The sequence below is a fragment of the Mesorhizobium sp. M0047 genome, from assembly GCF_040323315.1.
In the GTDB taxonomy this organism is placed as follows: domain Bacteria; phylum Pseudomonadota; class Alphaproteobacteria; order Rhizobiales; family Rhizobiaceae; genus Mesorhizobium.
The window spans coordinates 1-54,124 of record NZ_JAMYUW010000013.1 but is presented as its reverse complement, the minus strand read 5'-3'; the positions used below and the strand labels follow the sequence as shown (position 1 = coordinate 54,124).

General features: G+C 62.5%; 59 protein-coding genes and 2 pseudogenes (1 of these 61 cut by a window edge). 22 read left to right on the top strand and 39 right to left on the bottom strand.

The annotated features are described in order from the left end of the window. The 3 genes in view from NKJ89_RS14910 to NKJ89_RS14900 are tightly spaced (at most 49 nt apart) and all read right to left on the bottom strand, a layout consistent with a single transcriptional unit that may run on beyond the window. Window positions 1-96: the 5' portion of an ATP-binding protein gene (locus tag NKJ89_RS14910; RefSeq protein ID WP_352603448.1), read on the bottom strand. It extends 1,320 nt beyond the left edge of the window; the window shows 96 of its 1,416 coding nt (coding positions 1-96); its start codon is at window positions 94-96; its stop codon lies beyond the left edge, outside the window. A gap of 49 nt (window positions 97-145) precedes the next feature. Continuing rightward, the gene (locus NKJ89_RS14905) at window positions 146-865 is read right to left on the bottom strand and encodes a response regulator (RefSeq protein WP_352603446.1); all 720 of its coding nucleotides are present in this window, start codon (window positions 863-865) and stop codon (window positions 146-148) included. Further along, entirely contained in the window at window positions 852-1,385 is a 534-nt protein-coding gene (locus NKJ89_RS14900) for a MarR family winged helix-turn-helix transcriptional regulator (RefSeq protein ID WP_031260729.1), read from the bottom strand. Before NKJ89_RS14900 ends, NKJ89_RS14905 begins: the two co-directional genes overlap by 14 nt. Before the next feature lie 245 nt (window positions 1,386-1,630). On the opposite strand from NKJ89_RS14900, the gene NKJ89_RS14895 reads away from it, so the two are divergent. The 3 genes from NKJ89_RS14895 (at window position 1,631) to NKJ89_RS14885 (ending at window position 3,765) form a co-directional block, all read left to right on the top strand. After that, on the top strand, window positions 1,631-2,524 hold the full coding sequence (locus NKJ89_RS14895; RefSeq protein WP_023761219.1) for a branched-chain amino acid aminotransferase: 894 nt from the start codon (window positions 1,631-1,633) through the stop codon (window positions 2,522-2,524). Window positions 2,525-2,669: 145 nt separating this feature from the next. Next, complete coding sequence (locus NKJ89_RS14890) at window positions 2,670-2,987, top strand: hypothetical protein (RefSeq protein WP_023761220.1); 318 nt, start codon at window positions 2,670-2,672, stop codon at window positions 2,985-2,987. Window positions 2,988-3,126: 139 nt separating this feature from the next. Beyond that, window positions 3,127-3,765: an MBL fold metallo-hydrolase gene (locus NKJ89_RS14885; protein WP_352603444.1), complete on the top strand. Its 639-nt coding sequence runs from the start codon at window positions 3,127-3,129 to the stop codon at window positions 3,763-3,765. Between the two features lie 92 nt (window positions 3,766-3,857). Here NKJ89_RS14885 and NKJ89_RS14880 read toward each other — a convergent pair whose 3' ends face one another. The 3 genes from NKJ89_RS14880 to NKJ89_RS14870 form a co-directional block, all read right to left on the bottom strand. Further along, the gene (locus NKJ89_RS14880; RefSeq protein ID WP_352603442.1) at window positions 3,858-4,289 is read right to left on the bottom strand and encodes a BA14K family protein; all 432 of its coding nucleotides are present in this window, start codon (window positions 4,287-4,289) and stop codon (window positions 3,858-3,860) included. Window positions 4,290-4,473: 184 nt separating this feature from the next. Continuing rightward, window positions 4,474-4,686 (bottom strand): cold-shock protein, encoded by a 213-nt coding sequence (locus tag NKJ89_RS14875; protein WP_008877668.1) that lies wholly within the window; start codon window positions 4,684-4,686, stop codon window positions 4,474-4,476. 317 nt (window positions 4,687-5,003) lie between these two features. Then, window positions 5,004-5,216, bottom strand: coding sequence for a cold-shock protein (locus NKJ89_RS14870; RefSeq protein ID WP_006202520.1), 213 nt, complete (start codon window positions 5,214-5,216; stop codon window positions 5,004-5,006). A 502-nt stretch (window positions 5,217-5,718) separates the two neighbouring features. Here NKJ89_RS14870 and NKJ89_RS14865 point away from each other — a divergent pair. After that, entirely contained in the window at window positions 5,719-6,117 is a 399-nt protein-coding gene (locus NKJ89_RS14865; protein WP_352603440.1) for a Kazal-type serine protease inhibitor family protein, read from the top strand. A gap of 187 nt (window positions 6,118-6,304) precedes the next feature. Here NKJ89_RS14865 and NKJ89_RS14860 read toward each other — a convergent pair whose 3' ends face one another. The 5 genes from NKJ89_RS14860 to NKJ89_RS14840 form a co-directional block, all read right to left on the bottom strand. Then, complete coding sequence (locus NKJ89_RS14860) at window positions 6,305-6,529, bottom strand: hypothetical protein (RefSeq protein ID WP_352603438.1); 225 nt, start codon at window positions 6,527-6,529, stop codon at window positions 6,305-6,307. A 99-nt stretch (window positions 6,530-6,628) separates the two neighbouring features. Continuing rightward, entirely contained in the window at window positions 6,629-6,766 is a 138-nt protein-coding gene (locus NKJ89_RS14855) for a hypothetical protein (RefSeq protein WP_164482279.1), read from the bottom strand. Between the two features lie 41 nt (window positions 6,767-6,807). Then, the gene (locus tag NKJ89_RS14850) at window positions 6,808-7,074 is read right to left on the bottom strand and encodes a hypothetical protein (RefSeq protein ID WP_352603436.1); all 267 of its coding nucleotides are present in this window, start codon (window positions 7,072-7,074) and stop codon (window positions 6,808-6,810) included. Next, entirely contained in the window at window positions 7,071-7,340 is a 270-nt protein-coding gene (locus NKJ89_RS14845; protein ID WP_352603434.1) for a hypothetical protein, read from the bottom strand. The genes NKJ89_RS14850 and NKJ89_RS14845 overlap by 4 nt, the downstream gene beginning before the upstream one ends. A 144-nt stretch (window positions 7,341-7,484) precedes the next feature. Then, on the bottom strand, window positions 7,485-7,691 hold the full coding sequence (locus NKJ89_RS14840) for a cold-shock protein (protein ID WP_352603432.1): 207 nt from the start codon (window positions 7,689-7,691) through the stop codon (window positions 7,485-7,487). Window positions 7,692-8,018: 327 nt separating this feature from the next. Between NKJ89_RS14840 and NKJ89_RS14835 the strand changes: the two genes are divergently transcribed. Next, complete coding sequence (locus NKJ89_RS14835) at window positions 8,019-8,243, top strand: hypothetical protein (RefSeq protein WP_352603430.1); 225 nt, start codon at window positions 8,019-8,021, stop codon at window positions 8,241-8,243. 169 nt (window positions 8,244-8,412) lie between these two features. Then, window positions 8,413-10,065: a tetratricopeptide repeat-containing sulfotransferase family protein gene (locus NKJ89_RS14830; RefSeq protein ID WP_352603428.1), complete on the top strand. Its 1,653-nt coding sequence runs from the start codon at window positions 8,413-8,415 to the stop codon at window positions 10,063-10,065. A gap of 9 nt (window positions 10,066-10,074) precedes the next feature. On the opposite strand, the gene NKJ89_RS14825 is transcribed toward NKJ89_RS14830, so the two are convergent. The 10 genes and pseudogenes from NKJ89_RS14825 to NKJ89_RS14780 all read right to left on the bottom strand — a co-directional run bounded on the left by NKJ89_RS14825 (window position 10,075) and on the right by NKJ89_RS14780 (window position 21,700). Beyond that, window positions 10,075-10,428 carry a DUF1428 domain-containing protein gene (locus tag NKJ89_RS14825; protein ID WP_352603426.1) on the bottom strand — a complete coding sequence of 118 codons (354 nt, stop codon included), beginning with the start codon at window positions 10,426-10,428 and terminating at the stop codon, window positions 10,075-10,077. Between the two features lie 97 nt (window positions 10,429-10,525). Further along, window positions 10,526-10,948, bottom strand: a complete 423-nt coding sequence (locus NKJ89_RS14820) for a VOC family protein (protein ID WP_031260733.1) — start codon at window positions 10,946-10,948, stop codon at window positions 10,526-10,528. Between the two features lie 182 nt (window positions 10,949-11,130). Then, window positions 11,131-11,304 (bottom strand): hypothetical protein, encoded by a 174-nt coding sequence (locus NKJ89_RS14815; RefSeq protein WP_352603424.1) that lies wholly within the window; start codon window positions 11,302-11,304, stop codon window positions 11,131-11,133. Between the two features lie 141 nt (window positions 11,305-11,445). Continuing rightward, complete coding sequence (locus NKJ89_RS14810) at window positions 11,446-11,745, bottom strand: HigA family addiction module antitoxin (RefSeq protein WP_352603422.1); 300 nt, start codon at window positions 11,743-11,745, stop codon at window positions 11,446-11,448. Between the two features lie 9 nt (window positions 11,746-11,754). After that, window positions 11,755-12,035 (bottom strand): annotated as a pseudogene (locus NKJ89_RS14805) (type II toxin-antitoxin system RelE/ParE family toxin). 140 nt (window positions 12,036-12,175) lie between these two features. Continuing rightward, on the bottom strand, window positions 12,176-13,702 hold the full coding sequence (locus NKJ89_RS14800) for an ABC-F family ATP-binding cassette domain-containing protein (RefSeq protein ID WP_352603420.1): 1,527 nt from the start codon (window positions 13,700-13,702) through the stop codon (window positions 12,176-12,178). 305 nt (window positions 13,703-14,007) lie between these two features. Continuing rightward, window positions 14,008-14,913 (bottom strand): DMT family transporter, encoded by a 906-nt coding sequence (locus tag NKJ89_RS14795; protein ID WP_352603418.1) that lies wholly within the window; start codon window positions 14,911-14,913, stop codon window positions 14,008-14,010. A 126-nt stretch (window positions 14,914-15,039) separates the two neighbouring features. Beyond that, the gene (gene uvrB, locus NKJ89_RS14790; RefSeq protein WP_352603416.1) at window positions 15,040-18,240 is read right to left on the bottom strand and encodes an excinuclease ABC subunit UvrB; all 3,201 of its coding nucleotides are present in this window, start codon (window positions 18,238-18,240) and stop codon (window positions 15,040-15,042) included. A 125-nt stretch (window positions 18,241-18,365) separates the two neighbouring features. After that, window positions 18,366-20,009: a DUF2778 domain-containing protein gene (locus NKJ89_RS14785; protein ID WP_352603414.1), complete on the bottom strand. Its 1,644-nt coding sequence runs from the start codon at window positions 20,007-20,009 to the stop codon at window positions 18,366-18,368. Between the two features lie 434 nt (window positions 20,010-20,443). Next, window positions 20,444-21,700, bottom strand: coding sequence for a hypothetical protein (locus NKJ89_RS14780; protein ID WP_352603412.1), 1,257 nt, complete (start codon window positions 21,698-21,700; stop codon window positions 20,444-20,446). Window positions 21,701-21,807: 107 nt separating this feature from the next. On the opposite strand from NKJ89_RS14780, the gene NKJ89_RS14775 reads away from it, so the two are divergent. Then, entirely contained in the window at window positions 21,808-22,839 is a 1,032-nt protein-coding gene (locus tag NKJ89_RS14775; RefSeq protein WP_352603410.1) for a CapA family protein, read from the top strand. Between the two features lie 88 nt (window positions 22,840-22,927). After that, window positions 22,928-23,896, top strand: a complete 969-nt coding sequence (locus tag NKJ89_RS14770) for a hypothetical protein (RefSeq protein ID WP_352603408.1) — start codon at window positions 22,928-22,930, stop codon at window positions 23,894-23,896. Between the two features lie 13 nt (window positions 23,897-23,909). On the opposite strand, the gene NKJ89_RS14765 is transcribed toward NKJ89_RS14770, so the two are convergent. Next, window positions 23,910-24,404, bottom strand: coding sequence for a YegJ family protein (locus NKJ89_RS14765; RefSeq protein WP_352603406.1), 495 nt, complete (start codon window positions 24,402-24,404; stop codon window positions 23,910-23,912). Window positions 24,405-24,602: 198 nt separating this feature from the next. Between NKJ89_RS14765 and NKJ89_RS14760 the strand changes: the two genes are divergently transcribed. The 3 genes from NKJ89_RS14760 to NKJ89_RS14750 all read left to right on the top strand — a co-directional run bounded on the left by NKJ89_RS14760 (window position 24,603) and on the right by NKJ89_RS14750 (window position 27,503). Continuing rightward, on the top strand, window positions 24,603-26,225 hold the full coding sequence (locus NKJ89_RS14760; protein WP_352603404.1) for an FAD-binding oxidoreductase: 1,623 nt from the start codon (window positions 24,603-24,605) through the stop codon (window positions 26,223-26,225). An 18-nt stretch (window positions 26,226-26,243) separates the two neighbouring features. Then, complete coding sequence (locus NKJ89_RS14755) at window positions 26,244-26,876, top strand: hypothetical protein (protein ID WP_352603402.1); 633 nt, start codon at window positions 26,244-26,246, stop codon at window positions 26,874-26,876. Between the two features lie 96 nt (window positions 26,877-26,972). Continuing rightward, window positions 26,973-27,503, top strand: coding sequence for a dihydrofolate reductase family protein (locus NKJ89_RS14750; RefSeq protein WP_352603400.1), 531 nt, complete (start codon window positions 26,973-26,975; stop codon window positions 27,501-27,503). 67 nt (window positions 27,504-27,570) lie between these two features. Here NKJ89_RS14750 and NKJ89_RS14745 read toward each other — a convergent pair whose 3' ends face one another. From NKJ89_RS14745 to NKJ89_RS14735, 3 genes are all read right to left on the bottom strand, one after another. Further along, the gene (locus NKJ89_RS14745; protein WP_023809774.1) at window positions 27,571-28,092 is read right to left on the bottom strand and encodes a hypothetical protein; all 522 of its coding nucleotides are present in this window, start codon (window positions 28,090-28,092) and stop codon (window positions 27,571-27,573) included. A gap of 192 nt (window positions 28,093-28,284) precedes the next feature. Further along, window positions 28,285-29,415 (bottom strand): hypothetical protein, encoded by a 1,131-nt coding sequence (locus NKJ89_RS14740; protein WP_352603398.1) that lies wholly within the window; start codon window positions 29,413-29,415, stop codon window positions 28,285-28,287. A gap of 6 nt (window positions 29,416-29,421) precedes the next feature. Beyond that, window positions 29,422-29,856, bottom strand: coding sequence for a DUF4383 domain-containing protein (locus NKJ89_RS14735; RefSeq protein ID WP_023761251.1), 435 nt, complete (start codon window positions 29,854-29,856; stop codon window positions 29,422-29,424). A gap of 692 nt (window positions 29,857-30,548) precedes the next feature. Between NKJ89_RS14735 and NKJ89_RS14730 the strand changes: the two genes are divergently transcribed. After that, window positions 30,549-31,487 (top strand): diacylglycerol/lipid kinase family protein, encoded by a 939-nt coding sequence (locus NKJ89_RS14730; protein ID WP_352603395.1) that lies wholly within the window; start codon window positions 30,549-30,551, stop codon window positions 31,485-31,487. 80 nt (window positions 31,488-31,567) lie between these two features. Here the strand turns inward: NKJ89_RS14730 and NKJ89_RS14725 are convergent, their stop codons facing one another. The 3 genes from NKJ89_RS14725 to NKJ89_RS14715 are packed head-to-tail and all read right to left on the bottom strand — an operon-like array spanning window position 31,568 to window position 35,306. Further along, entirely contained in the window at window positions 31,568-32,485 is a 918-nt protein-coding gene (locus NKJ89_RS14725) for an NAD(P)-dependent oxidoreductase (RefSeq protein ID WP_352603393.1), read from the bottom strand. After that, complete coding sequence (locus tag NKJ89_RS14720; RefSeq protein ID WP_352603391.1) at window positions 32,482-33,693, bottom strand: mandelate racemase/muconate lactonizing enzyme family protein; 1,212 nt, start codon at window positions 33,691-33,693, stop codon at window positions 32,482-32,484. Before NKJ89_RS14720 ends, NKJ89_RS14725 begins: the two co-directional genes overlap by 4 nt. Further along, entirely contained in the window at window positions 33,690-35,306 is a 1,617-nt protein-coding gene (locus NKJ89_RS14715) for a GMC family oxidoreductase (RefSeq protein WP_352603389.1), read from the bottom strand. The genes NKJ89_RS14720 and NKJ89_RS14715 overlap by 4 nt, the downstream gene beginning before the upstream one ends. A 270-nt stretch (window positions 35,307-35,576) precedes the next feature. Here NKJ89_RS14715 and NKJ89_RS14710 point away from each other — a divergent pair, with 270 nt between their 5' ends. Further along, window positions 35,577-36,518: a phosphoribosylaminoimidazolesuccinocarboxamide synthase gene (locus NKJ89_RS14710; protein WP_352603387.1), complete on the top strand. Its 942-nt coding sequence runs from the start codon at window positions 35,577-35,579 to the stop codon at window positions 36,516-36,518. A gap of 45 nt (window positions 36,519-36,563) precedes the next feature. Here the strand turns inward: NKJ89_RS14710 and NKJ89_RS14705 are convergent, their stop codons facing one another. Continuing rightward, a complete protein-coding gene (locus NKJ89_RS14705; protein WP_352603385.1) occupies window positions 36,564-37,244 on the bottom strand; it encodes an HAD family hydrolase in 681 nt (226 codons plus the stop codon). A gap of 146 nt (window positions 37,245-37,390) precedes the next feature. On the opposite strand from NKJ89_RS14705, the gene NKJ89_RS14700 reads away from it, so the two are divergent. Then, on the top strand, window positions 37,391-37,786 hold the full coding sequence (locus NKJ89_RS14700) for an acyl-CoA thioesterase (RefSeq protein WP_023678380.1): 396 nt from the start codon (window positions 37,391-37,393) through the stop codon (window positions 37,784-37,786). A gap of 34 nt (window positions 37,787-37,820) precedes the next feature. On the opposite strand, the gene NKJ89_RS14695 is transcribed toward NKJ89_RS14700, so the two are convergent. After that, window positions 37,821-38,189, bottom strand: coding sequence for a winged helix-turn-helix transcriptional regulator (locus NKJ89_RS14695; RefSeq protein ID WP_023761258.1), 369 nt, complete (start codon window positions 38,187-38,189; stop codon window positions 37,821-37,823). Between the two features lie 89 nt (window positions 38,190-38,278). On the opposite strand from NKJ89_RS14695, the gene NKJ89_RS14690 reads away from it, so the two are divergent. From NKJ89_RS14690 to NKJ89_RS14680, 3 genes are all read left to right on the top strand, one after another. Then, window positions 38,279-38,884, top strand: coding sequence for an NADPH-dependent FMN reductase (locus NKJ89_RS14690; protein WP_023761259.1), 606 nt, complete (start codon window positions 38,279-38,281; stop codon window positions 38,882-38,884). A 246-nt stretch (window positions 38,885-39,130) separates the two neighbouring features. Next, window positions 39,131-39,406 carry a zinc-binding dehydrogenase gene (locus tag NKJ89_RS14685; RefSeq protein ID WP_352603383.1) on the top strand — a complete coding sequence of 92 codons (276 nt, stop codon included), beginning with the start codon at window positions 39,131-39,133 and terminating at the stop codon, window positions 39,404-39,406. Between the two features lie 32 nt (window positions 39,407-39,438). Then, window positions 39,439-40,317 (top strand): DMT family transporter, encoded by an 879-nt coding sequence (locus tag NKJ89_RS14680; RefSeq protein ID WP_352603624.1) that lies wholly within the window; start codon window positions 39,439-39,441, stop codon window positions 40,315-40,317. Window positions 40,318-40,354: 37 nt separating this feature from the next. On the opposite strand, the gene NKJ89_RS14675 is transcribed toward NKJ89_RS14680, so the two are convergent. Further along, window positions 40,355-41,872 carry a winged helix-turn-helix domain-containing tetratricopeptide repeat protein gene (locus NKJ89_RS14675; RefSeq protein ID WP_352603381.1) on the bottom strand — a complete coding sequence of 506 codons (1,518 nt, stop codon included), beginning with the start codon at window positions 41,870-41,872 and terminating at the stop codon, window positions 40,355-40,357. Between the two features lie 254 nt (window positions 41,873-42,126). Between NKJ89_RS14675 and NKJ89_RS14670 the strand changes: the two genes are divergently transcribed. After that, on the top strand, window positions 42,127-42,381 hold the full coding sequence (locus NKJ89_RS14670) for a DUF1127 domain-containing protein (protein ID WP_352603379.1): 255 nt from the start codon (window positions 42,127-42,129) through the stop codon (window positions 42,379-42,381). Between the two features lie 27 nt (window positions 42,382-42,408). On the opposite strand, the gene NKJ89_RS14665 is transcribed toward NKJ89_RS14670, so the two are convergent. The 5 genes and pseudogenes from NKJ89_RS14665 to NKJ89_RS14645 form a co-directional block, all read right to left on the bottom strand. Beyond that, entirely contained in the window at window positions 42,409-43,719 is a 1,311-nt protein-coding gene (locus tag NKJ89_RS14665; RefSeq protein ID WP_352603377.1) for a hemolysin family protein, read from the bottom strand. A 332-nt stretch (window positions 43,720-44,051) separates the two neighbouring features. Further along, window positions 44,052-44,752, bottom strand: a pseudogene (locus tag NKJ89_RS14660) (LssY C-terminal domain-containing protein). A gap of 72 nt (window positions 44,753-44,824) precedes the next feature. Continuing rightward, window positions 44,825-45,628, bottom strand: a complete 804-nt coding sequence (locus NKJ89_RS14655; RefSeq protein ID WP_352603374.1) for an extensin-like domain-containing protein — start codon at window positions 45,626-45,628, stop codon at window positions 44,825-44,827. A 115-nt stretch (window positions 45,629-45,743) separates the two neighbouring features. After that, window positions 45,744-46,814: an extensin-like domain-containing protein gene (locus NKJ89_RS14650; RefSeq protein ID WP_352603621.1), complete on the bottom strand. Its 1,071-nt coding sequence runs from the start codon at window positions 46,812-46,814 to the stop codon at window positions 45,744-45,746. A gap of 186 nt (window positions 46,815-47,000) precedes the next feature. Beyond that, the gene (locus NKJ89_RS14645) at window positions 47,001-47,426 is read right to left on the bottom strand and encodes a DUF3775 domain-containing protein (protein ID WP_023761271.1); all 426 of its coding nucleotides are present in this window, start codon (window positions 47,424-47,426) and stop codon (window positions 47,001-47,003) included. Between the two features lie 146 nt (window positions 47,427-47,572). Here NKJ89_RS14645 and NKJ89_RS14640 point away from each other — a divergent pair, with 146 nt between their 5' ends. Then, on the top strand, window positions 47,573-48,106 hold the full coding sequence (locus NKJ89_RS14640) for a tetratricopeptide repeat protein (protein ID WP_031260749.1): 534 nt from the start codon (window positions 47,573-47,575) through the stop codon (window positions 48,104-48,106). 273 nt (window positions 48,107-48,379) lie between these two features. Next, the gene (greA, locus tag NKJ89_RS14635; RefSeq protein ID WP_013530066.1) at window positions 48,380-48,853 is read left to right on the top strand and encodes a transcription elongation factor GreA; all 474 of its coding nucleotides are present in this window, start codon (window positions 48,380-48,382) and stop codon (window positions 48,851-48,853) included. A gap of 137 nt (window positions 48,854-48,990) precedes the next feature. Here greA and waaC read toward each other — a convergent pair whose 3' ends face one another. From waaC to rfaD, 3 genes are read right to left on the bottom strand one after another with little or no spacing between them, the layout of a single operon-like run. Then, the gene (gene waaC / locus NKJ89_RS14630) at window positions 48,991-49,965 is read right to left on the bottom strand and encodes a lipopolysaccharide heptosyltransferase I (RefSeq protein ID WP_352603372.1); all 975 of its coding nucleotides are present in this window, start codon (window positions 49,963-49,965) and stop codon (window positions 48,991-48,993) included. Then, window positions 49,962-50,969, bottom strand: coding sequence for a lipopolysaccharide heptosyltransferase II (waaF, locus tag NKJ89_RS14625; RefSeq protein WP_352603370.1), 1,008 nt, complete (start codon window positions 50,967-50,969; stop codon window positions 49,962-49,964). Before waaF ends, waaC begins: the two co-directional genes overlap by 4 nt. Then, window positions 50,942-51,892 (bottom strand): ADP-glyceromanno-heptose 6-epimerase, encoded by a 951-nt coding sequence (gene rfaD, locus NKJ89_RS14620; protein WP_352603368.1) that lies wholly within the window; start codon window positions 51,890-51,892, stop codon window positions 50,942-50,944. The genes waaF and rfaD overlap by 28 nt, the downstream gene beginning before the upstream one ends. Before the next feature lie 164 nt (window positions 51,893-52,056). Here rfaD and NKJ89_RS14615 point away from each other — a divergent pair, with 164 nt between their 5' ends. Together NKJ89_RS14615 and rfaE1 are read left to right on the top strand one after the other, a co-directional pair. Then, window positions 52,057-52,689 (top strand): LysE family translocator, encoded by a 633-nt coding sequence (locus NKJ89_RS14615; RefSeq protein ID WP_352603366.1) that lies wholly within the window; start codon window positions 52,057-52,059, stop codon window positions 52,687-52,689. Between the two features lie 140 nt (window positions 52,690-52,829). Then, window positions 52,830-54,124 (top strand): D-glycero-beta-D-manno-heptose-7-phosphate kinase (rfaE1, locus tag NKJ89_RS14610; RefSeq protein WP_352603364.1); only part of this gene is annotated, 1,295 nt, incomplete at its 3' end.

The following is a 54,124-nucleotide window of genomic DNA, read 5'->3' as shown; positions in this document are numbered from 1 at the left end:
GAAGCGGTTCCAAGCGCGCGGCACGGCCTTCAGCGTCCGCGTGGCGCGTGCGCTCAAGCCGCCATTGCCCGGCTGTTCCAGTTCCGTGGTTGCCATTCGCTCTTTTCGCTCGCCCGCGGCCGTTCAGCCGGCCGCAGGCGGCATTCTATTCCACGCTGAGCCGATACCCAATACCGCGCACGGTCTGCAGCCAGACCGGATTGGACGGATCGCGCTCGATCTTGCGACGCAGCCGGTTGATCTGGACGTCGATGGTGCGCTCGCCGACTTCCGAATCGTCGCCGACAAGCTCGTGGCGGGGTATGGTCTCACCTGCCCGCGCGGCAAAGATCGCCAGGATCTCCTGCTCGCGGTCGGTCAGCTTCAGCGCCTCGCCGCCACGCTTCAATTCGCGCCTGGCGATCTGGAAGGTGTAGGGGCCGAAAACCAACTGCTCGACCTTCGGCGTGGTCGTCGGGCCGCCGCGGCGCAGGATATTGTTGATGCGCAGGATCAGCTCGCGCGGATCGAAAGGTTTTGGCAGATAGTCGTCGGCGCCGGCCTCCAACCCGCTGATGCGGCTATCGGTCTCCGACAGCGCCGTCAGCATCAGGATCGGTACGTTCTTTTCGGCGCGCAGCGACTTGGTCAGGTCGACGCCCGTCTCGCCGGGCATCATGACGTCTAGCACCAGAAGGTCGAAGTCGAGGCCGGCAAGTTTGCGCCTGGCTTCGCCGGCATTGCCGGCGACGGTAACGCGAAAGCCGTTTTCGGTCAGATACTGCTTGAGAAGATTTCGGATGCGGGTGTCGTCGTCGACCACAAGCAAATGCGGTGCGTCGTCGTCCGGTGCGGCCGCGTGATCTACCCGTTCAGTGCTCTCCATGGTTTTTCCCTGACATTTTTGCGGACCCCAGGTCGATTTGCGCCCTCAGTTCCGGATCGACCATCGCTTCGAGGAACCGTTCCACCAAGGTCCGTTCGGTTATTCCGGAATCTTCCAATGCAGCATGGATGCGGCGCGACTGTGGCCGCGCCAGCGCCAACGCCAACGCACGGCCCCTGGCCGTCGGATAAAGCTCGCGCTGGCGGCGGTCGCGTGGACCTTGCAACTGCACGACATGGTCGGTGTCGATCAATTGCTTGAGCACGCGAGCCAGACTCTGCTTGGTGATCTTCAGCACGTCGAGCAGTTCGGCGACCGTCAGGCCCGGCCTGCGGTTGACGAAATGCAGCACCCGGTGGTGGGCACGGCCGAAGCCGTAGTCGGCCAGGATCTGATCCGGATCGGAGGTGAAGTCACGATAGGCAAAGAAGAGCAATTCGATGATGGCGAAGTCGATGCCGTCCTCGTCTGACATCGCGGTCCTGATCGGTTTCCCGGCTGCGTGGCTACGATCCGTCATCATTTCTCCGTGGGAAAGAGAGATTATGTCAGTACTATTGACGTAATTTCCCTGCAATGATAATTTTTGACAAGCTTTTGGGCGAATTGCGAACGAAAAGGCAAGCCAAGCCGGCTTTTCCGGAACTTCCTTAGTTTGCCAGAGCGCAATTATCCGCCTACGCTCCTGAAAAAGCCGCCTTCGATAGGCGACAAGAACACACAACGACACAACGCTATGCGGGCTGCCGCCCGCGGGAGGTTACCATGGCATCCGTTCCCTTCGATCAACTGGAAGGCTTCATCTGGATGAACGGCGAATTCGTCCAGTGGGGTGACGCCAAGATCCATGTGCTGACCCATGGTCTGCATTACGCCAGCGCCGTCTTCGAGGGCGAGCGCGCCTATGGCGGCGAGATATTCAAGCTCAACGAACACACCGAGCGCCTACATGAATCGGCGCGCATGCTCGGCTTCAAGATTCCCTATTCGGTGGCCGAGCTCAACGACGCCTCCACCACGCTTTTGAAGAAGCAGGGTTTCCAGGACGCCTATGTCCGGCCGATCGCCTGGCGCGGCAGCGAACAGATGGGCGTTTCGGCGCAGAACAACCGCATCAACTGCGCAATCGCCATCTGGCAGTGGCCGAGCTATTTCGATCCGGCGCAGAAGCTGAAAGGCATCCGCCTCGACGTGGCGGAATGGCGCCGGCCCGACCCGCGCACCGCACCGTCCAAATCGAAGGCCGCCGGCCTCTACATGATCTGCACCATGTCCAAGCACGCCGCCGAGGCCAAGGGCTATGCCGACGCCATGATGCTCGACTGGCGCGGCCAGGTCGCTGAAGCGACCGGCGCCAACATCTTCTTCGTCGAGGACGGCAAGATCCACACGCCCATGCCCGACTGCTTCCTTGACGGCATCACCCGCCGCACGGTCATTGGGCTGGCCAAGGATCGCGGTCTGGAGGTGATCGAGCGTGCAATCCTGCCGGAAGAGTTGGAAGGCTTCCAGCAGTGCTTCCTGACCGGCACCGCAGCGGAAGTAACGCCGGTGTCGGAGATCGGACCTTACCGATTCGAGGTTGGTGAAATCGCCAAGAACCTTATGGATGACTATTCTGCCGCCGTTCAACCCAAGCACGCGATCGCTGCAGAATAACGATAGTCACAGCTTTTTTAGCAAGCAGGGGCAGTTTTAGCGCCGCCCCTTCTATTTAAGCATTCTTGCATTTGACTTTCGTCCAATTCGGCGTCTCATGATGCTGTCGGCCCGGGAGGCTGGCAGTTATGGAGGGACTAATCATATGGACATGAACACGCTTCTTCCGATCATTGTGCAGGTGATTACAGGCATCATCGGTGGTCAGGCGGTCGGTGCGGCGCTCAAGACGGCGGCGATGGGTCAGCTTCCCAAAATCCTGGGTGGAGCCATTGGCGGCGTCGGCGGCGCGGCGATCCTCGGCAGCCTGCTTGGCGGCGGCGCGGTTGATACGGCGGCTGCGGCAGCAGCAACGAGCGGTCTCGGCAGCGCGCTGAATCTGCAGAATATCATCGGCGGCGCCGGCGGCGGCGCGATCCTGACCGGCATTCTCGGCGCGGTCATGGGCGCGATGAAGAAGTAAGCAGCGGCCATTCGGTCTTTCAAATGGGCGGCTTCGGCCGCCCATTTCCGTTTTGGAGCTACTGACTGTTCGCCTTTCGAGGGGTGGACGCCCTTCACCAGCGTCTCTAAATCACGGCTGGCATAGCGAAAGGACGATCATGGGTCAGCTCAATGCCGGCATCGTGCCGGTCACACCGTTCCAGCAGAATTGCACCATCCTGTTCGACATGGACGACAAGCACGGTGTCGTCGTCGATCCAGGCGGTGACATCGACAAGGTGCTGGCAGCGCTGAAGGACAATGCGATATCAGCCGGTGCGATCTGGATAACACACGGCCATATCGACCATGCCGGCGGCGCCATGGAGTTGAAGGAAGCGCTCGGCGTCGAGATCGTCGGACCGCATGAGGCCGACAAGCCGCTGCTCGACAATCTGGAAAACCAGGGCAGGCGCTACGGCATTGCCGGTGCGCGCAACTGCGTGCCCGACCGGTTCCTGACCGAAGGCGAGACCGTCTCGTTCGGCGGCCATGTGTTCGAGGTGTTGCACTGCCCCGGCCACGCGCCCGGCCATGTCGTGTACTACAACCGCGCGGCCAAATTCGCCCATGTCGGCGACGTGCTGTTTCGCGGTTCTGTTGGCCGCACCGACCTGCCGGGCGGCGACCATGCGGCGCTTATCGCCTCGATCAAGGACAAGCTGCTGCCTCTCGGCGACGACATCGGCTTCATCTGCGGCCACGGTCCTGGCGGCCGCTTTGGCGAGGAGCGGCGCACCAATCCTTTTCTGGTTTAAGGTGGAGCGATATTCAAGCGCGATCCTGGAAAGCAAAAAGCGCCAACCTCGCGGCCGGCGCTTTTTGTTTGGGGGCAGGGAAGCCCTATAGTTTAGTTTGCCGTGCAGAAATGCTGTTCGCCGTCACTGCCGGTGAACGTGCCGGTGCGGGCGTTGAACGTGCGGTAGCGGTCCGAGCAATACTCGTACCAGCCGCGGGTCCACGGCTCAGCGTAGCCTTCATTGTAAACGACCCTCGGCTCCGCATAATAGCGGCGGACCGGGGCCGGGCGCACCACTACGTCACGATCGTAGTAACCGTCATCGTAGTAGCGGTCAGCGTAGGGCGGGGGCTGGTCGTTGGCCAACGCGCCACCGATCAGGGCGCCCGCCGCGAGGCCGAGGACGCCGGCGGCAATGGCATCGCCGTTGCCGTGATGGCCATGATGGTGGCGCCAGTCACCTGCATTAGCCGCGGGCAAGGTCACGAGCGTAGTGGCGACCACGGCTGCGGACAAGGCGGCGATCTTGAAAACTCGGTTCATCTTGGTCTCCTTCATACCGGCCCGTGCAGTTTTGGGGGATGCGGTCCGGCTTTACCAAAGACTAATATGCGACCGTGGCTGAACAGGGGCTGAACGGATTTCGATGTGTTGATTCAAAAAAAGCGTCAATGATCACACGCTCTCAACGGGGCGAAACTGCTTGCCGTCGACGGTCCGAGGCGGCTCAGCCGACCGACAGGTTGACGGCCTTCGGACCCTTGCCACGCTTGTCCGGCTCGGTGTCGAATGTCACTTTCTGCCCATCCTCGAGACCGGGAAGACCTGACGCCTGCACGGCTGAAATATGGACGAAAACATCCTTCGCGCCATCATCGGGCGTGATGAAGCCGAAGCCTTTGGCATGGTTGAAGAATTTCACGGTGCCGGTCTGCGGCATGGGAAGCTCCTTTGTCCCATAAATTCCAGTCTCGGGCCGGCAAATGCCCGAATGGAAATTTGTCCTTTATTTTAGCGTCATCGGCAAGAGAAAGTTTTGCGGGCGGCCAAAGGGCGTCGCGGCGCGCCTCAGGTCCTTGTTTTCATGCATATCGTTTCCCCGAACCGGCCATTTTTGGGCGACATGCATTGGTCTGCGTCTTCGGCACGAAAAAGGCGCGGCGAAGATCGCCGCGCCTTTCAAAAATTCAGATCCCTCTCCAAGCCAGGTTCAGGCGTTGGAGCTTCCGTCGCGCGTCCGAGAGACGCCCGAATGGCTCAGGCAGCGCGGAGGTTGACGGCCTTGGGTCCCTTGCCCATGCGGTCCGGCTCGACGTCGAAGGTGACCTTCTGGCCGTCGACGAGCGTGCGCAGGCCTGAGGCCTCGATCGCGGAAATATGGACGAACACATCCTTGGCGCCGCCGTCGGGCGTGATGAAACCGAAGCCTTTGGTCGCGTTGAAGAATTTAACGGTGCCGGTCTGGGCCATTGGGGAAACTCCTTCACCCGTTCAGTCTTTGGTGGTCCTGCCCGCCGCCTGGCGCAAAGGGCAGTTCCCGGTGGTTGCTTCGGCAGTCATGCATTGGCGCATGGTCAAACCCCCCGCCGAAAACGGGGCCGTCAGAGATTCACAGTATCGGGGAAAGGTCGTCCAAAACGTTCCGCTCTCCGGGTCGCAAATGCCCGAACACGGAATTTATCGCACGGAAACGTGATGGTTGCAAGATAGCGCCGCGGGCCGCCGCATTGGCGCATCCCGACGCATGGATCGACTGACCTGAACATCGATCGGCTCGGCATAGGCTGGCTTGCCGGTTGGGTCATCGGCCAGAGCCGGGGCACGAATAGGCCAGATGTCGAGGCGGCGGGGCAAGCCGACGCCAGCCACGGTCGAGACGCCGTTTCCGTCTGAGGGGACTGCAAACAGGGGTTGCATTTGGCAAGGTAATGGCGAGGATCGGCAACCGGGGACGCGATCGTGGGAGATCAACATGCCATTTCTGGCGGCAATCTTTTCGCGACAGGGTTTTGCCATCCTGTTGCTGTCGACAATTCTTGCCGCCTGCACCGTCGTCGTCGATGACGGACCGGGGGCGCGTCCGCCACGTCCCGAACCGCAATATTGCAGCCGGCAGTACGAGCCAGTCTGCGCCCGCCGCGGCGGCGACCGCCAGACCTTCGCCAACGCCTGCCTTGCCGACCGCGCCGGCTATCGCATCGTGCGCGACGGTCCGTGTCGCGACGGAGGCGGCGGCGGCGAAGAACAGACGTTCTGCACCCGCGAATATGCGCCGGTGTGCGCTCGCCGGCACGGCGAGATGCGTACCTTCCCCAACGCTTGCGAGGCTCGGGCTGCGGACTACCGCGTCGTTGACGACGGGCCGTGCTGAGAAGCCAAGGCGTGTCTTGCCTTCTCACCTTTTTGTTGGAGAAAGTGGCCGAGCGAAGCTCGGTCCTATGAGTTGGGCCGGCCTCAACCGTCTCGGTGCCGCGCGCCAATTCACCGCTTGGGCGGGGCGGGAGCCTCGCCGGCCCTTCGGGCCCCCCAAGGGGAGAATGAAAAACCGAGGCGTTCGGTCAAATTCCCGTCGGATAGGCTCCATCAGCCGGGCCGGCGTAAAGCTCGCTGCCATTGTCGTCGGAAATGCGCAGGCGATCGGGGATTTGCGGCATGGCCAGTGTGTGGAACAGCGCGGTGGCGCCCTGCAGGGCGGCACGCAGGTTCGGAGCTTCTAGTGACACCTTGTCGAGTGTAGCTTCGTCCGCGTTGCGCGACCGGTAGAACTCGATGAAGAAGTTCAAGGAAGCCTCCGTGGCAGAGCGTTGCGCGGGCCTGTTCAGTCAATTCGCCGCCTCGCACAGGGACGACGGTGAAGGCGCTTGAGGCGCCCTCCAGTTGTGTCAGCCCTTCGACTTTGGCTTCAGGCTGCTCTCGGCCTGCTTGACCGACGAGCCGAACGGGGAGGCGGGCTTGGCCACGACCTTGTCCTTCTTCGGCTTGCGCGTTTCGCGGTTGCTTCGCTGTTGACCCTTGGACATATCGTGCTCCTGTTGCGTGCTGACTTGGCTTTGCTGGGGTCTCAGACAACCGGGTCGTTGGCAACGACCGGGTTGTCGGCCGGTTCGAGATTGTCTTCGGTGGTGACCCGCTCATGGGTCTCCTGCTCGCTGCGGATGCGGTATTGCGGCGAGCCGTCCTTGACCGGCAGCCTGCTCTTGATCTGGAACAGTTCGGCGGTCTTCTGGACGAGGCCGATACGGCTCTTCATGCGCACTGTCTGACCGATCGCAAACTGGTGCGCGGGCGTGTCGGTGCGCGGGCGCGCATTCTGCTGGAAACGGATCATGCTGCATTCTCCCTGTCGCGCTTCAGCGCTGTTTCGAGTTCGAGGTAATCGATGGCGACAAGCTGGCGGGTGGGCGGGTTTTTCACTGCCCTTGCCGGCAGATGGATGAAAGTGGCGACGCGGCGCCAGGCAAGCCGCGACATGCCCTCGAACAGCTCTTCGTCGTGATCGATGTCGTAGTCGCCGGCCGGCAGTATCCCTTCCAGCCCGCCGAGCACAAAGGGCGTCGCGAAATGCGCGATGGAGTGGGTGGTGCGGTCCGGCATTGTCTTACCTATGCAAAGCAGCGGTCCTGAAAGCAAAAAAGCGGGGACGAACCCCGCTTTCCTATTTCCGGCAGTCGCTGGAAATAAGCCGCTTTCGAGAGCTGCCAGTACATCCGTGGTCAGCGTTCATCGAATTCGGCCGGATCAGATCGATTGCAAATTGGCGGCCGACTCGCGGCCCTTGGTGTCGCGCTCCAACTCGAACCGCAGCTTCTGGCCTTCGGCGAGGCCGGGGAAGCCGGCGCGCTCCAGCGCGCTGACATGGACGAAAACGTCCTTCCCGCCTTCGGTCGGCTGAATGAAGCCAAAGCCCTTCTGGCCATTGTAGAACTTTACGGTTCCGGTGTTCATATGGATCTTTCGAAAGAATGAGACCTGGCCGCGGAGCAAAACGGACCGCGCGCCCGATATCGATGATTGGAATAAGAATGGCGGGTCGAGAACCTCCGACGCCGCGAGATGCCAATTCTGGCCCAAAACGATATCGCTAACATAGGCCGATAGGGCCCGTTATTCAAGAAGATTTATGAAAAACACCGACGATGGCAAAAAAATAGATCGCTGTAACTATTTGAAAAAGTCTGATATGGGTCGGCGACTTTCAAAAATTGCTTAAATTCACGCTGGGCCGATTGTCCAGGAACTTGCATTTTATTTATTTCTGGAAGGATGAAAACCATGATTTCCGTCAGAACCTCTAGAGGCATGACCGTAGCGATCAACCCGATCATCAAGCCAGCCGTCATGCACACCATCGCCGCTGACCCGGCCGGCAAGCCGATGATCGTCAAGTCGGCACGACTGACCATCAGGAGCGACGAGGCTGCAAGGCGAAGGATCGCCGACACCGATGGAACAGTTCGGCGTGCCAGGCAGGTCGCCGAGACCAACCGGCTAATTTGATCCCTTCCACGCCGTTGCAACGAGCGAGACACCAAGCGAAGCCTTGAACCTGCCGCGCCGATGGCCTAGATCGCCACAGGCGTACAAAACACGGCAGGTTCCCATCAACAGAGATCAGAGACGAGCGGCGGGCGCGGGAGCCAGATCTGGCGCTGGAGGACAGCCGCCGTTGGGGCTCGACCAGCGTGTCCAGCAGGCGCTGCAGCTGCATCAGGCCGGGCGTCGGCAAGAGGCCGAAGCGATCTACCGGCAGGTGCTGGCGCAGAAGGCCAATCACGCCGCCGCGGCGCATTTCCTGGGGCTGCTGCAGCACCAGACCGGGCGCAGCGCCGAAGGGCTGGACCTGATCGAACAGTCGGTGCGCTTGCAGCCCGGCAATCCGGATTTTCAAAACAATCTAGGCACGGTGCTGCGCGACCTCGGCCGGGTCGCCGCTGCCGTCGACTGCTTCCGCAAGGCGGTGGCGCTGCGGCCCGATCAACTGGCGGCGCGCGACAATCTCGGTTCATCACTGAAGCAGCTCGGCCAGTTCGAGGGCGCCGAAGAGATCTATCGCGGCACGGTCGGGCGCAACCCCTTCCATGTCCGCGCGCGCATCGGTCTTGCCGAAACGCTGCAGGAAGCGGGACGCCTGGACGAGGCGCTTGCCGTCTTCCGCGAAGCGCTGGCGATCCGGCCCAAGGATGGCGACCTGCTGCATGGGCTCGGCGTCGGGCTGATGGAAAAGGGCAAGCTCGATGAAGCAGCCGAGCTGTTCCGGCAGGCGCTGGCGGTCGACCCCGGCATGGCGAGAGCCTGGCTGATGTTGACGCAGGTCAAGCGCCAGAAAGAACGTGATAGCGAATTGACCAGTATGGAAGCTCAGCATGCCAAGGCGCCGCAGGACAGCCTGGCGCGCATGCAGTTGTCCTTCGGTCTCGGCAAGGCCAATGACGATCTGAAGGATTATGGCCGAGCCTTCGACTATTTCGCCGAAGGCAATGCGATCCGCCGCAAGGGCATCGACTACGATGCGGCCAAGACGCGAGCCGAATTCGAGGCGATGAAGGCAACCTTCACCGCCGGCTTCTTCGAGAAGCACAAGCCGAGCACGATCGAGGACGACACGCCGATCTTCGTCGTCGGCATGCCGCGCTCGGGCACGACGCTGGTCGAGCAGATCATCGCCAGCCATCCCCATGTCCACGGTGCCGGCGAGCTCAGCATCCTGAAGACGGCGGTCGGCAAGCAGTTTCCCCTGACCATGAAGGGCGGCTTCCCGGCAGGGATTGCCGACATGCCCGACAAGGCTTTCGCCGAGGCCGGCGAGGCCTATCTCGACATGCTGCACGCCCGCTATCCCGGCTTCAAGCATGTCACCGACAAGATGCCGGGCAATTTCCTGCTGATCGGGTTCCTGCATCTGATGCTGCCGAAGGCCAAAATCGTCCATTGCGCGCGCGATGCGGCGGCCACCTGCCTGTCGATCTACAAGGTGCATTTCCGCAGCGACAGTCACCGCTATGGCTACGATCTCGGCGAACTGGCCGATTTCCACAATCTGTACACCGACATCATGGCGCATTGGCACACGGTGCTGCCAGGCGTCGTGCATGATGTGCGCTACGAGGATTTCGTCGCCGACCAGGAAGGCCAGACGCGGGCGCTGATCGCCCATCTCGGCCTGCCTTGGGACGATGCGGCGCTATCCTTCCACAAGACCGACCGGCCGGTGCGCACGGCTTCCGCCGCACAAGTGCGCCAGCCGATGTACCAGGGCTCGGTCGATCTGTGGAAACGCTATGGCGACAGGCTGAAGCCGCTGCTGGATAGGCTGACCTGACGCGGAATCCTACAGCTCCATGAACGTTTCGAAGCCGCCGAAGATCATGCGTTTGCCGTCGAACGGCATGGTCGACCAGTCCGGCTTCATGCGCGGATCGGCCATCACCTTGGCCATGATTTCGTCGCGGCTCCTACGCGATCCATAGACGACCCAGGAGAAGACGACGATCTCATCGTCCTTCGCCTGCACGGCACGCGGGAAGGACGTGACCTCGCCGTAGGGCACGTCGTCGCCGACGCATTCGACATAGGCGAGCGCGCCATGCTCCTTCCAGACAACGCCGGCGGTGTTGGCCAGCTTCTTGTAGTCGTCGAGTCTTGCCTTTGGCACGGCAAGCACGAAGCCATCGACATAGGACATTGTTGGTCTCCTGTTGCTGGAATCGGGCGCCGGGCCGGCAGCCCGGCGCAGATGAGCGCATCACCCCGTGGGGTAGGGCGTTGCTGCTCGCTAAATCTTACTTGACCGGTGCGTTCATCGCCCAGGCCACGCCGAACGGGTCCCTAACCTGACCCCAACGGTCGCCCCAGAACATGACCTGCAGCGGCACCACTTCCTCGCAGCCTGCATCGATCGCGCGTTGCCACCAGGTTTCAATGGTGTCGTCCTGGAGGTGCAGCTGCAGCGTGTAGCCCTGCGCATCCTTGTGCGGATGGCCGTGTTCAGGATAGGCATCGCCCAGCATCAACGTCGAACCGTTGACGTATAGATGGATGTGCATCGTGCGGCCTTTTTCGTCCGGCGGATAAGCAAACACCTGCTCGGCGCCAAAGGCCTTCTTATAGAATTCAGCGGCCTTGAAGGCGCCGTCAAGTTGCAGATAAGGGGTCAATCCGCCGAGCACTTTAGCGGCGGGCTGAACGGGGGTCTGATCAGTCATGTCTTGCTCCTTTTGCGTTTGGCCTTGCGAGCCATAGGCCGGATGAGGCGGCGGCAATGCTACATGGCCGCCAAATTTTTTGGCGGACCGGCCCTGGATAGGCCAGGCTTTCGAAATGCGCCTGTCGATGCAGGCGACACCGCTTTCGGGCGATAGGTATGACTGGTCAGCGGTCGCTTCGGTCAGGATTCTCTGCGGATATGAGGGGCATTTTGCGCATCGATCCCGATTTCCGGCCAGCCAATGTCCTTGCGCAATTCGATCGGCAGTGAAAGAAGAGCGCGCTCGCTGCGATAGCGGGCGCGAGCTTTCATGTAACGGGTGGTGATGCGGCCTATGGATGACAGGGTGAACATGATGCTTTGTCCTCGGTTGAAGCCGGCATCATCGTGTCGGCATTCCAAGGACGTGGCGCGTGGTGGTCATCCGACAGACGGTCGATTTTTTTAGCTGCCTCCGTAGTCGGCTCAAGGCAGGTGTTGCCAACGCGGTTTACTTCAGGCAGCCGTTTCCAAACGTTCGATCGTTTCTAGATCGGCCTTCTTGGCCTCTCCCTCGATAGCCAGGTCGTAGCTCGCCTGCATGTTCATCCAGAACTGCGGCGTGGTTCCGAAGAATTTCGCAAGGCGTAGCGCTGTGTCGGGCGTCACCCGTGTTGTCTCGCTGGCGAGGCGCTCGATGCGTGTGCGCGGCACATGCAGCTTCTTGGCCAGCGTGTAAGGTTTCAGGCCAAGCGGCATGAGATATTCCTCGCGGAGGATTTCTCCCGGATGAATAGGTGGGTTGATGTTCAGCATTTGAAAACCTCAATGGTAGTCGGTTATTTCGACATCCTCGGCTTGTCCATCCACCCAGCGAAAGCAAATGCGAAACTGATCGTTGATACGGATCGAATGCTGACCGGCACGGTTGCCTTTCAGCGGCTCAAGCCGGTTGCCGGGAGGCGTCTTCAGGTCCGATAGTTCGGCGGCATTGTCGATCATGAACAGCTTTCGCTGGCTGACCGGACAAGGTCCGACGGGAACCCCTTCGGAGCCTTGCCGTTCGAAACGGCCTCGCTGGTCTTGTCCTTGAACGAGCGTATCATCTGCCGTATCCGAGCAGCGTACCTTCACATGATACGCTTCGTAAGTCAAGAAAACGTCTCATATCGTGATACGAAATTTTGAACTGATGTCGATCGGCCGAAATTTCACAGGCATGGATACCGTCACGCCGCCAAAATCGTTACCCTTCCGCCTCAGCCACCGAGCGGAAGAAATCCTCCGGGTCCTCGACTTCTATCAGCCGCCGCTTCTCGATCAGCCAGAAGCGGTTGCCGATGGCGCGGATGAAGGAGCGATCGTGCGAGGCGAGCAGGCAGCTTGCCTGATGCGCCAGCAGCTCCGCTTCCAGCGCTTCCTGGCCGTCGATGTCGAGATGGTTGGTTGGCTCGTCAAGCAGATAGAAGTTGGGGTTGGCGAGCCTGAGCGCCAGCATCATCAGCCGCGCCTTCTGGCCGCCGGACAGCACGCCGATCTTTTTCTCCTGCATCTCGATGACCACGCCGGCGCCGGCCAGCAACGAGCGGGCGCGCTGTTCGCCGACATCGTAGCGGCGCGAGACCAGCCCCAGCGGCGTGTCGTCGCCGCTGATGCCGGACAGCGCCTGATCGCTGTAGCCGAGCACCGTCGACGGCGTCACCTTCACATTCCGCACCGTGTCCGGTTCGACAATGGCGTTGCGGATCAGGGTGACGAAGCGCGACTTGCCGACGCCATTGCGGCCGAGCAGGACGATGCGGTCGCCCTGGCAGATGTGGCGCTCGCCAGTCCTGAACAGCAGCGTGCCGTCGGGCGTTTCGACAGCCACGTCGTCAAGCGTGATCAGCACTTTGGCGTGCGTGCCGCGATTGGCGAGTTTTATGGCACCGGCCGACTTTTCGCGATGTGCCGGGTTCGCCGCTTCTTCGAGTCTTTCCGCGCGCTGGTTGAGCTGCTTGGTCTTGACCGTCAGCAGGTCGCTACCTGAATTGATGCCGATGTTGTTGAGCTTGGCCGCCTGCCGGCGCAATTGCTGCGCCACCTTCATGTCGCGCTGGAACTTGCGCTCCGTCGAGGCGTCGACGTCGTCGAGCGCCTGCCTGGCGCGTGAATAGGGCAAGGCAAACACCGGCGACCGTTCAGGGCGCAGGAACAGCGTCCGGTTGGTGGTGGCGTCGAGAAAGGCGCGGTCGTGGCTGGCGATGACGACGGGCACCTCGCGCGGCAGCGTGTTCAGCCAGGTCTCAAGTTGGCTGATGCGGGCAAGGTCGAGATGGTTGGTCGGCTCGTCCAGCAGCAGCACATCCGGATCGGTGACCCAGACGCGGGCGATCAGTGCCAGCCGCTGCCAGCCGCCGCTCAGTGCCTGCATTGGCCGTTCGCGCATCGGCTCCGGCACGTCTAGCGAATCGAGCACCACGTCGACACGCCACACCTCGCTGTCGGCCTGCTCCGGCTGCAGGGCGTCGGCCACCACCTGATGGAAGGTATGGCTGAGAAGGGCTGGAGCGACGGACTGTTCGACATGGCCGACGCGCAGGCCGCGCGTGCGGGTGATGTCGCCCGAGGTCGGCTCCATCGCGCCGGTCAGACATTTGAGCAAGGTCGACTTGCCGCGGCCGTTGGCTGCGACGATGCCGAGCCGGTCGCCGCCGCCGATGGTGAGGTCGAGCTTGGAGAACAGCGGCGCACTCATGGTGACGCCGAGGGATTTGAGGCTGATCAGGGCCATTTTGATTTCTCTGGTCTTGGCCGCCTCTTTGTCGGAGCATGATCTTTTCCGAAAACCGGTTCCCACTTTTCGGGATCATGCTCTAGCGGCTCAATGCACTTTGACGGTGCGCCCACCGGCCATCAGGTTCGGCGTTGCGGCACCACGAAGGGCAGACCAAAAAATCGAAGCGGGAAAAACCCGGACCGTCCCTGGTCAGCCCTGCAAGCAAGCTCGCAGGGCAGAAATCGGGCCACGCTGACGATGGTGACGAGAAAAATCGAACACGCAGCCCTCCTTTCCAGACGTTCGAGTGTGCGGACTGACTACACCAAAGGCGGGGCGGAAGGCAAGGCTACCGCTTTCACCCGGCGCGGGAACGGATCGAGCACCAGTATGCAGCCGCCGATGATCGCGACAGCGCCGAAGCCCTGGATTACGGTCAGCGATTCCCCAAGCATGCTGGTGCCGACCAACACCGCGATCACGGTCACGGCGAATTCGACGCTGATCGTCCTGGTCGCGCCGATACTGGCAACCAGCCGAAAATAGACGATGTAGGTCAACGCGCTCATCATGCAGGCGAGGACGGCGAGATAGAGGAAGTCGATGGCGCGCGGCATCGCCGGCACCGGTACAGCGAGAAGCAGTGGCAGCGTCATCAGCCCGCCCAACAGGAAGGCGGCACTGGTGAGTTCCCACGAGCCGGCCGAGCGCAGATGTCGGTTTGCATAATTGCTACCGAAAGCGGCCGAGAAGGAACTGAACAGCGAGGCGGCGCAGCCGAAGGCGAAGGATGCCGTGATCGGCACCGCGGGAAAGCCGACAAGGACGATGATGCCGAAGGCGCCGAGCAGCAGGCCGGCCAGCCCGCGAACGGTGATGCGCTCAAGCCCCCATAGCTGGCCGAGGATCATCGAGAACAGTGGGATCGCGGCAACAAGGATGGCCGCCACCGCCGTGCCGATGCGCGGGGTGGCATAGGATAGGCCGATAAGCTGCGCGGCAACCGTCGTCGCGCCGACAACGGCGAAGCGCCGCCAGCCGGCGCTGAAATCGAGCCGGCGCCGGGTCGCGGCGGCAAGCAGCAGGAGCGTGATGCCGGCGATCAGCGAGCGCAAGGTGACCGCGCCGACCCAGCCGAAGGCGTGCACCACCTTGAGCAGAACAAGGAACGACAAGCCCCAGGTGATGGCCAGGAAGATATAGGCGGCGATGTCCTTGGGTTTCATTCTGCGGGCGGCCGTGGGAGTTTCTTGCGTTGGGAGCGGAGAAGCTGCCGTGGCCCGTATCGCTTCGACTGGCAACTGACAAGGCTGGGGGCGTGGTCCAGCCAGTCGACAGTGTGACTCCAGGCCCTACCGTCCCGGTCTGCCTGTCTTCCCCGGCCGGCGCTTTTCCCGGCGGGCGTCGCCAGGATCTTCATACGAGCCGATGCCGGCGCGCTCACGCTTGACCGGCTTGTCACCCTCGATCGGCGTCTCGGTTCGCCGCACGGTCATCTCATCGAGTGAGTTCTTCTTGAACAGCGGTTTGACCGGCTCGCCGGGAATGCCGAAATCGCTGCCATGTGCCTCTTCGGCCGACTGTTTCTTGAATAGCGAGCGCGATACCGCACCGGCCGGGGTCGGCATGTCCGTGCCTGGACCCATGTCGTCAATCGAAGGTTTGGCGAATAGCGGCTTCTTCGCCGGCACGGCGCCATCGGCGCCCATCTCGCCAAGCGCCGGCTTGCGGAAGAGGTTGGGGCGGGCAGCCTTGGCCGCCTCTTCGGCGGCACGCACTTCGTCGAGCCTGCGAAAACGCTCCTGTTCCTCGGCCGTGCGATGCTTGGCTACGCCCTTGTTGTGCTTGCCCTTTTCGCGGCCAGAGACCGGGCTTTCCATGTCGGCGTATTTGGCCAGCGGGTCATCGGAGATGGACAGTTCCATCTCACGCAAGCGCTTGATCTCGTCGCGGATGCGGGCCGCCTTCTCGAAATCGAGATTGGCGGCGGCGTCGCGCATCTGTTTCTCCATCGCGTCGAGATGGGCCTTGAGGTTGTTGCCCATCATGGCGCCGGCGCTGTCGGTGAACTGCGAGATGTCGGCGCGGACGTGATCCTTCTCATAGACCGAGTCCAAAATGTCGGAGATGCGCGACTTGACCGATTCCGGAGTGATGCCGTTGGCGGCGTTCCACTCCATCTGCTTCTCGCGGCGGCGGTTGGTCTCGGCCATCGCCCGTTCCATCGAGCCGGTGACCTGGTCGGCATAGAGAATGACCTTGCCGTCGACGTTGCGGGCGGCGCGGCCGATGGTCTGAATGAGCGAGGTCTCAGAACGCAGGAAACCTTCCTTGTCGGCATCTAGGATGGCGACGAAGCCGCATTCGGGAATGTCGAGGCCCTCGCGCAAAAGATTGATGCCGACCAGCACGTCGAAGGCGCCAAGGCGCAAATCGCGCAGGATCTCGATGCGCTCCAGCGTGTCGATGTCGGAGTGCATATAGCGGACGCGGATGCCTTGTTCGTGCAGATACTCGGTCAGGTCCTCGGCCATGCGTTTGGTCAGCACCGTCACCAGCGTGCGATAGCCAGCCTTGGTGGTGTCACGGATTTCGCCGACGACATCGTCGACTTGGCTCTTGGCCGGGCGCACCTCGACCGGCGGGTCGATCAGCCCGGTCGGGCGGATGACCTGTTCGGCGAAGACACCGCCGGCCTGTTCCATCTCCCAAGCGCCCGGGGTTGCCGAAACGGCGACGGAGAGCGGGCGCATGGCGTCCCATTCCTCGAAGCGCAAGGGCCGGTTGTCCATGCAGGACGGCAGGCGGAAACCGTACTCGGCCAGCGTCGCCTTGCGTCGGAAGTCGCCGCGATACATGCCGCCGATCTGCGGCACGGTGACGTGGCTTTCGTCGATGAAGACCAGCGCATTGTCGGGAATGTACTCGAACAGCGTCGGCGGCGGATCGCCCGGCTGGCGGCCGGTGAGATAGCGCGAATAGTTCTCGATGCCGGCGCAGGAGCCGGTGGCCTCCAGCATCTCCAGGTCGAAGCGGCAGCGCTGTTCCAGCCGCTGCGCCTCCAGCAGGCGGCCGGCGCGCTCCAGTTCCCCCAGCCTGTGCTTGAGCTCTTCCTTGATCGACTTGATCGCCTGGTTCAGCGTCGGGCGTGGCGTCACATAGTGCGAATTGGCGTAGATTTTGACGCTCTTCAGCTCGCCGGTCTTCTGGCCGGTCAGCGGGTCGAACTCGGTGATCTGCTCGATCTCGTCGCCGAACATCGAAATGCGCCATGCACGATCTTCCAAGTGGGCCGGGAAGATCTCGATCGTGTCACCGCGCACGCGGAACGAGCCGCGAACGAAATTGACATCCTGTCGCTTGTACTGCTGGGCAACGAGATCGGCGAGCAAAGCGCGCTGGTCGAGCCGGTCGCCGATCTGCATCTGAAAGGTCATCGCCGTGTAGGTTTCGACCGAGCCGATACCGTAGATGCAGGACACCGAGGCGACGATGATGACGTCGTCGCGCTCGAGCAGCGAGCGCGTCGCCGAATGGCGCATGCGGTCAATCTGCTCGTTGATCGAGGATTCCTTCTCGATGAAAGTGTCGGTGCGCGGGACGTAGGCTTCCGGCTGGTAATAGTCGTAATAGGAGACGAAATACTCGACGGCGTTTTCGGGGAAGAATTTCTTGAACTCGGAATAAAGCTGGGCTGCCAGCGTCTTGTTCGGCGCCAGGATCAGGGCGGGGCGCTGCGTCTCCTCGATCACCTTGGCCATTGTGAAGGTTTTTCCGGAGCCGGTGACGCCGAGCAGCACCTGGGTGCGGTCGTTGTTGGCGACGCCTTCGACCAGATCCTTGATCGCCGTCGGCTGGTCGCCGGCCGGCTCGAAATCCGACACCATCTTGATGGCGATGCCGCCTTCGGACTTTTCCGGGCGGGCAGGGCGGTGCGGCGTCCACAGCACGCCGTCCTTGTGCAGCGGATTGCCGGACTCGATCAGCGCCGACAGCGCGGCGACGGTGGCGGTGACGCTGCCCGAGGCCATCGTCTCGGCGTCTTCCAACGAAATGTCGAGACCGGCGACCGGATTGAGGCCGGCTGCCGTGCGCTCCCTGGCTGATGCCGCGCCACCCATCGAGGTGCCGCGCGCGCTGCGCCCCGGCGAGCTCGAGCGCTCGGGTATCTTCTTCGACTTGGCGCTTTCCCTCCCCCTCGAGGGGAGGGTGGCGGCGGAGCCGCCGGGTGGGGTCGGTTCGACCGGGTTCGACGTCCCGGCGGTGCCTTCTGTGACGACCCCCTCTGTCGTCTTCGGCGACATCTCCCCCTCGAGGGGGGAGATCTGGCGACGTCCTTCCTTTTCGGCTTCCTCCTCGATCTGCTCGGCCCAATCCGCAATTGAACTGGTCAGCGGCGTGCCCGAGAGCTCCGGCTGCGGCATCTCGGCGAAACCGCCTCTGTGCAAGGGCTCCGAGGCGTCGAGGAAATCGGTCAGCGGACTGCGCCGCTTCGGCGAAGCGCGGTCGTCATTCGCCGTCGGCGGCGTTTTCTTATCGGGAGATTTGGCCATGACCCGAATATGGGATTTCCTGGCCAAAATGGAAAGAGTGGGATGAGATGAGGCGCTTCGCCAGATGCGGCTCCTGACAGTAGGCTGTCAGGAGGAAACGGCGGCCGCGTGCCTGTCCGGAAGGATCAGGCGCCGCGCGCGTTATCCGCCGCAACGCGGGTCGGCGATCCGTTCAGGCGCGGCACCACGACGAGGCGGTTGATCTTGCCCTTCTTGTAGGCGGCGAGGAAGCGCGCATAGTCCTTGAAGGCGACGCAACCGCTCGACTGGCCGTAGCGGCCCCGAAGCAGGTAGGTATGGGCCAGAAAGCCGTCGCGATTGTATTTGTTGCGGCCATCGGCCGGTGTCAGGCGCAAGGCCTCCACACCATGAAAGCGCGTCTCGCGCAGCGACAGATTGTAGGTATTGGGCGGTGTCGGTCCGCGGTTCTTCTGGTCGGCATAGCGCGGCTGGTCCGTCATGGCGCCGATGCCCGAATGCGCCTCGAGCCTCGAACCGTCAGGCATATAGACGGTCCCGGCGCTGATGTCGTAGACGGCGACGCCATTGCCGGCTCCGCTCCTGGACCCCGGCGAGTTGAACAGGTTCCTGAAAGCCTTGCCGAGGCCACCCGACGGCGTGTCCGGCTTGGCATAGGCCAGCACACCGCTGCCATCGGCCGGCCGTCCTTGCCGGTCCGGTTTGGCCGGTCGGGCAGTCTGGGCTTGCTGGACGGTCTCGCGAGCCGGCTTCGGTTGCTGATCAGGCTTCGTCTGCTGAACAGGTTTGGACTGCTGTACAATCTTGGGCTGCGGGGTGTCCTTGGGCTGCGGGGCGTCGAACTGAGGGCGACGGGTCGGCAACGGCACGTCGTCGGTGAGCGCGTCCGGCAGCGAGGCGGCGTCGCCTGGTTGGTCCTGCTGGGTTTCGACAGGCGAAACCGCGACGTCGGCCGGGGATTCCTCGATCGGCAGCGGCGAGGCGAACGCCTCGTCGTCGACTGGCAGCGACTGCACGAGGGCCAGCGCCAACTGCGAATTGCCTGGCGTCTGCGTGTCCGACTGGGCAAAGCCCATCGGTTGCGGCGCGGTCTGCACGACGTCCGAGCCGTTATCCAGCCGCGCGAAGCGTTCGGCCGCTGGAGCGGGCATGTCTTCCGAGAGGCTGGCCATAACCTTGACGGATGGCACCAGCGACGCTTCGGCAATTTGCGGCGCGACGGTGGAAATAACAGGGTGCACCGGCGCGTTGGCCACGACCACGGGCTTTCCAGCGCCGGCAAAGGCAGCGGCGAGCTTCATCGGCGAAAGCGATGCTTCGATGCGCTCGAAACGCTCCTGCGACTTCGACTTTGCGGCAGTGGGAACGGGCTTTGCCTGCGCCACGAGGCGCGCGGATTTCTCCGCCCGCGGGCTCAACCGGGCAAGCTTGAAGCAGCTGGCACCGCACTGCACGGCATGGTCGTGAAGGGCTTGCGTGCCGCCATTGGCATTGGCAAGCACGAAGGGTGCTCTCAGACAATGCTGCTTGAACGGATCGGCCAGGGCGAGCGATCCCGGCATCGACAGGGTCTGCGGGAGGCCACCCGATGTCGCCGAAAGCGAGGCGCCGACGGAACTGAGGCCAGCCATGGTGCCTATCAACCACAGGCCAACGGCAGCACTGGCGCCGGGCACCGCGACCCAGCGGACGATCCGTTCAGGGGTGAAGGAAGAGGCACGTGGCGCGTCACAGGCGTTCTCGCCGTCCCAACGCTCGTCCCCGACAATTTTTTTACTCAACAACGCCATGCAACCAATCTTGCTCCAAGCGGCTCCCACGTCCGCGGCTGTAATAGCCGCGACGACCATTCTGTGAGTGATCCCAGGTGGTCCCCGACGCGTTTGCCGCGTCTGTCATTGGTTGCCGATTGCTTCAAAATATGGACAAAGTTGGTTAATCAATCCCTCTCAAAACCAACGACGAAATGTGGATTTAGGCCAAATAAGGCTTCGTCCACGGCCAGGAAAGTGGTGTTGTCGCCCTTCCGACGCAGTTTTGCTGCCTGCTTTTGATCGCCGAGTCAAGCAAAACAGCCGTTTCTAAATTTTTTCGCGGCGCCTTCAGCGATAAATGGAACGAAACGGCTGCCGGTGAAAATTGCCCAAATAGGCGCCTGTCTCAGGTAAAACTGTTGCCTGCCTGTCACAATTTCTTCGCCTGGACGGCCGCCTTGAGTGGCACCTCAATTGAACCACAGCGCAAAGGTCAGAAAACCACCGCCGCCGAATTGGCGCTGGATCTGGTCGAAATCGTCGCTGGTCAGGATCCTGCCGCTTTCGAGATAGGGCGCGATTGCCGGACCGGTGATCGACAGGACCAGGTCGAAGTTTTTGGGCTCGTCGAAGAAGCGCTTCATGTTGATGCCCTTATCAGCAATGCGGAAATGCGGCAGCAGCACACGGCCTTCCAGGAGGTCCTCGGCCATGGTCAAGGTGGCGAGCCAGGCCTGGACCTGCTCCTCGCCGACGTCGAGTCCTGTGAGCGGGTTCTCGCCTTTCTGCTGCGGACCCGGCAGCCATTCACGGTCATTGTCGGTCTCGGCGCGGATCGCCTTCCAGTCCTCGCGTGACAGCCGGATCATTTCCAGCAGATGGCGGCGCGCCGCTTGCCGGCGCTCCGGCTCGATCACCGGCCAGTTGACGAGATGCACCAGCGAGATGAAATCAGCGATGCGCCACTCCGAGGAGAAGATGCTGCTGCCCATATCACCGGCCGGCGGTACGAGAATGTCCTGCAACGGCAGCTTGGCGCGCGGGAACAGCATGTGGAACGAGCCGTCGAAAGTGCTCCTGAAATCATGCGCCAGCCAGAAATCGGTCTGCGCCATCAGGAACTCCGCATAGCCCTGCAGCCAGAAACCGTCGGCGCGGTCGAAGCGGAATGTGAGGATGGGGGCGGCGGCGTCCGACGAGATGCCGCCGTGTGACAGTGAGGCAATGATCGCCGCCATGCTTTCATCAGGTGCGATCGTGCCGTCCTCGTTCAGGTCGATGCCGGTGTGGGTGAGGTCGATTGCCATGCCGATATCGGCGTCCGCCGGCACCGCCGCAAACGTTGCGGCGGATTTTTCCAACCGGTCGCGGAAGGCGACCAGGATGTCACGGAATTGCTCATAGGTCAGCCGCTCGGGGTTGGGATTGTCCGGCACCGGCAGCCGCATCAGCGGCAGCATGAAGGATTGCGGGCTCTCGAAGCCATGGCGATGGAGGCCGCTGGCCAGGATTTCCAGCGCAGTGAAGAACTCGCCGGCGCCGGCGGCATAGGCTGATGCCGGGTCTTTTGGCGCGGCGGCCTCCAGCGTCGACAGCGCGCTGTCGCGCCCGGCCACCGTTTTCGCCTCGAACAGAGCGGATGCCGCTTCGGGCATTGCCGCCGATGCGGAAGACAGCGGCACAATCAGCATGAAAGCGGATGTCAGCAGGCTTGCCAGTCGTGTCATCTTTCCCCCCAATATTTTGTCGCGCAGAGCAAATATACACCATTTGGAGCGTCGCGCTTCAACCCGTCCCGAGGACGGTCTACACAAGGCAAACAAATGGGCGCCGCGTGTCGAATTATCCGCTTTCCTACAAGCTGTCCTGGCTGCCGCGTTTCCTGAAGCCCTCGCTGGCCGGCGACGCACGAGACTTTGCGCCGATGGCGGGAATGCTGATGGACCCGCCGAAGCGGGCGGTGCGGCTTGCCTTCGTCGGCGACATCTCGGCGGTGGCCAACCGCAGCGCGCCGGACTGCGATCGGGAGATCAAGGCGTTGCTCGGCGCTGCCGATCTGGTGATAGGCAATTGCGAAAGCCCTGTTGTGGACAGACCAAGCGCGGTGCTGGGGACGAGGCTCGGCACGCATCATGCGATGAGCGAACTCTTCCTGGCCGAGGCGCTCGCGGCGGTCGGCATTGCGCGCGAAAAGCTCGTGCTGTCGCTGGCCAACAACCATGTGTTCGACCAGGGCGTCGCCGGTTTCGACGAGACGGTCGCGGCGTTGCAGCGGCTTGGGATCCGCACGGTCGGCCTGGCCGCCAATGGCCCGGTGGTGCCTGTCCAGGTCGGACCGCTTGATATCGGCTTCGCCGCCTTCACGCTGTGGCGCAACGCCGATGAAAATCTGTTCGCCGGGCGCGTATCGATGGACAGTGACGAGGTCCGCCGGCGGCGTGACGGTGTCGATCTTCTTTGCGCCGTGCCGCATTGGGACTGGGAGTTCAGGCATTTTCCGCGCACTGAAACACGAGCGTTGGCCAGGCGACTGGCCGGGCAAGGCGTCGGGCTGATCGCCGGCCACCACGCCCATGTCGTGCAGCCGGTTGAGCGGATCGACGGGACGATCGTTGCCTATGGGCTCGGCGATTTCCTCAGCACCGCCTTTGCCTGCCAGCCATGGCCGGGTCGTATTGGCGGGATTTTCGTTGTGGAAGTCAGTGCCGATGCCGACACACGCGGCGCCATTGCGTCATACCGGCTGCATCCCTTCATGCGCCTGCGCGCCGGCGACCATGAGCGGCTGGTACCGGTGGAGGCACTGGTGGGGCAAATGCGCGGCAAGGCCCAGGGTCGGCTGAGAGCGATCTTTCCTGCCTCTTAAAGCGAAGAGAGCGTCACTGCTTAGCCGTCTGGCGGCCCCTGCAAAACCGATTATCATGCGACGGCAGAGGCAGGTTGCGGGGGCGGCGGTGGAAACGTCGGATTTCATGCCGAGCGAGGCGGTGATTGCCAGCATCCGGAAGGATATCGAGGCCTATGAGGCAGCGAGGGCCTCGGCGGTCCGCCAGGTGCGCTGGCGGGCGCCGGTGTTCGTCGGGCTGGTGCTGGTGTTCGTGATGCTGGTCGCCTGGCTGTTCAACAAGGTCGCCGACCCCAACGAGCAATGGTTCTCGACGCCACATGTGTTTCTCTATGGCATCGGCTTGGTGGCTTCGAGCGTGCTCTACTTCCAGGCCATGAAACCGGCGACGCGGCTGCAGCAATCTTTCCGCGAGACGCTGCTGCCAATCATCTTCGGCTTCATCGCGGATATGCGTTACCAGCATGGAGGGAGGCCGAACTCTTTCGACCGGCTGCCGCGCGAGGCGGTTGGCGCCTTCAACAAGCAGTCGTTCGACGATGTCGTTTCGGGCCGTTACGAAGAGTTTCCGTTCGAGCTTTACGAAGCAGAACTGCGAGTAGGGTCGCGCAAGGATTCATCGACAGTCTTCAGGGGTGTCATTGTCGCTTTCGAAGCGATCGAGCCGTTCCCGGGGGTATTGGTGGCGACGCGCCGGACCAATGCGGTCGTCGGCTTCTTCCGCGGCATGTTCGCCGGCAAGATGCAGGATTTGTCGTCCGGTGTGCCCGAACTCGACGCCGCCTATGAATTCCGCAGCGACAACGTCGAGGCGGCGCGGCCGCTGGTGACCGGCCGGCTGGCGCAGGCCCTGAAATGGCTTGGCGAAACCTGGCCGGACGACCCGGCCCGCGTCGCGCTCAACGGCAGCGACGGCTTCCTGCTGTTGCCGCAGACGAAGAACTTCTTCGAACTGCCGGATATTTCAGTGCCGCTCGACTACACCACGCATGTCGCGCCGATGATATCAGACATGGGCGCGATGCTGGCGACGGCGGCGCTGGTGCGAAAAATCGGCGCGAAGGACGAGATCAGTTAATCGGGCCTCGCCGTCAGCAGTCGAAGCCATATTTGTCGCGCATGTAGTCTGCCTCTTCTTTCGACATTTTCTTGAACATCACGCAGACGGTGAAGCTGCCGACCTGATGCCCGTCGCTTGTGTATCCCCAGTCGGAAATTTCGTCCCTGGTGAATTCTATGTTCTGGCCGAGGACGACGTTGCGCACTTCCTCCGGCTGGTTCGCCAATATGCCGGCAAATCCGGTCTCGGTGCGGCGGAACGGTATGACCCAGAAATGTTCGGTGACATTCCCGTCCCGCACCTTGACCTTGAGTTTGAACCTGTCTGTTCCGGAGGGAGGTGCCTCGGACAGCGCCAGGAATTCATCCAGGCTGGCGAGTGCCTGGGCGGTCGCCGCCGCCATGTCGGGATCGCCCGGGGTAAAGATAATCGTCTTGTCGTCGCCTGGGTCCGCGCCTTGTGCACCGGCCGATCCCGTAGCAAGCGCCAGCATCAGGGACATCATGGTCCGGATTGCAAGCTTCATGGAAGGCCCCTCACCGTAGTCGCGGCCACCATGGTGCATTCATTCCGAGATTGCAACCCAGGCGCGAGTTTCATTCGGTTTTTGGCGTAATTGAGCCGACCATAATTCATATCGATTTTCTGGCGGAACGCTCTTCCGACCGACCGCTATGGTTTTTGCCAGGAGGCCGCGCTATCCCTTGGCCAACGGGGGATATCCATGGCTGGGCAACAAAAAGAATTTCGGCTGTCGCGGCGATTGCTACTCGGTGCGGCTGTCGTTGGCGGCGCGGTGCTGTGGGGCGGCAACACCGTGGCACGGCTGGCGCGCGGGCCTTTGGGACCGAAGAACGCAGGCCGCATCGCCGATATCGACGGCATCGCGCTGCCGCTGAAGCCGCTGGAGAATGCGCCGGCCTTTGACGCATCGCTGCCCTGGTCGGCAAAGGGCGGCGACATCAACGATGCCAGCGGCCTGTCGCAGACGCCGGTCTATGGCGTGGTGGAAGTCAGCGAGGAAGAGCACATCGCCAAGGCGCTGGCCTTCGCGCGCGCCAATGGCTTGAAGGTCTCGTTGGCGGCCATCCGCCATTCGATGGGCGGGCATGCCTTCGACGACAATGCGCTGGTACTCGACCTCAGAAAATTCAACAAGGTGACCGTCGACGCCGCGGCGAAGACCATGACGCTGCAGCCGGGCGCGCGCTGGCACGACATCCAGAACCTCTTGCATCCGCGCTTCGCGGTGAAGGCGATGCAGTCGACCGACATCTTTTCGGTTGGCGGCTCGCTGTCGGTCAATGCGCACGGCATGGACCATCAGGCGGGTTCGGTGGCAAGCTCGATCCGCTCGATGCGTGTGATGCTGGCCGACGGTTCGGTGACGACCTGTTCGCCCAGCGAGAATATCGATTTGTTCCGCCACGTCGTCGGCGGCTACGGCCTGTTCGGCGTTGTGCTGGAGGCGACTCTCGATATCGTCGACAACGCCGTCTACCGGACCTCTCGCGAAATCATCAAATCCGACGATTTCCCGAAATTCTTCGCCGAGGTGCTGGAGCCGAACGGGACGATCGGTCTGTTTTACGGCCATCTGTCGACGGCGCCGGGCAATTTCCTCGAGGACATGATCGTCTACCGCTATGACAAGGTGGCCGAGCAGCCGCCGGCGGATCAGCCCGCGATCGGCGAGCCGGGTTCGGTCGGGCTGAAGCGCGTGATCATCAACATGGCGAAATGGGGCAGCCTGTTCCAGGAGTTGAAGTGGTTCACCGAAAAGACGCTGGAGCCGAAATTCGAAAGCTGCACGGTGGCGCGCACCTCGGCCATGGCCGAAGGCGAGGCCTGCCTCGTCACCCGCAACAACCCGATGCACGATTCAGTACCGTATCTGTTCAACGATCTTTTGGATGAGACCGACATTCTGCACGAATATTTTATTCCACGCGCCGCGTATAATCCATTCATCACGGAAGCCCGCGAGATCCTGCGCAATCAGTCGCTGCCGGTGCTCAACGCCTCGGTGCGCATCGTTCACAAGGAGGATGTGGCGCTGACCTATGCGCCGGAGCCGGCCTATTCGCTGGTGCTCTACATCAACCAGCCGACCGATGCCGACGGCAATGCCAGGATGCGGGCGCTGACCCGGGCGCTGATCGATGTGACGATCAAATATGGCGGCCGGTTCTTCCTGCCCTACCAGCTGCATTATACGGCCAAGGAGTTGCTGGCCTCCTATCCCGAACTGCCGGCCTTCCTGGCGACAAAGCGGCAATATGACCCGACGGAACTGTTTTCCTCGACCTTCTACCGTGCCATCAAGGCGCTGAGCGGGGTGGCATAAAAAGCAGGAGAACAACCCATGCGGATGGTATCGGCGGCGGCACTCACCCTCATTGCGCTGTGCGCTGGACCGGTCCAGGCCGAGGATATCAAGGCTTTCAAGCTGACGATCGACGGTGTGACCGTCGATATCGATCCCGGCGAGAGCACAAGCATGACGCTGCCCGGCGGCAGAAAGAGCAAGGTGACGCTCGAGCGCAACGACTTCGCCACCTTTTCCGGCAGCGATTTCTCCTTCGTCCATCCGAGCGACATTTCGGTGACCAAGACTGATCTCGGCGATGATATCACGCAGTACCTGATGGCGTCGGCGCTGGGCACGATCGTCGTCGTGCAGGAATACGGCAAGATGAATCCGGTGTCGCTCAGCCAGCTGATGCTGCAGGAGATGACCAAGGAATCGGTGCAGGCCGGTGCTGAGTTGACGCAGCAGCCGACGACGCGCAAGCTCGCCGACGGCAAGGAATTGACCGGCATTCGCGCTCAGGTGAAGACACGCACTGACACGGCCGATTTCGAGATCGTCGGCTCCGGCGTTGCCGAACATGGGCTGTTGTTCATCACCCGCATTGCCGAAGAGGACGTGGCGACCGAAAAGCCGCTGATCGACAAGTTCTGGCAGAGCCTGAAAGTTGAATTGCAGGGGGGCTAGGATCGCCTCTCAGTTTGGATTTCGGCTGGGGTCCACACTTTTGTGTAACGGCGCCCGAAGTTATTCTGACGACCCCTGAATTGGAGGTCTTACAGCATGGCGAAGCTCATTTTCAGAATGAACCAGTCCCTCGACGGCTACGTCGACCACATGAAAATGCCGTCAGGGCCCACGATCTTTCGGCACTGGATAGAGCAAGTGCGCAACCTGAGCGGCAGTGTGTACGGTCGCGGCATGTACGAGGTGATGCGCTATTGGGACGAAGACAGTCCAGAGTGGGGCGCGGAGGCGCGTGAATTCGCGGCGGCGTGGCGGAGCCAACCGAAATGGGTTGTGTCGCGCACGCTGAAGTCGGTCGGCCCCAACGCCACCCTTGTCGCGGACGACGTCGAGGCGGTGATACGTGGGCTTAAGGCCCAACTCGCTGGGGAGATTTCAGTTTCTGGACCAAACCTGGCACGAAGCCTGACCGACCTTGGTCTTATCGATGCGTACCAACTCTACCTCCATCCGTTCGTGCTTGGTCATGGTAAGCCATTCTTCGCCGGCCCGCGGCCGCCGCTTCGCTTTGTGGCCAGCGACCTGATTGGCGATGACGTGATCAGGTTGACCTATGTGCCTGCCTAATCACGGACACCCGGTGCGACGATAGGATGCCGCATGTTGCGGTCGTCAAACCGAGACCCTTGCGGGATTACAGGCCCTTCGGCACCAGTCCGGCCAGCCAGTTCACAGAGCGTTTCGCGGCGTCGGCGGTCGCCGAGGCGGCGCGGCCAAGATCGGTCTTGACCACGGCGTAGCCGTTCTTCGTGCGATAGAGCACGCCGGTTCCGCCATCGACCACCTGTTCGTAGGCGACGGGCCGGGCGGCGTCCGCTTCCATCGCCGTCGTCGGCGAACCGACCGAAACGCTCGGCCGATGGCTCAGTTCAGGCGGCAACGGGCTTTCGGTTCTGACAACGCGGCTGGCGGGCTTCAGTTCAGGGCGCGACGCGGTCGCGGCCAACTGCGACGAGGACGACGAGCCCTTGGTGCGGCAGATGCCGGAAACGAGCGGATAGTTGAAATTCCGCTCGTGCAGCATCTGGCTTTTCATCGCCGCTTCGCACTCGGCGACGGTCGACCACTTGGCCGGCGTCTCGCCGATATATTCGCAAAGCTTGGCGTCGCAGTCGCAGCCGACGATGGTCATGGCGACAAGGGCGGTCTTGATCACGGTCTCGTCCCTTCGAGATGCCCCCTGGCAGCCCATTCAGGTGCATATCATGATCCCAAAACCGGTTTCCGCTTTTGGGCGACATGCAACATTCCATCGCGCGCGAACAAGGCGGGATTTGGCCGCGATTGTGGAATGAGCGTGGCGGGGCGCTCGCGATAGCCGATCTTTGCGGAACGTGGCCGGATCGTCTCAGTAGTCATAGACATGTTCGAGCCTGGCGCCTGACTTGATCAGCGCCGGCAGCACGAGATGCAGCTTGCGTACGGCGACGACCATGCCGGTGCGGCGCGTTGCCGGATCTGCCGGCAGAGGATAGCTGAACAGGATGCGCATGCCTCCGGGGATGGCGATCGAGTCGGTGGAGAGTATGGTGACCATGATCTCGTCGTTGCCGCCGATCTCGACGAACGACACGCCCTTGTCGATCAGGCGCGGAATCATTTCGGTGAACACCTGATAGCGCTTGGTGAAAAAAATGGTGCCATCGGCGCCCAGGTCGCGTTCGAGCAAGGTGTCCGGCTCGTCGCGCGTGGCTTCACCGACCGGCCCCTTGGCCCAGACATGGATATCGAGAAAGGCCGGGTTCGTGGTGGCGGCGAGTGCCTTTTTGATCAGGTCGGCATAGGCCTGCTTGATGGTGTCGGCGAGGCCGAATGCCAGCTTGCGTTCGCTGGTGCGGATGGAACTGTCGCCCGGCGCCGGCTGCACGGCAAACAGGCCCGCGCGTTTCTCGGCATAGGGGAACTGGTACCACGGCACCTGGTCGAGAAATCCTGCATAATCGGCCGCCACTTTGGCCTGATAGATGTCGACGGCGGTTCGCTTGCCTGCTGTCGCCTCGGTCATACGGCCGACAGTGTTCTCATAGGCCCATTGCAGGATATGCTCGATCGAGTGGCTGGTGCCGATGATGACCAGCATCTGGTGGTTGGCGTAGTTAAACTTGTAGGGAGAGCTGGCGCGGATCACCATGGCGTAGTCCTGCCAGAAGCGGCCGACATAGGACCAGTAGGGGAACCCGCTCGGCTGGTCCTTGGCGACGAAGCCGGCATATTCGCGCGCGGCATAGACGATCGCCCATTCCGGATAGGTGAGGAAGGTCGATTCCTCCGGTCGCTGGTAGCCGGGGATCTCGGCGCGGACCTTGTCGGCCAGCGCCTTGGGCGGAGCGCCGTCGGCAATGCCGGGCAGCGGCGCCTTGTCGAGCGACGACGTCGTCAGGAAGCCATAGCTCAGCCCGGCGATCGGAATGAGGATAACGATGACGATCAGACAGAGGATCGTCTTGATGATGCGCTTCAGCCAGCGAAACAGGAACATGGCCGATCAGGCCGTGGCAAAGTGATCGTGTATGCGCTTTGCCAGCCAGAAGCCGACATAGACGGCGAAGCCGCCAATGACGATGTGCGGCAGGTTGGCGAAGAAGCGGGCCGGGAACTCGATGTCGTTGAGGGAGCGGAAGCCGTTGATGAAGATGCCGGCATCGAGGCAGCCGGAACCGGTAATCAGCCCGAGCACGCCATCGAACAGGTAGACCGAACCGAACAGCTTGAAATAGAACACGGCCTGCCGGTGCGAGATGAAGGCGGCGGCCAGCGCCCAGACGCCGGAGAAGGCATGCAGCAGATCATCATACCATTGCAGGGAGAATAGGCCGAACAGATTGCCGTCAGCATCGTTGAACGGCGGTATGTAGCCGATGGCGACGACGCCGAAGAACAGGAAGGCATAGGCAACGGCAAGCTTCTGGATGAGCGTCATGAAGTGTCCCCCTCCGAGTGACGCCGAACGTTAGCCGATTTTGCCGCCGGTTGCAGCCCCAACGAAAACCGTAAAAATGTGGGGTCAAAAAGACAGTCGGCGCCGGGATCTCTCCCAGCGCCTCCCTGTCAGATCAGGACACGGTCGCGGCAGCAACTTCCGTAAAGTCGTCGCGCCTTGCCGGCCTTGATTTTGACGGTCCTGCCAGTCCGCCACCCGAAAGCAGCGTCCGTTCGGGACCACGCCGGTCGCCACCCTTGCGAGCTTTGCCCTGCGCACCATCGAAGGTTTTTGCCGTCCTTCATGGCAGCATCGGTCCGCCGTCGGCGTTGGGACGCTTTCCGCGGCCCCGTAGGTCTCGGCTCCGACCCTCGAAACAGGCAAGCCTGCTCCCGCTTCGGTCCGTACGGGCCTCAGGAAATCCGCCTTTCACTTCGCCTTTCGGCTGGGCGATCGGGCAGCCGCCTGAGATGGGTTTAACTTATGCCGGGTAAGGGCTTTGCGAAATGGCCAAGGGCCTGTGGATAGCGGGATTATCGGGGACCAACCAAGGAGAATGCGATTTTCCGATCCGTCATAGGGTGGGCGGCATCGGTAGACATTCGGCCTTGCCCTGCCGACCGGTGCGGGCTTCAATGCCGGCAAAGGATTCGAGGTGCCGAGCGCTTCGATGTCTTTGCGGGAGGGTGCTTTTGAAAGTCGGGGTGGTTCTCAATCCGATTGCCGGCGGCGGCCGGCTGAAACGGCATTGGCCCGATGTCGCGGCATCGCTGAAAAGTCATTTCGGCGAATTCGAACTGCGCGAAACGCAGGCAGAAGGCGATGCAGAAAGGCTGGCGCTCGATCTTGCGGCTGAAGGTTTCAATTTGGTGATCGCTGCCGGTGGTGACGGCACCGCCAGCGAAGTGGCCGACGGGCTGCTGCAGGCGATCCAGGAGGGCGGCAGGACGACCGAACTCGGTCTGTTGCCGTGCGGCGCCGGCATCGATTTCGCGCGCGGCCTCGGCCTGCCGAAAGAGGTGGACGCGGTGCTGAAGCGGATCGCTGAAGCCAAGGCGCGCAAGGTCGATGCCGGCCGCATCTGCTACATCGACGACCATGGCGCGCTGGCCAGCCGCCACTTCATCAACATCGCCAGCCTGGGCCTGTCCGGCGCCACCGACCGTGCCGTCAATGCCGACAAGCGCAAGGGCAGGATGTCGGCCAAGGCGCTGTTCCTGTGGCGCACCGTGGTCGAATTCATCCGCTACCGCTTCCAGGACGTCAGGATCACCGTCGATGACGGCGCCCCGGTCGAGGCGCGCATGGCGCTGGTGGCGGTGGCCAATGGCAAATTCTTCGGCGGCGGCATGATGATCGCCCCAGATGCCGATTTGACCGACGGGCAGTTCGACATCGTTATCTTGCGCGCCGCCGGCAAGCTGAAGCTGATCTGGGACATCCGCCTGCTCTATGGCGGCCGGCACCGCAATCATCCAGCGATCACCATCCTGCGCGGCAGGAAAGTGGTGGTCGAGCCGCTCGGCGATGTGGAGAAGAACGGCGCGCTGGTCGACATAGACGGCGAGTCGCCCGGACGCATACCCGCGACCTTCGAGATCTTGCCCGGCGCTCTGACGCTCAGATACTGAATCAAGTCGTTAACGGGTTGATTCAGATGGATTCGCCCGCCCATCCAACCTATTGAAATCGCGTGGTTTCATGCCCGGCGTCAGATCGCTAGTTTGGCCGGAAAGCCAGGGGCACGGAGGTCGGTGCCGACGGCATCTTCCAGCAACTTGACGATCTGGGTCGACCAGGCGCTGCCGCCATAGGCAGCCTTGCCCTGTTCGAAAATCGTATTGACGCGCGTGGCGAGGTCGAGTGGCACGCCTGACAGTTCGCCCATGGCGAGAGCGAAGCCAAGGTCCTTCAGTGCCAGATCCATGGTGAAGCCGATGTCGTAGGAGCCGTTGAGAATGAGCTGGCTTTCGGTCTCGTGAACGAAGCTGTTGCCGGAGGAGGCCACGATGGCGTGGTAGGATTGGGCGAGGTCGAGACCGCCTTGTTTGGCCAGCATCAGCGCTTCGCCGGCGGCGACAAGGTGGATGAAGGCGAGCATGTTGGTGATGACCTTGATCACCGCCGCCGACCCGATTGGTCCCATCAGGAAGGACTTCGCGCACATCGCTTCGATCGCCGGGCGATGACGCTCGTGGAGCGCCGCATCGCCGCCGACCAGCGCGGTGATCTTTCCGGCCGCCGCCAGGTGCACGCCGCCGGTGACCGGGCATTCCAGCGTCTCGACGCCCTTGGCCGAAGCGAGGGCAGCGAGGCGAAGAATCTCGTCGCGGCCATTGGTGGACATCTCGATCCAGGTGCCACCCTTCGGCAGGCCTTCGAGCAATCCACCGGGGCCGGCCAGCACCGCTTCGCTGACCTTCGGCGACGGCAGGCACGTGATCGCGTTGCCGGTCCGCGCGGCGGCGTCGGCGGGGCTGTTCGCAACGGAGGCGCCGAGCGCAACGAGGCGCTCGACAGCGGCGGGATCACGGTCGAGGACGGTCACGGAAAAGCCGTTGCGGATCAGGCTGGCGGCAAGGTTGCCGCCGAGATGGCCAAGGCCGATGAAGGCGTAGCTTTCGCTCATGGCATCAGCGGCGTCTGCATCATCTGCAGATGCAGTTCCTTGCCCGTGTAGGGATGCGCGTCGCAGACCGCCTCGTTGAGCTCGACGCCGAGGCCGGGCTCCTTCGACGGGATGACGTTGCCGTCCTGCCACTCGATCTTCTTCTTCAGCAGCGTGGCGTGAAACCCGTCCCACTGCTTCAGCGATTCGAGGATGAGGAAATTGGGCAGCGTCACCGCCAATTGGATGTTGGCGGCGCCGACGATCGGTCCGCAGTAGCAATGCGGGGCGATCTGGATGTGGTAGGCCTCCGCCATGGCGGCGATCTTCTTGGTTTCAAGGATGCCGCCCGAGCGGCCGAGGTCCGGCTGCAGGATGGTCGCGGCGCGGTTCTCGATGACGCGAGCGAACTCGAATTTGGTCGTCAGCCGTTCGCCGGTGGCGATCGGGATCGAGGTCGCGCGGGCCACTTGGGCCATGACCTCTGGCATGTCAGGCGGCACCGGCTCTTCGAACCAAAGCGGATCATAAGGCTCGATGGCGCGCGCCATGCGTAGCGCGCCGGAGGCGGTGAACTGGCCGTGTGTGCCGAACAATATGTCGGCGCGCGTGCCGACCGCCTCGCGGATCGCCTTGACCATACGGGTGGACAGGTCGATGTCGACAAGCCGCGGCTGGTGGCCGTCAAAGGCGGTGTAGGGGCCGGCTGGATCGAGCTTGACGGCGTTGAACCCCTGCTCGACATATTCGAGCGCGCAGGCGGCGGCGAGATCGGGATCGTTGTAGACGTTCTTGCCGTGCGCGTCCTCGGAATGGACGCTGCCGGTGTGCGGGTAGAGATAGGTGTAGGAGCGCAGCGTCTCGTGCACCTGACCACCGAGCAGTTTGTAGACCGGCTTGTCGGCCTCCTTGCCGATAATGTCCCAGCAGGCCATCTCCAGCGCCGAGAAGCAACCCATGCCGGACACATCGGGACGCTGGGTGAAACCCGAGGAATAGGCGCGGCGGAAGAAGTTCTCGATGTCGTGCGGATCGCGGCCGACGAGATAGCGCTCGGCCATGTCCTCGACCATCCTCGCCGTGACATGGGCCGAGAAGGTGGCGTTGTAGGCCTCGCCATAGCCGACCACGCCGCCGTCTGTGGTGAGCTTGACGAAGATGAAATACTTGCCGCCGATGCCGGGCGGCGGGTTGCCGACAACCCAGGTCTTGACGTCGGTGATCTTCATCTTTGGTCCTCCAGAACCAACTCGGCGCCCTTCCAACCGGTCATGATCGAGGCGGCGTTGGTGTTGCCGGTGATGTTGTCGGGAAAGATCGAGGCATCGATGACGCGCAAGCCTTCGATGCCGTGCACCTTGAGACGCGGATCGACGACGGCGCGCGCGCGATCCGGCCCCATGCGGCAGGTCGACACCGGGTGATAGACGGTCCCCGAGCGCTTTCGGAAATCCTGTATCAGATCGGCGTCGGAAGTGATCGACGGACCGGGCAGGACCTCTTCCTCGATGATCTCGGCCATGGCGGGCATCGAGGCGATCTTGCGCACGAATTTCACCGCTGCCAGCATCTCCTCGACATCGGCATTGGTGGAATAGGCATTGGCGACAATTTTGGGGTAGTCGCGCGGGTTGCTGGAGCGGATCATGATCTCGCCACGGCTCGACGGGCGGCAATTGGACAGGCCGATGGAAAAGCCCGGCCATGGATCCGGCGTCAGGATCGGGCGCTCGCCGCTCTTGGGAATGACGGTCGAGAAGGCCTGGAAATAGAGCTGCATGTTGGGCCGGCTGGCCGCCGGGTCGGTGCGGAAGAAGCCGCCGGCATTGTTCATCGACAGCGACAGCGGGCCCGAACGCGTCAGGATGTATTGCATGCCGACCAAGAGCTTGCCCCACCACGGACGCAGGATCTGATTGAGCGTCGGCAGCCGGCCCTTGAAGGTATAGTTGATGCCGACATGATCCTGCAGATGCGCACCGACATTTTGGTTGGCGTGAACGACGGGAATGCCCAGCCCCCCAAGCAGAGCGGACGGGCCGACGCCGGACAGCTGCAGCAATTGCGGCGAGTTGACCGAACCGCCCGACAATATGACCTCGCGGCCGGCACGCGCCGTCTTCGTCTCGCCGTTCTGCAGATATTCGACGCCAACGGCGCGCTTGCCCTCGAACAGGACCCTGGTCGCCAGCGCGTTCATCTCGACGCGGACATTGGCGCGTCTCATTGCCGGACGCAGGAAGGCGCGCGCCGCCGACATGCGGCGGCCGTTGCGGGTCGAGATCTGGTAGACGCCGACGCCTTCCTGGACGGCACCGTTGAAATCCGGGTTGAGCGCCAGGCCGGCCTGCTGGCCGGCAGCGAGATAGCGCCTGGTCAGCGGATGGACGGCATCGGCACAGTCGGTGATGTGCAGCGGGCCGCCGATGCCGCGCCATTGGTCGGCGCCGGCCTGGTTGTCCTCGAGCGCCTTGAAGGCGGGCAACAGGTCGTCATAACCCCAGCCGGGATTGCCGGCGTCGCGCCAGGCGTCGAAATCCTCGCGCGCGCCCCTGATCCAGACCATGGCGTTGATCGAGCTCGAACCGCCGAGCAGCTTGCCGCGCGGCCAGTGGTCGGCATTGCCGGCAAGGCCCGGGTCCGGCTCGGCCTTATAGTTCCAGTTGACATCAGGATCGAAGAAGGTCTTGCCGTAGCCGAGCGGCATCTGCACGTAGAAGCGGCGGTCGGTGCCGCCGGCCTCCAGCACCAGCACCGAAAAGCGCCCGGAGGCCGAGAGTTTGTCGGCCAGGACCGAGCCGGCCGAGCCGGAGCCGACGATAATGAAATCATAGGTCTGCATGATGGTCTGCACGATTGGTTTGGGCGGCGCCGGAAATCTGGCGCAGCCTAGACGCCATGGGTTCACCGCGTAGCCGTGCCTTCCGGCATCAGTTGTGAAAAAAGCGACCGTCGAAATGGTCGGGTTCGAGGGGATTCCGGACAATCGTGCTTGATATGCACCGGCTCGACGGCCTATGCGATGGCATTACTTTGGCGCATGATTTTTTCCGAAAAGTCTGCAACTTTTCGGAATCATGCTCTGGCCAATCTGCGGAAGGCAGGAAATCATATGCGGACCCTTCCTGACGCGTTCATTCCCGAACTGCCGGGCCACTACAGCGGCAAGGTCCGCGAAAACTACGATTTGGCGGATGGCAGGCGCATCATCATCGCAACCGATCGCCTCAGCGCCTTCGACACCATCCTAACTTCGATCCCATACAAGGGAGAGATCCTCACCCAGACGGCTCGGTACTGGTTCGAGGAAACAGCCGATATCTGCCCGAACCATGTCCTGGAATATCCCGACCCGAACGTCGTCGTCGGCACAAGGCTCGACATCCTGCCGGTCGAGATCGTCGTGCGTGGTTATCTGGCGGGAACCACCAGCACCTCGATCCTGACCCGCTATCGTCGCGGCGAACGGGAGATGTACGGGATGCGCCTGCCGGACGGGCTGCGCGACAATGAAAAACTGGCGGAGCCGATCATCACGCCGACCAGCAAGGCTTCGCAGGGTGGTCATGACGAGCCCCTGTCCAAAGCCGAGATCCTTGAACAGGGCCTGCTCACGAAGGCGCAGTGGGATATCGTATCGGGCTATGCCTTACGGCTGTTCGCTCGCGGCCAGCAGCGCGCCGCCGAGCGAGGCCTCATCCTCGCCGATACCAAATACGAATTCGGCACCGACAAGAACGGGACCATCATTCTCGCCGACGAAATCCACACGCCGGACAGCAGCCGGTACTGGATTGCGGCGAGCTACGAACAGGCGCTCGCCAGCGGCAGCCGGCCGGAGAGTTTTGACAAGGATTTCATCCGTTCTTGGGTGTCGGCTAGGTGCGATCCCTACAGCGACCCTGTCCCCGAGATACCCGACCAGATCGTCGAACAGGCCTCCAGGGTCTATGCGCAGGCTTATGAGTCGATCACGGGCAAGGAGTTCTCTCCCGATCTTTCCGGGGACACAGTCCTCGATCGCATTCGCACGAACCTTGAGCGTTACTTTTAGCAGTGACGTGAGTAGCAGTGACGTGAGCCTTGTGACCGGCTCGATCTAAAGATTGACCAGGGCGCTTTCCAAATCCCTGTATGCTGCGACGACGACATCCGCGCCGTGTTGCAAGAGAATATCGCCGTGATTTCCGCTGCAGTGATTGCCGGCGGCAAATCCTATGACATGCATACCGGCGGCCTTGCCCGCCAAGACACCGTTCACGCTGTCTTCGACAACGATACATTCTTCTGGATGCACATTCATAGAACGTGCGGCATATAAAAACAGGTCTGGTTCCGGCTTGCCGTTGTTGACCAAGTCCGATGAAAAGATATGAGGCTCGAAAAGGTCGATAAGACCGGTACGTTCGAGTTTCCAACGCAATCGGGCGACCGGCGTGCTGGACGCCACGCAACGCAGCGATGAGAGACGGTTGATTGTGTTCCGTGCGTCCGGCAAAGGGGCCAAACGCTTCTGCAAGCGTTCATTGGTGTAGTCTGCCATCTGTTCAAAGAAATGTGGCGTAAGTGGCTTGGCGCGCGCAAGGCCAATTGCTTCGAGCTTCGCTCGCCATATAGCGGGAGATAATCCCATGAATGTCTTTGTATAGACGCTCGGCTCGAACGTAAGGCCTGCCGATGCCAGCCATTCAAGTTCGGCTGCTTGATATACCTCCTCGCTGTTCACAAGAACGCCGTCACAATCAAATATTATCAGTTTCATAGTGGCGCCCGGGGTCAATCTCTGCCTCCAGTGTAAGTGGCGGGGCGCCGGTTTTCCACTGGGGCCGAGTCTCAAACGGCGGCATTGTCTGGCTGTGATCGCGTTGACGCGCCATCGCCGTGACGATACGGGATCGAAGGCAATCGATCTCAGGGATTTCTCGCATGGTGCACTACGCGGATGGACGGCCGATCGGAGACCTGACGCTGCGCACGCTGGCCATGCCTTCGGATGCCAATGCCGCCGGCGATATCTTCGGCGGCTGGGTGATGGCACAGATGGATCTCGCCTGCGGCATCCGCGCCGCCGAGCGCGCCAAGGGCCGCGTGGTGACGGCGGCGGTGAAAGAGATGTCTTTCGCAAAGCCGATGAAGATCGGCGACACGCTGTGCATCTACACCCATGTCGAGCGCGTCGGCCGCACCTCGATGACGCTCAAGGTCGAAGCCTGGGCGCAACGCTACCTTTCCGACCTGATGGAAAAAGTTACCCATGCCGATTTCGTCATGGTGGCGCTGGACGGCGAGGGCAAGCCGAAAGCGGTTCCTGCCGAAGGCTGATGGAAGCCGGTCCTCCCACGCTCAGGCAAGGATTTCAGGCATGCATGCCGTCGAATTTTTCACGTGCGGCCCGCACGCGCGCGGTGTTCCTGCGCGCCCATTCACCAAGCGCGCTGACCGGGATCAGCAACTCGTGACCGAGCTCGGTCAGTTCGTAGTCGACACGCGGCGGGATGGTCGGGTAGACGGTGCGGGTGACGAAGCCGTCGCGCTCCAACCCACGCAAGGTCGTGGTCAGCATCTTCTGTGAAATGCCGCCGACGGCTGCGCGCAATTCGTTGAAGCGCAGCGGTCCGTCGCCCAGCTTGCCAACCACCAGAACGGTCCATTTGTCGCCGACGCGCTGCAGGATTTCGGAAATGGCGCGACAATCCTCGGTGCGGTGCGGGTGCCTCAGTAACAAAAAGGTGCCTCCTTGCGTCGGGAGTTGACAGTATCTCATATAGCGCCGGTATCTAAATGATACCAGCATTTACTGAATGGAGAGCCCCCATGTCAAAACCCAAAATCGCCATCGTCATCGGTTCGACACGCGCCGCGCGTTTCGCCGATGTGCCGACCGAATGGATTGCCAAGATCGCCAAGTCACATGCCGACATCAACGTCGAGATCGTCGACCTGCGTGACTTTCCGCTGCCTTTCTTCGACGAGGTTGCATCCTCTGCCTGGGTGCCGTCGACGAATGAAGTGGCACAGCGCTGGCAAAGGAAGGTCGCCGAATTCGATGGCTTCATCTTCACCGCCGCCGAATACAATCATGGTCCGACGGCTGTGCTGAAGAATGCCATCGATTACGCGGCCAACGAATGGAACAAGAAGCCGGCCGGGTTTGTCGGCTATGGCAGCGTCGGTGGTTCCCGCGCCGTCGAGCAGCTCCGCCTTCATGCGGTCGAATTGCAGATGGCGCCGGTCAAGTCCGCCGTCCATATCGCCTGGGGCGATTTCCTTGCCGTCCGCCAGGGCGAGAAGAAGCTGGAAGATCTCGAGCATCTGAACCAAGCCGCTACCGCGCTGGTCAACGATGTTGCGTGGTGGGCCAAGGTGCTCAAGGCAGCGCGTCAGGCCGACGCCGTTGCCGAGGAAGTCAGGGCGGCCTGACCGCCGGGTTCGAATTATCCTCCCAAGGATACGGGGCGGCGCTTGCGCCGCCCTTTTCAATTGTCAGAGGCGTGCGCCTCCCGCGCCTGTCTTGACCGGACGATGCGGTCGGTGAGCGATCCGCCTCGTTGAGTTCGTCCGCACGGTGCCGACCCCATTGGCAGAGCGCCAGCAGGACCTGAAGGCGATGATCGGCCGCAACCAGTCGCTGAAAGGCTTCGCACTGCTGCCGTTGCTGTCTCCGACGTGCTGAGAACCAGCCTGTCCGAGCTGTTCCAACTGGCGGTCAGCGGCCGGCTTCGGGCAGCGATCAGCGGCTGCTTCCGGCTCTACCGGGCCGGTGAAGTGCACCGGCTGCTTGAGGAGCGCTGCTCGACTGGGAAAGTGGTGCTGGTGTCTTGGCGCCGCGGCGGACATGACGTCAATCGGGATTGGACCTCCATATGCGCGGTCCTGCCATCTGGTCCCGCCCTTTGCCTTGAGATATCCGGCTACAATCCGTCACATGAGTTGAAGCCGTGAAGACATCCAGCCTGACCGGCGCCGTTTCCCCGATGATCCCGGTGCTGGTCTGCGCGCTCGGGATCTTCCTGCTGTCGGGGATGGACGCGGCGATGAAGACGCTGGTCATTGCGGTGGGCGTCTACAACACGGTGCTGTGGCGCAGTATGCTGGCGACCGTGGTCGCGGGTGCTGCCTGGTCGACAGGGCCGCGCTCAAAGCCAACCTTTCCGGTGCTGAGGCTGCATGCGCTGCGTGCCGCAATTGTCGGCATCGTTCTGATATCGTTCTTCTGGGGTCTTGCCAGGCTGCCGCTGGCGGAGGCGATCGGGCTCAGCTTCGTGGCGCCCTTGTTCGCCCTCTTCCTCGCCGCGCTGCTGCTGGGCGAACGAATCCGGCGCCAGGCAATCTGGGCATCGCTGGCCGGCATCGCCGGCGTCGCGATCATCATGGCCGGCCAGTTCGGGCAGGCAAGCACTACGCAGGATGCCGTGCTTGGCACGGCGGCGGTGCTCGTATCAACGGTGTTCTACGGCTACAATCTGATCCTCGCCCGGCAACAGGCGCAGTTGGCCAAGCCTATCGAGATCATGTTGTTCCAGAACCTTTGCGTTGCAATCATCCTCGGCCTCGCGGCACCTTGGCTCGCCGTCGCCCTGCCGACTAATCTTTGGCTGCCGTTGGCCGGGGTGACGGGGCTGTCACTTGCAGGGCAATTCCTGATGAGCTGGGCCTACGCCCGCGCCGAGGCGCAATATCTGATTCCGACCGAATACTCGGCCTTCATCTGGGCGGTCGCGCTTGGCTGGTTCTTCTTCGGCGAGGAGGCGACCTGGACCACGCTGACCGGAGCATGCCTGATCGTCGCCGGCTGCCTGATCGCCGCGCGGGCAAATCCCCGGCTAGCCGAACCAATCGAAGCGGCGGTTTGAGGACGCAAGTCCGTCCGCTCGGGACTCCGCCTGCGCGTCATTCCGGAAGACCGGCCTTGCGGAAGCCATCAACGAAATGCTCCTGAATGGCGGCGTCGCGAAACGGTTCCGTCATGACCCAGTGGCGGGTCGTAAAATGCGGGTTGCTGATGAGGAACATTTCGACCTCCGCGCGCGCCTCTTCGAACCGGCCCAGTTGCGCAAGGCTTGCCGCAAGGAAGCGGCGCGAGCTTGTGCGATAGGTTTCGTCCCGGCGCAGTGTCTCGACAGCGGCTTCGTATTCGTGCGCCGCATATTGCGCCGCGCCGAGCGTCAGATAATACCAGCTTGCGGGGAACGGGTTCAGCCGGAACGCCTTGCGAATGTGCTCCAGGCCCTCCTGGACCCGCCCGGCGAGGACCGCGATGTCGGATAGTGTCGCCCAGGCGTCGGCCTCGTTCGGGTCTAGCTCGAATGCTTTGGCGAATTCCGCATCTGCCTCGGCGAAGCGGCGTTCATAGGCGAGCAGGTTGGCAAGGACCCAGCGGCAGCCGGCATCGTTGGGATCGATCACCACGGCCTTGCGCGCCAGCTCCAAAGCAACACTACGGTTGGGCTCGATGGGTTCGCCCCAATGCACCCATCCCATCCAGTGGTTCATGGCAAGCCAGCGATAGGCCTCGGCGTAGTCCGGATCGAGGGATACCGCACGCATGAGCATGAGGTGCGCTTCCCGCGCCGTCTGCGGCGAATCATCGATCAGCTTGCGCGCCCGCACGCAGAGGTCGTAGGCCTCGAGATTTTGGGGCCGGTTGCGCGGCAGCGGTGCGCGCAGCCGGCCAAGCAACGCCTCGACGATTTTTGCCGTGACCTCGTCCTGAACGGCAAAGATATCCTCCAGGCTCCGATCGAAGCGTTCCGCCCATAGATGTTCGCCGCTCACCGCATCGACCAACTGGGCGTTGATGCGCACGCGATCCGCGGCGCGTCTCGCACTACCTTCCAGCAGGTAGCGTACGCCAAGATCCCCGGCGATCTCGCGCACGTCCATCGCCTTTCCCTTGTAGGCAAAGGTCGAGTTGCGCGCGATGACGAACAGGCCGGAGATCCTTGAAAGGTCGGTGATCAGGTCCTCGGTCAACCCATCCGCGAAGGAATCCTGCTCGGGATCGTTGCTGAAATTGATGAAGGGCAGCACGGCTATCGACGGTTTGTCGGGCAGCGGCAGAGGTCTTCGCTTCGCGCCGCCGAGCTGTTCGACGGCGCCCGTGAAGCGGTAGCCGACGCGCGGAACGGTGGATATCCATTCGCCGCCATCGGCTGCCGGACCAAGCAGCTTGCGCAGTTGTGCGACCTGGACGGTGAGATTGCCTTCCTCGACGGCCGTCCCCGGCCACGCCGCGTCCATCAACTCGGCTTTGCCCAGGACTTGACCGGGCCGTCCCACGAGTGCCGCAAGCAGACTTAGCCCGCGGTAGCCAATGGCAACGGGAACATTGTTCCGAAGTAGCGTACCCGCACCCGGATCAAGCACGAACGGACCAAAGGCAAATCGCGATCCCTGCATAGGGCGCATCTATAGAGCAATTCCAGGAAAAGTGTGAAAGGGTTTTCCCGGGAAAAGCGCATAGCGCCTTCCTTTGGGAAATTGCGTCAAAACAAAGGGTTAGAGCAGTTTGCTGGTTCCGTGAACCGGTGAACTGTTCTAGCCGGTTTGGAAGTTTTGAGAACTATTTGGGAGGGCTTAATTACGGCGCTGTCCGTATCGCGCAGAATTCAACCTCATTTCGATCGAGAACCCCTGGGCCCTCAAATCACATGGAGGTTGCGATGACCAATATCCGTGCCTCGGCCCCGCATCGCACAGCGCGGCTGGGAGCATTCGTGGGGCCGGCGTCGCGTCGGCTCCTGACGACCTTGCGAAGTATTATCACGACCCTGCGCGAGCGGAGCTGGCGCGAGCGGATACGCTTTCGCTGGCAACTCAGGCAAATGTCGAACGACAATCCCCATCTGATCGACGATATCGGTCTGACGAAACGGGAGGTCGAGGAAGAGATCGCCAAGCCCTTCTGGCGACCATAAAGCGAATGCCGCACGTCGCGTTGACCGTCAGCGCACCGCCTCGCGCTGAGCGCCGGGCAGCCGGGTGGCGATCAGCTTGTCGATGCGGCGGCCGTCGAGGTCGACCACCTCGAAACGCCAGCCTTGCGCATCGACGCATTCGCCAGTCGCCGGCAGATGATGCATGTGTGCCAGCACATAGCCGGCCACGGTCTCGTAGTCGCGGTTTTCCGGCAGGTCGATGCCGAGAATGTCGGCCATCTCGTCGGCTTGCATATAGCCGGCGAGCAGCCATGAGCCGTCCTCGCGCTTGACGGCATTTTCCTCGTCGCCGGCATCGGTATCCGCCCGGAAAACGCCGGTGATGGCTTCAAGGATGTCGGCCGGGGTGACGATGCCTTCGAAATGGCCGTATTCGTCATGCACCAGCGCCATCGGCACGTCGGATTCCTTGAGCTTCTGCAGCACGTCCAGCGCGTCGGCCTGGTCATAGACGATGGGTGCGGCTTGCACATGCCTGCGCGGATCGAGCACGAGGCCGGCAAGCAGCGCCGCCAGCACGTCTCGCGTCTGGACGACGCCCACCATGACATCGACGCCGCCGTCGCCGGCGGGCAGGCGCGAATGCTGGGTCTCCATCAAAAGCTTGCGGATGGCCGTCTCGTCGGATTGCAAATTGATCCAGTCGACCTCGGTGCGCGGCGTCATCACCGCGCGCACGGCGCGGTCGCCAAGCCGCATGACGCCGGCGATCATGCGCCGCTCGTCGGATTCAATGGTGCCGTGATGCTCGGCCTCGGCAACCAGCATCTTGATCTCCTCGTCGGTGACCTTCTCCTCGCTTTCGCCGCGCTGGCCGAGCAGCCACAGGATGGCGCGTCCGGAAAAATCGAGCAGGAAAACCAGCGGCGCCGAGACAGCGGCGAGGATGGTCATGGCGGGCGCCGCTCTTGCGGCCACCCGTTCAGGGTCACGCAACGCGATCTGCTTGGGAACCAGCTCGCCGACGATCAGTGAGAAATAGGTGATGATGGCGACCACGATGCCGACGCCGAGCGGATCGGCAACGGCCTCACGTATGCCGGTCGTGGCCAGGAACTGCGCCAGCCGCTCGCCAAGCGTGGCGCCGGAAAAGGCGCCGGAGAGGACGCCGACCAGGGTGATGCCGATCTGCACCGAGGACAGGAACTTGCCGGGATTCGAGCCAAGCTCGAGAGCGCGGCCGGCGCCATTGATGCCGCGGTCGATCATCGCTTTCAGCCGAGCCGGCCGCGACGAGACGATGGCAAGTTCTGACATCGACAAAAGGCCGTTTACGCAGATGAGGACGAACACGATAGCGATTTCGACGTATAGCATCACCGGTCAATAGCATTGCGGCGCGGTGTTCGAAAATAGTCCGGCGTGGTTTTTGAGGACGAGGCCGGTATTTCGGTCAGGCGTCGGCGCCTCGAAATTCATCTCCGCCTCTCTGCACCAGCCAAAACGCAGGCAGTCATGATGGACATCGACCAAGGTCGTCCGTTCGAGCCAGAAGCCCGGGCGGGCTTTCAGGACCTGATCGATGTGATGGAGCAGCGCCTAGGCTCCCGAGATATGGACCGTAGGGCCCGATGTACGTGCCTTCCTGTTCGAATGAGGCGAACAACAGCGACGCTTTTTAGGCGCCGGATCGAACCAGGCCGCGCGATCTACTGTTTGAGTATGCCGACGATCGCCTCGCCGTCCGTGAAATAGGGATCGCCGCCGCCATTGCGTCCGGTGGTTGTAGCGCCGATGCCAGATATGTCGCTGGTCGAGACCAGTGTGCCAGCGGTGGCCAGGTCGCGCATCAGGAAATCGCGCTCGGCATCGATGTCGGCGCCGATATGGTGGGTGACGGCGCCGGTATCGCGGCTGAGGCCAACGCCGTGATCGAAGCTGGCCGATCCCAGCCACAGCGGCCGGCCATCATCGCCTAAAGCATCGGTCTGCCAGAAGCGGACATGATGCCGGCGATCGGCGCTGCCGCCAGCCGGCTTTTCGAAGGCGAGATCCTGGGCGCGGCCGCCGAACAGCAGCCGGCTGACCGGCGCATCGGGGTAGGGGAGGTCGAACAAAACGCTCTCGCCGATCTCGATCGCAGTCTTCAGGGTCACGGCGTCAGCGGTGTCCCAACCGGCGACGGCGAATGCATGGACCACCTCCTTCCGCGTGCCGACAAGGCCGACATTGATCGGGTCGCCAGGAATACCTTGCGGAGTGTGCGTCACCATCTCGAAACGCTGGGTGCGAAAGCCGCGATCGCGGAACGTCCAGATTCGGGCGCCGCGAAATAGGCGAGCGCCAGGTAGCCGGCCAGCAAGGCCACCATCCAGATCGTGATGCGTCGCCGAAGACTTCGTTGGCTCATGAAGGAGGCTCAAACGTCCGGCATCACATTAGGCGGTGCGTGGCACTCCCGCAAAGGATACTCGGCATCGATCTACCGGCAGGCGCGATAACCGTTCTTGCGGTTCTTGATGTCGAAATGAAAATGGTTGCGGTGGTCGTAATTGTAGCCGGGGCCGAGCACGGTGGTGAAGTACTGGCAGCCGTCAGCGCGCACATTGTTCAGGAAGCCGCGGGTGCGGAAGGCAAACAGGCCGGGCTTGCGCACGTCGATGTCGTCGCCGTTGTTGAGCTCGATGCTCATGACGTCGAGCGCGTTGCCCTTGCCATGTTCCGACAACACACCTTCACCCGCGATGTTGCGGCAGGAATAGCTGGAGCCCTGGTGGATGGTCTTGACGCCGGAGAAATATCGCCATCGGGCGGAGGGGACGAGCTCATTCTTTGTCCAGCCGGCAAAGGTGGCGGCCATGTCGCAGGTCAGCGTCGCGGCTGGCTTCATCTGGATGTTGCCGATGGCCGAGACCTTTACGGGATAGTCGATGCCGCACTGACCTTCATGGATCGGCGCCAGGTCGGTGAAGGCGACGTCGAGGCGCTTTAATTGCTGGCGGCAGTCGGTTTCACTGGCCGGCATCTGCTCGACCGGCGACATCGGCTCGTCCATGCGCGGATAAGCGGCCTGCGTCATATAGGGATTGGAGGGAACGAGCTTCTGCAGGCCGGTGTATTGCGGTACGGTTGAAGTCTGGGAGCCGACGTCGACAGCCGGTTCAAGCGATAGCACGCTGCCGGTGTTGCAGGCGGAAACCGCCACAACGGCAAGGCCGGCGGCCAGCCTGCCGGCTGCCGCGCACATGCGTCTCGACTGCCGTACGGCGGCAAATATCCCGGCCATCAGCGGAATCCCTGTCCCAGATGTCCGGCATTTTAACCATCAAGGGTAAAGGAAAACTCAGCGCCTGAGTTCATGCCTGCGGCCGAATTGGGGCACGCGGTCCGGCCAACCACGCTCACTGACAGAACGTTCCGCCATGCTGTCTAGGCTCGAGATCGAGATGGAAATGCAAGGAATGATCGGCATCGCTGCCCGGTCCGAGCACGGTCTTGAACGGTCCGCAGGCCGCCTTACGCACGGCATCGAGGAATTTGGCGTCCTTCTCGGGTGGCGCCGGACCGACTTCGATCTTCTTGCCATCCGACAGCGTGAAGCTGGCGATATCGAGCGCGTTGCCGAAGGCATGCTCGGACAATTTTTGTGTGCCGTTGCGTGGTCGGCAGACAAAGGCCGATGCCTGGTCGATCGATTTCAGGTCGGCACCGAATTCGGCTTTCGCGGTCGGCTGGATCACGTCGGCGGCAAAACGGGCAGCCGCCTCGGCCATCTTGCAGTTCAGTTCGGGGTCGGGGCCGATGTCGACGGACTTTCCAAGCGTCTTCAGCACGATCGGATACGGAATCGAGCAGCCGATTTCGGGGTTGCTTTCCGCCTTGCGCTCCTCGAATTCGACGCCAAGTGTCTTCAGCCGATCGCGGCAGGCGACTTCCTCGGCGGGCATCTTGGCGTCGGGCAGATCGGCCGAGCGCGGGTCGGGCAGCATCTTGTTGTCGCCTGCATCGGCCGGCTTTTGCGGCGGCTGCGGGGCGACGGTTGGGGGCTCAACATCGGGCGGTTTTTCGGTGTCAGGTTTCTGTGTCGGCGTCGGCGCAACGGCTGGCAGCTCCGGCTCGCCTTCCGTATCGGTTGACGGCTCTGTGGGTGACGTCTCGGGGCGTGCCTGCTTTTTCTGATGGGATTGTTCTTCATTGAACCGGTCGGATGCTCCGGTGGTCTTCGGCCCTTCCGTCTTTTGCTTTTCCGGCGCCTCAGTGTCCGCCGGGCGTGGTTCGGGCACCGGAATGGGACTGGGCAATGGAATACCGGGCCCGGGCAGCACCGGAACATCGGCAGGCGAGGGCCGCGGAGCCTGAGTCTCCTTTTGTGTCTGATTCGGTGTTTGCTGCCGGTGGCGCCGCGGTTTCAGGCGCAGTCCGCCCCGCGGCTTCAAGGGCTGATCGACCCGCTGTGTCAGCGGCTGCTCCACCCGCGGCGTCAGCGGCTTGGCAGGTCGATGGCGGTGCCGGGCGTCGGCCGGCACCACCGGCAAGGCCGTGACGGCCATGATCAACGCAACTCTGCATGTTTGGGAAAAGACAGGCGACCCCATCACCATCAACGGCGCCGACGCAAGGAGGTTGCTTGCGCCGCATCACGAACGGTAACCGCCTCGTTACGCGCCGATCGCTTCTAGCCCTTCCTCCAGCCAGTCGGCGAGAAGCGGCATACCAAGCAGGTATTTTGCGGTGCGCTTGTTGGCGCGCTCTCGCGCGGTGGCAAGCGCGTCCGCCCATTCCGTGGCGTCGTAGTCGCCGCGACCGACCCAGGCCAGCGCAATCAGTTCGGCGGCTTCATCGACATTGAGGTCGTTGATCAGCTCGCGCAGCTCTTCCTCGGTGAGGTCTTCGGAACTTTCCTCGGCAAGGCCGTCATGATGATGGCTGGCATGGGACTCGCCATCGAGTTCGACCTCGTGTTCGGCGCCATCGGCATAGTCTTCATTGACGGCGGCACTCAGCGCCTTGGCCTTGAGAATGAACAGGCGCACGGTGTCGGGGCCGATCGAAAGCTCCCAGTCCTTTTCAAGCCGCCGCTGCACGAGCAGTCTCCCAGTGCCGAAATCCTGGCTGATGATAGCGGATTTGCGGCATCCGTCACCTGATGTTCTGCGGCACGCATTTTTCCGGGATGAAATGCGAACCGTCCGGCGTTAGTGTTGCATTCTCACCCCTCCAGGAGGCTTCGATGCATAAAAGAATGCTGATCCAGGCTGCGACTGCCCTTGTCGCGCTGCAGTTCCTTGCCGTTCCCGCGTTTGCTGCCGGCAGCGGTGGCGACACTAATACGACCACCCAATGCAAGAAGGGCATGGTCTGGGACAAGCAGAAGAAGAAGTGCGTCGCGCCCCAGGAAGGCATGCTGGACGACGACAGCATCTACTATGCCGGGCACGACCTGGCGATGGCCGGGCGTTATGATGAGGCGATTGCCGTGCTCAGCCTCGCGGCCAACAAGCAGGATCCGCGCATCCTCAACTATCTCGGCTATTCGCACCGCCACTCCGGCCGCGTCACCGTCGGCCTCGGCTATTACGAGGAAGCGCTGCGCATCGATCCCAACTATACGCTGGTGCGCGAATATCTCGGCGAAGCGCATCTGCAGATCGGCGATCTGGCCGGCGCCCAGCAGCAGTTGATGGAAATCGAGAAGCGGACCGGCAAAGGTTCGCGCGAATACGGCATGCTTGCCGAGCAGATCGACCATTTCATGAGGAGTTGAGACGGCCTCAAGGGCTCTTCGAAGCGACCGCGAGCAATCGCGGCCGCTTTTTTGTGGGCCCCACTCCCGTTGGCCGCTCCCCGACTGATGAAAGCGGGGATGATTTTTGCAAAACCAATTTTTGGGCGTGAAAAACGCGCGAATATTGCTATATTCAGGGAAATTGCGGTGACACGGTTCCGTTGGCTCGAGGCTGCCGGACCGTTTTCTTTTTGTACTCATCGACGAGGCTTCCCCCGAAATGCGGGGGTGGCAGCAGGAAAGGCAGGCATTATGAACAAGGTCCCGATGACAGGCGAGGGTTTCGCGTCATTGAAGGAAGAACTGCGCTGGCGCCAGCAGGAAGAGCGGCCGCGCATCATCGAGGCGATCTCCGAAGCGCGCTCGCATGGCGACCTGTCCGAGAATGCCGAATATCATGCCGCCAAAGAGGCGCAGAGCCTCAATGAGGGCCGTGTCAACGAGCTTGAAGATTATATCGCGCGCGCCGAGGTGATCGACGTGAGCAAGCTCAGCGGCGACAAGATCAAGTTCGGCGCCACCGTGGTGCTGGTCGACGAGGATACCGAGGAAAAGAAGACCTACCGGATCGTCGGCGACCAGGAAGCGGATGTGAAGTCCGGGCGCATCTCGATCTCGTCGCCGATCGCCCGCGCGCTGATCGGCAAGGAAGTCGGCGACGCCATCGAGGTCAACGCGCCTGGCGGTGCCAGGGGCTATGAGATCGTCCAGGTGCAGTTCATCTAGGACCTTTGATAACTCTACTCTGGCGGCCGACTAGCGCGGTTTTCTGCGCTTCCGGTGCTCACGTACTTTAAGTACGCTCCGCTCCGGTTCTCGAAGAACCACGCTATTCGACTCGCCAGAGCGAATTCTGAAAGGTCCTATGCCGGCGCTTGTGATTTAAGTGCCGTTAGCCTCACTGCCTCGACCACCACCTCCGCCGGAATCACACTCTCCCCAGGCGCTGCCAAAAATGTCGATGCATAGGGCCCGCGCGGGCCGGTGAGACCTGGCTCGGTTGCCAGGAACACCGCAACCGTCGGCAGGCCGAAAGCGCTGGCGAGGTGGGTCAGCCCGGTGTCGGCGCCAATCACCAGCGTCGAGCGGCCAATGATGGCGGCGATCTCGGCCAGTGGCGATTTCGGCACCACGACCGTTGACGGCACGGCTTTCGCGATCGCTTCGGCCACGGCCATCTCGCGCTCGTTCGACCAGGTGGTGACCGGCGTCATTCCCCTTTCAACCAGCAGCCGGGCGGTCTCGATCCAGTCCTGGACGGGCCATTTCTTGTCTTCTCGGCTGGTGCCGTGCAGCAGGAAGGCGGTTTTCCCGGCGATGCCGGCCAGAGTGCCGGCCGGCGGCACAATTCCGGAATCCAGCGTCGAAAGATCGGGCCGATAGCCGAGCGCCAGCCCGAACAGTTGCCGCGTCCGTTCGATGGCGTGCAGGTTGCGCGACACGGGATAGGCGACGTCGTAGAACAGAGTTGCCGACGGTTCGCGCGCGCTGGAGCGGTCGAAGCCGGCAATCGGAGCGCCGGCTTGTCTTGCAACCAGGGCCGATTTCAGCAGGCCTTGTGCGTCGATGACCAGATCGTAGCGGCAATCGCGCAAGGTTCGGCGCAAGGCGGCGGCCTCGCGCCAGGTGCCGCCGTCGAACAGCGCCTTACGCCAGCGCCGGATGGCCACCGTGTGAATTCTGTCGATCGCCGGGTGCATTGCCACGATGCCGGCGAACGCCTCTTCGACGCACCAGTCGAAGGTCACGTCCGGCCGGTTAAGGCTGGTATCCTCAACAGCCGGAAAAGTATGGATGACATCGCCCATCGAGGATGTCTTGACGATGAGGACCTTCATACAGCGGCCGGGATTTCCAGCAGGCGGTCTGCCGCCGCGGCGACCTGGCCGACTTCAAGCGTCTTCAGGCAGTTGAGGTGGCCGAGCGGGCAGATTTTCTGATGGCAGGGCGAGCATGACAGGCCAAGCCAGACAAGTTCCCGGTGGTCGGCCAGCGGCGGCGTGTTCCCAGGCGAGGTCGAGCCATAGACGGCCACGATCGGCGTGCCGACGGCAGCGGCGACATGCATCAGCCCGCTGTCGTTGGACACCGCGAGCCTCGCGGCAGCAATCAGGTCGATGGCGTCCTCCAGGCGCGTCTGGCCGGCGAGATCGACGACGCCAGGGGCGAGTGCAGCGATCTCCGCCGTCACGTCGCGGTCGTTTTTAGAACCGAACAGCGCGACCTTCAGGCCCTTGCCCATGAAGTCGCGGGCAAGGCCGGCATAGCTTTCACTCGGCCAGCGCTTGGCCGGGCCGAATTCGGCACCAGGCATCAGTGCTGCGAATTTTTGCGGCGTCAGCCCGAAGCGATCGAGCAGGTCAACCTGGTTTTTCGTGTCCACGCTCAGTCGAGGCGCCCGGAAACTACCGCCTTGGGCGAGGCCGAAATAGGCCTGTGCGGTACGTCGTTTGACGCTGTCGGGCAGCGGTACGATGTCGGTCAACAGGCCATAGCGCATTTCGCGCAGATGACCGACACGGCGCGGAATGCGGGCAAAGAACGGGATCAGCGCCGATTTCCAGCTTCCCGGCAGGACAAAAGCCATGTCATAGCGGCCCTGCAGCAGGCGGCCGAAGCGGCGACGATGCGTGAATTCGAGCGCACCGGGTTTGAGCGGAAAGTCGATCTGCTGGCGGATTTCGGGCATGCGCTTGACCAGCGGTGCGGCCCATGCCGGCGCCAGCACATCGATGGCGGCGTTGGGATGCAGCTCCTTCAGCGCCGAAAACAGGCACTGCGCCATCACCATGTCGCCCACCCAGCGTGGACCGATCACGAGGATCGTTGGGCTCTCAGCCATTCGACATAGTCTCTGACGCCGGTTTCCACTGTCCGGAATTGGCCATTGTAACCGGCCGCGCGCAAACGTGACATATCAGCTTGCGTGAAGCTCTGGTACCTGCCCTTGAGATGGTCGGGGAATTCGATGAACTCGATCTCGCCCTTGCCCAGCGTGTCGATCACCGTTTCGGCGATGGCGCGGAAAGGCTGGGCGCGGCCGGTGCCGCAATTGAAGATGCCGCTCAGATCCCGCTTCCACAGCCACAGATTGACGTCGGCGACATCGCCGACATGGATGAAATCACGGCTTTGTTCGCCAGGCCCGAAGCCGTCATAGGCGCCGAACAGTTTCGGGTTTTCGCCCCGTTCGACCTGGTTGACCAGGTGGAAAGCGACCGACGCCATGGCGCCCTTGTGCGCTTCGCGCGGCCCATAGACGTTGAAATAGCGCAGGCCCGCGACCTGCGAATGGTCGGTATCGAACACTGTTCGCCTGACATAGTCGTCGAACAGCTTCTTGGAATAGGCGTAGACGTTGAGTGGCCGCTCGAGCGCCGGGTCCTCGCGAAACTCCGCGCCGCCGCCGTAGACGGAAGCCGAGGAGGCGTAGAGGAAGGGCACGCGCAGTGCCTGGCTTGCATGCAGCAGCCGCTTGGAAAAGGCATAATTCACCTCCATCATGAACTTGCCGTTCCACTCGGTGGTGGTCGAGCAGGCGCCCTGGTGGAAGACGGCCTCGATGCGGCCGAGTGAACCTGCCTCCATGCGGGGCAGGAAATCATCCTTGTCTAGATAGTCGGCGATCTGCAAGTCGGCGAGATTGGCGATCTTGTGGCCGTCGGTGAGGTCGTCGACGATAAGGATGTCGTCATGGCCTTCCGCATTCAGAGTTGCGACGATGTTGGAGCCGATCATGCCGGCTCCGCCCGTGACGATGATCATGTTGCTGGCCCTATACGCGTTTCACTTTGCCGATTCCGGCCCTTATAGGGGAGGCAGGGTGGGCTGTCGATAAAGCAGGCAGTGGAGCGGACGTCACAGTGGTGCCGCAAAGCTTCCGCTTCAGTCGGTCTGTGCCGCTCGGCATGATCGTGAGGGACAAGGAAATGCCGTCGACCGAACTGCTCATGGCGTTTTTCGTCACCACCGCGATCTTCGCCTACATCCCCGGCCCCGCCATGCTCTATGCCGCGGCGCAGACGATGGCGCGTGGCCGCTGGTCCGGCCTCACTGCAGCCCTTGGCATCCATCTGGGCGGCTACGTGCATGTTTTCGCCGCAGCCGCGGGTCTGTCGGTGCTGTTTCACGCCGTGCCGACGCTCTACATGGCGGTCAAGCTGGTCGGCGCGCTCTATCTGATCTGGCTCGGCGTCTCGCTGTTTCGTAAGCGTGTGGAGGGCGATACGGCGCTGCCCGCTATCGAGCGCAAATCGGCACGACGTGCCTTTTTCGAGAGCATCACCGTCGAGGTGCTCAATCCCAAGACGGCGATCTTCTTCATGGCATTCCTGCCGCAGTTCATCGATGCCTCGGCGGCGTTTCCGGTCTGGCTGCAATTCATCGTGCTGGGCACGACAGTCAATTTGATGTTCTCGTCGGCCGATGTCGTCTGCGTGTTCCTGGCCGGTGCCGTGATCGGTCGCTTGCGACGTTCGAGCCGCGCACAGCGGCTGATGCAGCGGGCCGGCGGCGCGGTGCTGGTGGGGCTAGGCGTCCATGTCGCCCTGCAGAAGAGCTGACCGCCTGGGCCGCTGCGATCATGTCCTGCCGTTGCGCTGCATGGAATTGCGGTATATCGGCTTCGCCGTGACCGACCGACCTCGCAATCCGAGCACTATGACCTATCTGAGATCGACTTTTCCCGCGCGCCGCAAATGACATGATCAAGCACAATCCGCCTTCTCCCGAGCCCCTGCACCGCGCCATTGCGCGGTTCGGCCAGGCCACCGTGCTGGTGGTCGGCGACTTCATCCTCGACCGTTTCGTCAACGGCGTCATTGAGCGGATCTCGCCGGAAGCGCCGATCCCAGTGCTGCACGGGCGCGGCGAGACCTCGACGATGGGCGGTGCCGGCAATGTCGTGGCCAACATCGTTTCGCTCGGTGCTACCGCTGTTCCCGTCTCGGTAATCGGCACCGATGTGGCAGGCGACAGCCTGCTGCGGATGCTTGGCGAGCTTGGCGCCGACACGACCGGCCTGGCGCAGGAGCGCGGCCGCATGACATCGTCGAAGAGCCGCTTCAGCGCGCTCAACCAGCAGGTGTTGCGCTTCGACGAGGAGGAGGTCAAGCCGCTGGATGCTGCGGAGCGCGCCGGCCTGATACGGCATTTCCGCGCCGCACTGACGCGCGCCGACATCGTCATCCTGTCCGATTACGGCAAGGGCATCCTGCTCGACGGGGTCGCTGCCGACCTGATCGCCATCTGCCGCGAGGCGGGAAAGCCGGCGCTGGTCGACCCGAAGGGTCGCGACTATGCGCGCTATGCCGGGGCGACCGCCATCACCCCGAACCGTAAGGAACTTGGCGAAGCTGTAGGCCACGCGGTGTTTGCCGATGACGAGATTGTCGGCGCGGCACGTCAGCTGATTTCGGCGCACGGCTTCGACTTCGTCGTCGCGACGCGCAGCGAAAAGGGCATGAGCGTGGTCGGTCCGACCGAGGCGCGCCACATCGCGACCCAGGCGCGGGAAGTGTTCGACGTCTCGGGTGCCGGCGACACGGTGATCGCCAGCTTCGCGCTGGCGTTGGCCGCAGGCGCCGACACCGTCATGGCTGCATCGATCGCCAATGCCGCGGGCGGCGTCGTGGTCGGAAAACGCGGCACCGCGCGACTGACCGTCGAGGAACTCACCGGCGCACTGTTCCGCTCGCATGGGCCGACCGCCCACAAGGACGCCATCCTCGATGCCACATCGGCCGCACGGATGGTTGCGGCGTGGAAGGATGAGGGCTTGAGCGTCGGTTTCACCAATGGCTGCTTCGACATCCTGCATGCCGGCCATGTCAGCCTCTTGCACGCCGCGCGCAGCCAGTGCGACCGGCTGGTGCTCGGTCTCAACAGCGATGCCTCGGTGCGGCGGCGGGAGGGGGGGCGCCGCGCGGGCGAAACACACCCCCCCCCCCCCCCAGCGGACGGGGGCGGGGGGGGAGGGGGAGGGGGGGTGGGTGGTGG

Excerpts from the sequence above, each read along its gene's own strand:
- NKJ89_RS14825 (WP_352603426.1), bottom strand. The coding sequence starts at position 10,428 with ATGTCCTATGTCGATGGCTTCGTGCTTGCCGTGCCAAAGGCAAGACTC.
- NKJ89_RS14700 (WP_023678380.1), top strand. The coding sequence starts at position 37,391 with ATGGTGCACTACGCGGATGGACGGCCGATCGGAGACCTGACGCTGCGC.
- NKJ89_RS14750 (WP_352603400.1), top strand. The coding sequence starts at position 26,973 with ATGGCGAAGCTCATTTTCAGAATGAACCAGTCCCTCGACGGCTACGTC.
- NKJ89_RS14655 (WP_352603374.1), bottom strand. The coding sequence starts at position 45,628 with ATGGCCGGGATATTTGCCGCCGTACGGCAGTCGAGACGCATGTGCGCG.
- NKJ89_RS14615 (WP_352603366.1), top strand. The coding sequence starts at position 52,057 with ATGCCGTCGACCGAACTGCTCATGGCGTTTTTCGTCACCACCGCGATC.
- NKJ89_RS14835 (WP_352603430.1), top strand. The coding sequence starts at position 8,019 with ATGATTTCCGTCAGAACCTCTAGAGGCATGACCGTAGCGATCAACCCG.
- NKJ89_RS14875 (WP_008877668.1), bottom strand. The coding sequence starts at position 4,686 with ATGCCGCAGACCGGCACCGTGAAATTCTTCAACCATGCCAAAGGCTTC.
- NKJ89_RS14820 (WP_031260733.1), bottom strand. The coding sequence starts at position 10,948 with ATGACTGATCAGACCCCCGTTCAGCCCGCCGCTAAAGTGCTCGGCGGA.
- NKJ89_RS14760 (WP_352603404.1), top strand. The coding sequence starts at position 24,603 with ATGGCTGGGCAACAAAAAGAATTTCGGCTGTCGCGGCGATTGCTACTC.
- NKJ89_RS14890 (WP_023761220.1), top strand. The coding sequence starts at position 2,670 with ATGGACATGAACACGCTTCTTCCGATCATTGTGCAGGTGATTACAGGC.
- uvrB (WP_352603416.1), bottom strand. The coding sequence starts at position 18,240 with ATGGCCAAATCTCCCGATAAGAAAACGCCGCCGACGGCGAATGACGAC.
- NKJ89_RS14905 (WP_352603446.1), bottom strand. The coding sequence starts at position 865 with ATGGAGAGCACTGAACGGGTAGATCACGCGGCCGCACCGGACGACGAC.
- NKJ89_RS14850 (WP_352603436.1), bottom strand. The coding sequence starts at position 7,074 with ATGATCCGTTTCCAGCAGAATGCGCGCCCGCGCACCGACACGCCCGCG.
- NKJ89_RS14710 (WP_352603387.1), top strand. The coding sequence starts at position 35,577 with ATGCGGACCCTTCCTGACGCGTTCATTCCCGAACTGCCGGGCCACTAC.
- NKJ89_RS14665 (WP_352603377.1), bottom strand. The coding sequence starts at position 43,719 with ATGCTATACGTCGAAATCGCTATCGTGTTCGTCCTCATCTGCGTAAAC.
- NKJ89_RS14795 (WP_352603418.1), bottom strand. The coding sequence starts at position 14,913 with ATGAAACCCAAGGACATCGCCGCCTATATCTTCCTGGCCATCACCTGG.
- NKJ89_RS14680 (WP_352603624.1), top strand. The coding sequence starts at position 39,439 with ATGATCCCGGTGCTGGTCTGCGCGCTCGGGATCTTCCTGCTGTCGGGG.
- NKJ89_RS14885 (WP_352603444.1), top strand. The coding sequence starts at position 3,127 with ATGGGTCAGCTCAATGCCGGCATCGTGCCGGTCACACCGTTCCAGCAG.
- NKJ89_RS14780 (WP_352603412.1), bottom strand. The coding sequence starts at position 21,700 with ATGACACGACTGGCAAGCCTGCTGACATCCGCTTTCATGCTGATTGTG.
- NKJ89_RS14840 (WP_352603432.1), bottom strand. The coding sequence starts at position 7,691 with ATGAACACCGGAACCGTAAAGTTCTACAATGGCCAGAAGGGCTTTGGC.
- NKJ89_RS14720 (WP_352603391.1), bottom strand. The coding sequence starts at position 33,693 with ATGAAGATCACCGACGTCAAGACCTGGGTTGTCGGCAACCCGCCGCCC.
- rfaD (WP_352603368.1), bottom strand. The coding sequence starts at position 51,892 with ATGATCATCGTCACGGGCGGAGCCGGCATGATCGGCTCCAACATCGTC.
- NKJ89_RS14800 (WP_352603420.1), bottom strand. The coding sequence starts at position 13,702 with ATGGCCCTGATCAGCCTCAAATCCCTCGGCGTCACCATGAGTGCGCCG.
- greA (WP_013530066.1), top strand. The coding sequence starts at position 48,380 with ATGAACAAGGTCCCGATGACAGGCGAGGGTTTCGCGTCATTGAAGGAA.
- NKJ89_RS14855 (WP_164482279.1), bottom strand. The coding sequence starts at position 6,766 with ATGTCCAAGGGTCAACAGCGAAGCAACCGCGAAACGCGCAAGCCGAAG.
- NKJ89_RS14670 (WP_352603379.1), top strand. The coding sequence starts at position 42,127 with ATGACCAATATCCGTGCCTCGGCCCCGCATCGCACAGCGCGGCTGGGA.
- NKJ89_RS14740 (WP_352603398.1), bottom strand. The coding sequence starts at position 29,415 with ATGTTCCTGTTTCGCTGGCTGAAGCGCATCATCAAGACGATCCTCTGT.
- waaC (WP_352603372.1), bottom strand. The coding sequence starts at position 49,965 with ATGAAGGTCCTCATCGTCAAGACATCCTCGATGGGCGATGTCATCCAT.
- NKJ89_RS14735 (WP_023761251.1), bottom strand. The coding sequence starts at position 29,856 with ATGACGCTCATCCAGAAGCTTGCCGTTGCCTATGCCTTCCTGTTCTTC.
- NKJ89_RS14865 (WP_352603440.1), top strand. The coding sequence starts at position 5,719 with ATGCCATTTCTGGCGGCAATCTTTTCGCGACAGGGTTTTGCCATCCTG.
- NKJ89_RS14845 (WP_352603434.1), bottom strand. The coding sequence starts at position 7,340 with ATGCCGGACCGCACCACCCACTCCATCGCGCATTTCGCGACGCCCTTT.
- NKJ89_RS14755 (WP_352603402.1), top strand. The coding sequence starts at position 26,244 with ATGCGGATGGTATCGGCGGCGGCACTCACCCTCATTGCGCTGTGCGCT.
- NKJ89_RS14725 (WP_352603393.1), bottom strand. The coding sequence starts at position 32,485 with ATGAGCGAAAGCTACGCCTTCATCGGCCTTGGCCATCTCGGCGGCAAC.
- NKJ89_RS14765 (WP_352603406.1), bottom strand. The coding sequence starts at position 24,404 with ATGAAGCTTGCAATCCGGACCATGATGTCCCTGATGCTGGCGCTTGCT.
- NKJ89_RS14810 (WP_352603422.1), bottom strand. The coding sequence starts at position 11,745 with ATGCTGAACATCAACCCACCTATTCATCCGGGAGAAATCCTCCGCGAG.
- NKJ89_RS14815 (WP_352603424.1), bottom strand. The coding sequence starts at position 11,304 with ATGTTCACCCTGTCATCCATAGGCCGCATCACCACCCGTTACATGAAA.
- NKJ89_RS14900 (WP_031260729.1), bottom strand. The coding sequence starts at position 1,385 with ATGACGGATCGTAGCCACGCAGCCGGGAAACCGATCAGGACCGCGATG.
- NKJ89_RS14785 (WP_352603414.1), bottom strand. The coding sequence starts at position 20,009 with ATGGCGTTGTTGAGTAAAAAAATTGTCGGGGACGAGCGTTGGGACGGC.
- NKJ89_RS14870 (WP_006202520.1), bottom strand. The coding sequence starts at position 5,216 with ATGGCCCAGACCGGCACCGTTAAATTCTTCAACGCGACCAAAGGCTTC.
- NKJ89_RS14675 (WP_352603381.1), bottom strand. The coding sequence starts at position 41,872 with ATGCGCCCTATGCAGGGATCGCGATTTGCCTTTGGTCCGTTCGTGCTT.
- NKJ89_RS14715 (WP_352603389.1), bottom strand. The coding sequence starts at position 35,306 with ATGCAGACCTATGATTTCATTATCGTCGGCTCCGGCTCGGCCGGCTCG.
- NKJ89_RS14640 (WP_031260749.1), top strand. The coding sequence starts at position 47,573 with ATGCATAAAAGAATGCTGATCCAGGCTGCGACTGCCCTTGTCGCGCTG.
- waaF (WP_352603370.1), bottom strand. The coding sequence starts at position 50,969 with ATGGCTGAGAGCCCAACGATCCTCGTGATCGGTCCACGCTGGGTGGGC.
- NKJ89_RS14895 (WP_023761219.1), top strand. The coding sequence starts at position 1,631 with ATGGCATCCGTTCCCTTCGATCAACTGGAAGGCTTCATCTGGATGAAC.
- NKJ89_RS14690 (WP_023761259.1), top strand. The coding sequence starts at position 38,279 with ATGTCAAAACCCAAAATCGCCATCGTCATCGGTTCGACACGCGCCGCG.
- NKJ89_RS14880 (WP_352603442.1), bottom strand. The coding sequence starts at position 4,289 with ATGAACCGAGTTTTCAAGATCGCCGCCTTGTCCGCAGCCGTGGTCGCC.